Genomic DNA, 57,671 nt, shown 5'->3' with positions numbered 1-57,671 from the left:
CAAAGGCGGTGAAAACGAGGTTGTAATTCGAGAAGCCTTGCAAATTCTGCGTCAGGATGAACAATTAAATCAACTTGAAACAGTTTTGGCTTTTTTTGCTACGTTTGTAATAGAGAGTGCCCCAGTCCAAGAAATCATGAGGTGGGATATGGCTGTGTTGCGTGAGTCGCCTTGGTATCAAGAAATTTTACGTGAAGGAGAAGCACGCGGGGAGGCACGCGGAGAAGCACGTGGGGAAGCACGCGGACGACGAGAGGAATTATATTCAGGTATTGAATTGGCACTGGAGATTAAATTTGGGACTCCTGGCTTAGATTTAATGCCAATCATTTACCAAATCACAGATTTACAGCGATTAAAAGTGATTCAACAGGCTATCAAAACCCTAAATACAGTTGAGGAACTACAGCGACTTTGTGATTGATTTTCTGGTAAAAAAAACTTGTGATTTTCTCACTTATATCATATCCGCCAAATTACCCATAATAAAAGAACCCCACCCCCAACCCCTCCCGAAAAGCGGGGAGGGGAGACAAAGCACAGCTTTGGCGGGGTGGGGTTCTTCGGGTTTAATAAGCAATCAAGCGGACATGATATTACCCATTTATACTACAATACGCTTGGGTTAAGACCAAAAACTAAAACTGGCGTAGCGCGATCACTCTATGAGAAAAAATACTTCCAGTTTTGATGAACCCCCAGAGGAATTTCGTAACTTAGTGACTTAATTTGACAGGTTTTAGTTTAAACGCAAAGGTACGCAAAGTAAAGCGCAGAGGGACGCAGAGTTTTTAATATAATGCAACTTGTATCTTTGTTAAAGGGAGGCAAAGTTATGCTACGGTGTACTTTGTCTTCTGCTTAATTAGGTTTTTGAGAAATCATCTTATAGAGGTTATCAAACTGAGCTACGAGTGCTGGAGGAACAGCCGTAAAATGAATATAAAAGCTTCTTGTGTTTGCTAGTTTTTCTAAGACTTTGGCATAGATATCTTCACTCCCTTGTGTTGAGTTTTGAGATATGAAAAGATTAATTTTAATATTAGTTAACTTATGAGGTATTTCATTAGGGATATCTGCTTGTAATTCGGCTCCTTTTGCTGATAGTTTAATTAAACGTCCTGAAAAAACCGGATTATCCATTTGCTTGTCATGCAAAATAGTGTATAAAAGCGGAATTTCTTGAGGAACAGGGAAAAATATTTCTTCTTCTTTGGGTAAAAAAAGATTGTATCGTCCACGCACGCCATATACTTCGTAAATAGTAATTGGTTGGCTCACACCTTTCGGCTGAACTTGCTTTTCCCCAATAATTTCGACGCTCGATCTAACTTCTTTGAAAGTCTGCTCTGAAATGAGAATTTGACCGCCACTAGTATATGACTCAATTCGATAGGTGAGATTTACTTGACTCCCTACAATTCCATATTTAGTCCGCTTCTCGGAACCAATATTGCCGACTATAACTTCACCTGTGTTAATACCAATTCCCATTTCTAATGGTGGCCAGCCGAGGGTTTCCATCTTTTCATTAACGCTACCCATTGCTAATTGCATGGCACAGGCGCAGGTAACGGCTCTGAGAGCATCATCTTCTTTAGCGATCGGCGCACCAAATAATACCAGAATCCCATCCCCCATAAACTCATCAATAATACCTTGGTAATGATTAATCACATCCGCCATGTATTCTAAATAGAGGTTAAGGATGTGAATTACTTCTTCTGGCGGAAAGCGTTCTGAGAGCGCAGTGAAGCCTCGTAAGTCAGAAGTGAGAATAGTAATTTTGCGTCGTTCACCACCAAGTTTTAATCTTTCAGGGCTTTCTAACAAGTTAGCGACAACCGTATCACTTAAATATCGTCCGAAAACTTGGCGGATTAATTGGTTTCTTTTTTCTAATTCAGTATTGGCTTCTGCTAAATCTGTGGTTCGTTCTCTGATTCGATGTTCTAAATTTCTCCCGTTTTCTCGAAGTTTCCCAACAACAAGTGTCAATCCTGAGAGTCCTAAGACTGACATACCGCCTAACATGGCGAAGGTTCCTTGGAGACTTTGGTTGGTTTTGGTGATTAAATGGACAGAATGCTATCTTCAGCCGCTTGAATGGGAATAATCCCGTACTCAATTTCAGCAATATTGAGCGATTTGAAATTACAGGCACAAAATACGCCGATGTACTGCGTGGTGCTGCTGGCAATGACATCCTCAATGGCGGCGCTGGCAATGACATCCTCAGTGGCGGCGCTGGCAATGACATCCTCAATGGCGGCGCTGGCAATGATATTCTTACTGGTGGTACTGGCAATGATCGGTTTGTCTTCAATTCTAAGGTTGAAGGACTTGACGTTATCAAGGACTTCAGTCGGGTGGAAGGTGACAAGATTCAGATTTCTAAAATTGGATTTGGTGTTACTGACTTGAGTGGTTTCAGCTACAATGACGCAACAAGTTCGTTATTATTCCAAGGAACTCAATTTGCGACTCTTGAGAATAAGCCTGCTAATTTCGCAGTTAGTTTAGACATCCAGCTTATCTAGAATTTTGGAGAAATTAGTCTGACAAGTTCATAATTTGAACAGACAAACTTACACCCGGAAATTATTTTTAACTTCCGGGTGTAAGTTTTTTATTGTCAAGTCATTCATGACTGTATAGTAGGGTAGGCTGCGTAGGCGTAGCCAGCCGTAGGCATCGCTTTAGCATTTAGACAGCAAACTTTCAGTTATCCATTTATACCAGTTCTCTAACCCAGCACCAGTAGTTGCAGAAACCTGAAAAATCTGAATTTTGGGATTTACTTGTCTAGCATAAGCTATGCACTTTTGAACATCAAAATCGACATAAGGCAGTAAATCAATTTTAGTGATAATCATTACATCACTAGCACGGAAGATGTGCGGGTACTTTAGCGGCTTATCTTCTCCCTCCGTGACTGAGAGAATTACGACTTTTGCCTGTTCTCCTAAATCAAATAAGGCTGGACAAACCAAATTTCCGACATTTTCAATCATCACAACTGAGTTTAATGGCGGATTCAGTTGTTGTAAACCCCTGTCTATCATTGATGCATCTAAATGACAGCCTGTTCCGGTGTTTATTTGAATTACTTTAGAACCTGTTTCTTTAATTTTTTTGGCATCGTTAGCAGTTTCTTGGTCGCCTTCAATGACACTAATAGATAATTGATGTTTTAAATCATTGATAGTTCGCGTTAAAAGAGTTGTTTTCCCAGCACCGGGAGAACTCATTAAATTTAAAGCGAGAATATTACGACCTTTAAACCATCCCCGATTTTGGGCAGCTAGCAGGTTATTCTTTGCTAATATATCTTGTTCTAAAGATATTGTTGTGTTGTGTATTTTGGCATGAATTTGAGGTGCTTCTATATGAGTATCATGACTGTGGGAGTGAGTGATGACAGTACCATCTGGTAAAGTGTGAGTATGATTATGTTCCGCTTTATCTGTTTCTAAATTTGTAATTTTTATTTCGCCATCATCAGAACAACCACAAGTTACACACATAATTCCTCTATTTCTATTTCTTTAATTTTAAGTTCTTCGCCAGTAATTAAATTTAATTCCACGCAACCACAGTTACAGATTCCGAACGGTTTATCTAAATTAACTTCTGCACCGCATTGACGACATTTTGCTAAACCGGGAATTTCTAAAATTTCTAATGTCGCCCCTTCTAAAACTGTACCCTGAGTGCAAATATCAAAACAAAATCGGATAGCGTTGGGCATAATGGCTGAAAGTTTGCCAATTTCTAATAAAACTCGCTGCACTTTTGCGCCTTTAGCATTTTCAGTCACAATTGCCACAATATTTTGGGTAATTCCAAATTCGTGCATATTATAAATTTATTAAAGATTAACAAATTCGTGGTAATTGGTCGCCTACTAACATATCAACAATCCTTTCAGCACCAAAAGCTGTTTTTAATAATACGATACCTGGAGGTGAAGTAATAACTTCGCCAATAATACAAGCATCTTTGCCTGCTGGGTGGGATTTCATAGCTGATAAAACATTTTCAGCATTCTTTTTTGGAACCACTACAACTAACTTACCTTCATTAGCTAAATACAATGGGTCTAAACCGAGAATTTCGCAAACTCCGTTAACTTCTTCACGCACTGGAATAGATTCTTCAAAGAGACGAATTCCCACATCGGAACTGAGGGCGAATTCATTTAGTACTGTGGCTAAACCTCCACGTGTAGCATCTCGCATAGCATGAACTTGTGGGCATACATGGAGAATATTTTCTACTAAACTATGCAACGGCTGACAATCACTTTCAATATTAGTATCTAAGGCTAATTCCCCACGGGCAATTAAAATGGCTGTCCCATGATTGCCTATTTCACCATTAATTATTATTGCATCTCCAGGTTTAATATTATGAGCAGAAATGTTAACTATTCGCGGGATGATACCAATACCAGCAGTATTAATAAAGAGTTTATCGGCAGCACCACGATGTACAACTTTTGTGTCACCAGCGACAATTTGAATACTCGCTTTTTCTGCGGCTATTTTCATGCTGGCTGCAACACGCCGCAAGGTTTCTACGGGTAATCCTTCTTCTAAAATTACGCTACAAGTTAAATATAAAGGTTTAGCACCACTAACAGCTAAATCATTAACTGTACCGTTTATAGCTAATTCTCCTATATCACTACCGGGAAAAAATAATGGGTCTATAACGTATGAATCTGTTGTAAATGCGAGTCTATCTCCTTGTTGGAGGAGAGGGGCTAAGTTGAAGCTGGCTTGGTCTTCTAGTTGTGAGAGAATTGGGTTATCAAAATTGCTGATAAAGATATCGTCGATTAAATCACGCATGGCTTTACCACCACTACCATGTGCGAGAGTTATATGAGTGTCTTGCACTTTATGGCGACGGCGGACTTGTTCTATTTTTTGGATTGGGTTTGTGGGGGAAATATTCATATTAAAATTTTTTTAAACGCAAAGGGACGCAAAGGGAAGCGCAGAGGTACGCGGAGTATTTAATCTGAGGAGAAGCCGCAGGCGGGGAGGGGTTCTTGAGTTATTTTTGGTTTTTGGGCGATTGTTTTTTTGGCAATTGTGGAGAGTCGCCCGTATTTGTAATAGGCTGCGCAAGCACCTTCGGAAGATACCATGCAAGTACCGATTGGCGTTTCTGGCGTGCAAGCTGTACCGAATACTTTACACTCCCAAGGTTTTAAGACTCCTTTGAGAATTTCTCCACATTTACAAGCTTTATGGTCGGCTACTTTCAGGTTAGGAATGGTAAATTTAAGTTCGGCATCAAATTGAGCATATTCAGGTTTGATTTGTAATCCTGAATAGGGAATGTCACCTAAGCCGCGCCAATCAAAACTATCTCGCACGGCGAAAACTTTGTTTATGGCTTGTAGTGCTACTGTATTCCCAGTTTTTTCTACAATTCGGTTATATTGGTTTTCGACTTCACAACGATTTTCTACTAGCTGTTGCAATAGCATCCAAATGGATTGGAGAATATCTAAGGGTTCAAATCCTGAGACGACTATCGGCTTATTATATTGTTGGGAAATAAATTCATAAGGGTCAGTGCCAATTACCATGCTGACATGACCAGGCCCAACAAATCCATCTAGTTGCAAGTCGGGATTATCTAATAGTGCTTTGAGGGCGGGAATCACGAGGACGTGATTACTAAACATACTAAAGTTATGAAGTTTTTCGGCTGCTGCTTGCAGAATGGTGAAGGCGGTGCTGGGGGCTGTGGTTTCAAAGCCTAATGCGAAGAAGACTATTTCTTTGTCGGGATTATCTCTGGCAATTTGCAGGCTATCTAGGGGAGAGTACACCATACGGATGTCTGCACCTTGTGCCCTGGCTTGCAGTAAAGTGGTTTTGGAACCGGGAACTCGCATTGCGTCGCCAAAGGTGGCAAAAATGACGTTATGATTTTGGGAGATTGCGATCGCATCATCTAATCTCCCTTTTGGCATCACACATACTGGACAACCAGGGCCATGAATTAGTTCGATGGTTTGGGGTAAAATTTCTTCGATACCGTATTTAAATATGGAATGGGTATGTCCGCCACATACTTCCATAATTTTGATGGGTTTTTCTAGCTGATGGCTTAATTTGGCGATTTCGCGGCGTAAGGCTTCTGCTTTTTCCGGTTCGCGGAATTCGTCAACATATTTCATAAGGATTGGGGAATAGTAAGTTTTATGCCAATACGGTATTTCTTTCTTCTCTCTGTGCCCTCTGCGCCTCTGCGGTTCGTTAAGTACTAATCCGTGCTTGTGCTGCTGCTAATTCTTGGAGGAGTTGTAATGTTTCTGCTGCTTCTTGTTCGTTAATTCGATTCATGGCAAAACCAACATGAACTAGTACCCAATCTCCAATACAAGCTTCGGGAGGATGTTGTTCATCTACGATACAAGCAATATTTACTTCGCGCTTTACACCACCAATGTTAACTAGGGCTAGTTTATGGTTAACGTTGGTAATTTCTATAATTTGTCCGGGGATTCCTAAGCACATTTTTTTATTTGTGAAGATAAACTAACCGCAGAGGCGCGGAGGGCACAGAGAGAATTATTTGTGAGAAAAAGGTTGTAAAATATCAACTCTCATGTATTAATTGTGCGGCTGCAATCACTGCTTGTCCTAAAGATAAGCCGCCGTCGTTAGTTGGAATTAAACTGTGAGTGAGTACTTTTATTCCCAATGTTTGTAATCGTTTGCTAACTTGCTCTAACAATATACAATTTTGAAATACTCCTCCGGTTAAAGCTACCTGATTAATCAGATTTTCTTGACTAAGATGCTGAACCATTTTCACAATGGCGTTAGCTAAACCTTGGTGAAATTTGGCAGCTATAACTGTTTGTGGAATCTGCTGCTGTAAGTCATGGAGTAAGGCTTGCCACATTGGACGCGGGTCTATACAGTAAATACTATCTAAAAAGCTAAAATTAAAAGGGTAGATTAGCGTTTCTTTATCATTATTTAAGCTGCTAACATCTACTATAGCTTCAAGTGCGATCGCAGCTTGTCCTTCATAGCTACATTCATCTCTATAAATACCGATAGCTGCCGCTACTGCATCGAACAATCGCCCCACTGATGAAGCTGGAGGAGAGTTAATCTTCTTATCTATAAGTTGATTTAGTAGTTGGAGTGGCTTGCTTTTCAGAAATTTTACGATTTCTAAGTCAGTATACTTTTGTTCGCAATCATTCCAAAGATTAGCAGCTACTAATTGGGCATAAGTATTACGCCAAGGCTGATAAATAGCTTGTTTGCCACCAATCATTGCTACTGGTTTAAATGTTGCGAGTCGTTTAAAATTTCGGTAATCTGCTAAAAGAAATTCTCCACCCCAGAGTGTACTATCATCGCCGTAACCTAAACCATCTAAAGCAATGCCTAATATTGGAGGCGAATCTAAAGAAATCCTGTTTTCTGCCATACAAGCGGCAATATGAGCGTGATGATGTTGAATGGGATAAATTTTTATTTTATTTGTGTCTGCAAGTTCTTCACCAAATTTGCTTGATAAATATTCAGGATGTTTATCAATGGCAATTACTTCTGGTTGATGCTCAAATAAATTTAAGTATAAATTTAAATTTTCTTGGTAAGCGTTAAAAGTCGCAGCATTTTCTAAATCTCCTAAATGTTGAGAGAGAATTACTTTTCCTTCACGCAATAAGCAAAAGGTATTTTTTAACTCACTACCCATTGCTAAAATTTGCGGTACTTTGTGAAATCCCAGTGGTAAACTAATTGATGCGGGTGCATATCCTCTGGCACGGCGAATTGTTTGAACTTTATCACCAAGAACACGCACAACTGAATCATCTACCCGATTAATAATCTCTCGATTGTGAAAGAGAAAATAATCAGCAATTGTCCCTAATTTTTCTCTTGCTTCTTCATTATCAATACATTGTGGTTCATCAGCAAGATTGCCACTTGTTAAAACAATTGGGCGATTCATCCGCCGCAGAATTAAATGATGCAACGGCGTATAAGGTAGCATGAAACCCAAGGTATTTTGCTTTGATGCTATCGATGGCGCTACTACTTTTTTACCTGTTGCTTGTAATAAAACAATTGGTGCAGCAGAACTTGTTAATAATTCTTTTTCTTTGGCGTTGATACTGCAATATTCTTCAATTACCTCAATATTTCGCGCCATTAAAGCAAAAGGTTTATGATAACGCTTTTTTCGCTGACGCAGTTTTTGTACAACGGTTTCCTGTGTCGCATCGCAAGCTAGATGAATACCACCTAACCCTTTAATTGCCACAATCTCACCTTTTTGCAACAAGGTACAAACAGCATCAACATCATCCAACATCGAAAACATAGAAGCAGTAACCGATTTGCCATCGGCGCGTTCTAACCAAGCTGCGGGGCCGCAAACATGACAAGCTACAGGTTGGGCGTGAAAACGGCGATTTTCGACATCATGATATTCCTTTCCACATTCTGAACACATCGCAAACGCAGACATACTGGTATTGCATCTGTCATAAGGAATGGCACGAATAATACTCAACCGGGGGCCGCAATGAGTACAGTTAGTAAAGGGGTAGCGATAAAAGCGGCTGAAAGGGTCGAATATTTCTTTTTGACACTGGGGACAAGTGGCTGCATCAGGAGTAATTTCTGTTTTAATGGCATTACTGACACTAGTAGAAATCACAAAATTATCAAATTTAAGTTCATCTTCATAAGGAGTTCTAGTTAGTTTGTTAATTTTTGCTAGTGGCGGACATTCTGTTTGCAATCTGGCAACAAATTCTGTTAATGCTTCCTCACTACCAGATACCCGAATTAATACACCTTCACCATCATTACAAACATCTCCACACAAACCGCAAGCTTTAGCCAGACGATATACGGTAGGACGAAAGCCTACTCCCTGAACAGTACCGCTAACTCTAATTTCTTCAGTCGGCATAGTTAAACTGCCACAACAAAATTCGGTTATTTCCAGAATCAGCTATCACTGCTGTATCACCGCAAATTTTTATCCCGTAACACCAATTTAAGCTATCTCGTTTCGGTAGTCCGAAATTACGATTTTCACCTTTACTTTGAAAATTTATTTGTCCTGCTAACCCATCTGCCATTACACCTTGCAGTGATAAAATTGATTCTGGCTTTCTCCATCCTAATAAACGAGAATTAGCAGTATCTGCAAGTACTAACCAATCTCCAGCCACCGCCACACCATAAGGCATACTTAAACTACTAGCGCTAGGATAATAAACTCCTTGATTCATTTCCACAAAATCAAAGCTTTTTTGTCCTAAAACCACTGCACAAGGAGTATTATTTTCTGTAGGTATTCCTTGCCAAATCATTATTCGGTGATTACCTGCATCGCTGACAACCAGATTTTCTCCCCAAAAGGCGATGTCGTGACACCAACGCATACTCGCTGCGGTTGGAGAATCACCGCCGTTTTCATTGCGAGATATCATATCTGGTTGTCCCAAAACTAAATCAGCAGGTTGACCATTTTCTGTTGGTAATTGATGCCAAATTAATAGTCTTCGATTACCAGTGTCAGCAATAAATAACTGTCCTTGATGATAGTAAACACCATAAGGCCAGTGCATTGTACTAGCAGATGCTTGCTGATTTCCTCGATTTGGTTCATTATCAGTAAAATTAACTTGTCCTAATACAAAATCTGCTGGAACATTATTATCTTCTGGTAAGCTTTTCCAAATCAAAACCCGATGATTCCAAGCATCTGCTACAGCTAACCCTTCACCGCAAGCACAAATCCCTGTTGGTACACTTAAAGTTGCCCTTCCCGGTGTACTTTTAGCATTTTGTCCTTCATGATAAAAATCAGGTTGTCCAATTACCCAATCAGCCGGTTGACTATCTCTTGTGGGTAAATTTTGCCATCCTAATAATCGATGATGTCCTGTATCTGATACCCATAAAGGGCCAGTTTCTGATAATAAACAAGCACCACGAGGCCCAAACATATTTGTAGCATTGGGCGCTACTGGTATAACTAATTGTTCTGGTTCAATAATGTTACCTAAAATTACCTCTGCACCTTGAGGTGATAGAGGCAAATATTGAGAAATTCCTGTTGCTTCTAGCGGTAATTGTGATATGGGATTACTTATGATTGGGATATCCATGAACCGCAAATAGACGCTAATAATTATTTAAAAACATTAATGTTGATTAGCGTGTAACAACAGTAACGGTTTTGCATTATGCTTTTTTCAAATTAAGTTAAAACCTTTAATCGACTTCTGTATTAATCAATTTTAAAAAATCTAGTCAAATTTAGTAACTTTTGCTACATAGCGAATCTTTTGCATGAGTGCGCGATGTACTGAAATGAGAAAGCAAACTGGGGTTTGAGAAAGTAAAAGCTGCTTTTGCTTGCAGAAAACACCAAAATGAGTAAGTAAAAGCTCATTTTGCTTGCGGAAAACACCAAAATGAATAAGTAAAAGCTGCTTTTGAGTAAGTAAAAGCTTATTTTGCTTGCGGAAAACACCAAAATGAGTAAGCAAACTGGGGTTTGAATAAGTAAAAGCTGCTTTTTAGTAAGTAATATGCCTTTTTACTTTCTCAAAACACTAAAATCAATATCTGAATTACACAAATGAGAATTAATTTAAAGATATTGAGAAAGCATTCAGGCATTTTGCTTGCACAAAAGACTAAAATCAATGCGCGAACTACTGAAATGAAAAAGCAAAGTAGCTGTGATTGACTAATCGCCAAGTATATTTGCTGAAATGTTACCTTTGCATCATCATTTTTGCAGTTTCACAAAAACCTTATCGCCTTTAATCTTGACTGGATATGACTGAAGCGAAATATCAGGTGCAGTTAAGCATTCACCTGTCTCTAATTTGTATTGGAATCCATGAGCAGGACAGGTAATGATACCATTTTCAACTTTACCCTTTTCTAAGGGAGATCCAAGATGAGCGCAACTATTACGGTAGCATTTTACTGTAGCACCTTGACGATGTAAAATAAGTGAAGTACCAGCAAGTTGTACTGCCACTACACTAAATTCAGGAACTTCATCAAGGGTCGCTACTTTCATCCAAGTACAAGTTATTTTTGCAGAGAATGGACTGATTAAACTAGAATTAGCGTTGTTAATAGTAGAACTGCTATTAACTGCCACTACTTTAGTAATTTCGGGGCAATGGTTTTTGATTGCTTGTTCTACTCCCTGAGATAAAGTTAAAGTAGAAGTCGGACAACTGCTGCAAGTTCCAATTAATCTGACTTCTACTGTATCTGGTGGTTTAATTGCCACTAATTCTACATCACCGTTATGGCTTTTTAAACCTGGGCGAACTTCTTCAAGGGCTGTCTGAATGCGTTGTGAAAGCGGAGGTTTTGGTGGTTTGACTAGTTCGTGATACAGTAGCACTGCATAGACTAATTCATCTGCAACCGCATGACGCAAAGCTGGCATTGATTCTTCTTTCAGGCTTTTAATCAAGCTAGTCAATGCAGCTTTATGCAAAGCTTCAATTGCCCTTTTTAAACCCACCGCTACACACCGTTGGCTTTCATCCCACTCGGATATAATTGCCTCAAAACGATTAATTTCCTGAACTAATTCTTCAAGATTTGTCATTTGTCATTTGTCATTGGGCATTGGTTATTTATCAATGACAATTCACTTCATTTTGAAGTCTTTGAGAAGAAATGGCATAATCATGCCCGTTACTAAGCTAGATAATATTATTGGTAGGTAGAAGGGAATCGGGGCTTGTGCGAGTAATACTAGCAGTAAGAAACCTACAGCAATACCAATAGTAGTTTGCTTGACAAAATACACAGGGTCGCGTAGTAGCTTTCCTTTAAAAAATAACTTGGCTGAAAACCAACCTATCTCTAACATGTTTTCTCCTAATAATTTGTCAAGAAATTTAAGGTAGCAAGCCCTAATAAGATGGCGGGAATTACACCCGCAGGGGCAAATAATGCACCAAGCATCGCTGAAAACTGATAGCCTATATCTTTACCAGCTAAAAGCATTCCACCAATTGCACCGCCAACCATAGACAAGGCTGCTGCTATGATTAACCACACGACTTCTGTTGCTATGTTCAAATCGCCATCTGCTAAACTTGTGAGAAAATTTATCAGATTTTGCGTTGTTAAAATATCTCTCATGCTGTTTTTTTACTCGTTGTTAAAGTGATAAGAGTTAAATCAGATTCATAACTCCTAATCCTTCATTTCTGTTTCTACGTCTTGTAGTGCTTGAACTACGACCTCTGCTTGTGCAATTTGTTGGTGTTCCGTAAATATTTCTAAAGCAGCTTGATAGTAAGTACGCGCCTGTAAAAGATTTTGAGGATTACCAGGTTCTGGTTTTTCTGGGTCGTCTGGTAAGTTGAATAGGGCGTTGGCTTTGTTTGAAATTGTGTTAGCGTACTCTAGAGGTGTATCTTTGGGATTACGCACTTTTAACGCTTCGTCATAAGCTGCGATCGCTCTTAAGTTATTCTCCACAGGATGGGAACTCACTAGATATTGCAAAGCATTACCTAAATTGTTCTGCAACATCGCATATTCTCTAGGATGGTCAATCAAATTAATGTGCTTTAGCGCCACCTCAAATGATTGCACAGCTAACCCTTGACGCAAGTATTCTCGTTCCGATGCTAGGGGCATAGAAAGGTATGCGATCGCAATATTGTTATACAAAATCGCGTATTCTTGAGGATAATCTTCCCAAGTAAAGACCCGCAAAGCCTCATGATAAGCTTGGATGCTGTCAGTTATCCGCGCTAAATTGAACGGCACTAGCGACTGCAACACCAGCCCAAAATTCATCTGCGTCTCTGCCACTTCCTCTGGCGTTGCTAATTGCTGTAAAATTGGCAGTGCTTCTTCATAACCGACTTTCGCTTGCATCAACAGTTGGTAATCAGCATCCGGTATTGCCTGTAATGTCCCTGCCATCCCTACTTGCGCCCTGGCTTTTAATAAGGGATACTCCTCACCACACATTTCATAGGCCCGGTAATATAACCCAACTGCATTTCGCAAGTCTTGGGCAGCTTTGGGCTTTTTTTGAAAACCCTGTGCTATCTCAATCAGCATTTGGATTTTTTCTTCTGCTGATGCTGACTCCGATGCAACAGCTGCTACCGCAGCCTTCACTGCTGAATCTGTAATGCTGGGGGTCATAACTCTGCCGTACTCTAGCCAATTGGGAATTGAATCTGTCAACGCCCACGAATGATTGAGATACGTAAAAGCATCTAATCACGGGCCATACTGATTTACGCAGGCTTCGAGTCCTTTAGGCGGAATTCCCCTTTTTGATTTGAGATTAAGGGTAAGGATTAGGAAAAGATTTGATTCCATGCCCAATGTCCAATGCCCCATGCCCAATCAATTTTTTTACTATAAAACACCCTATTTCTAAAATTCTAGGGGGAAATTGCTAATATTAATGTCAGCTTTAAACACCTAATATTTTTTAAATACTTTTTGTATCATCATCTTATACAATTTCAATATTTTTATTGAATTGTTGACATACATAATATTTATTGTAATCAAAATAGTTACCACGGGTTAGTCGTTGTGTAAAATATGTTCATCAACTGTAAAACAAGCTCCTTTGAAAACAGACAGTATCTTTTATCGGATCTTTCAGAGTATCCCCAGTACTTTTTTTGAACTGATTAACCAACCACCCCAACTAGCTAGTGCTTACCAATTTTCTTCAGTAGAAGTTAAACAACTGGCGTTTAGAATCGATGGTGTCTTTCTTCCCAATACGCCAGACTTACCGATTTATTTTGCCGAAGTGCAATTTCAGCCAGATAAAAAATTCTACTCACGTTTATTTACCGAAATCTTTAACTATCTCGACAAAACCGAATTAACTAACAATTGGCGTGGTGTTGTCATCTTCCCCAACCGCAGCGTTGATACTGGAGATACCGAAAGATATACAGAATTACTCAACTCCCAACGAGTAACTCGCGTCTATCTCGACGAATTAAGCTCCATTGAGGCATCATCAATTGGTATAGAGACAGTTAAACTTATCATCGAACCCGAATCAACTGCGACAATAAAAGCAGTAGAGATAGTCAACAGTGCCCGACAGCAAATTCTAGATGTCACTACTATTAGGGAAATTATACAATTGATAGAGACAATATTAATCTACAAGTTACCGCGATTGAGCCAGGAGGAGATAGGAAAAATGTTTGGATCAAATGAGTTAAAGCAAACTAGATTTTACCAAGATGTTTTTGCAGAAGGTAGACAAGAAGGGAAACAAGAAGGTATACAAGAAGGTAAGTTAGAAACGATACCCCAGTTATTAGGGTTTGGTTTAAGTATTGAGCAGATAGCTCAAGCGTTAGGTTTGGACGAACAAGTTGTTAGGCAAGCTGCACAACCAAAATCCTAAAACAACTGATATATAGTTGACGGGGCGCAAAGTTTAGCGCCCCTATTTTTGGCTCATTTATTACATAAAAATCTGATGACTTAAAATACTCATCACCTAATGCAGATTAACAGTTGACAGATATTATTAATAATTACAGAGTTGTGACTGCGATAAATTAAGCAGATTGAGTTGGTTTAACGTCAAGAATTAAAAATAAGATGCAGTGTTTATTTGTAGTAGTTTGCATTTATAAAATGTGTTACATAGATAACAGACATAGCTATTAAAAATAATCTTGAGAGTATTTAATATATTGTTAATGATTAATTCTTTTTTAATGAAAGTAAATTAGATAAAAAATATCTTACTATTAAAAAATAAATATTGATAAACAGGTGAGACTTTGCAAGCAATATCACCTACATCATGCATGGGAAACAATACAAAAATACCTAGCCGATGACTAACGTACTATGGCTACAAGGTGGTGCTTGTTCAGGCAACACCATGTCATTTCTCAACGCTGAAGAACCGACAGTCTGCGATTTAATTGCCGACTTTGGTATCAATATACTTTGGCATCCTTCCTTGGGGCTGGAACTAGGCAATGATTTGCAAACACTACTACGGGATTGTATTTCTGGCAAAATTCCTTTAGATATCTTGGTATTTGAAGGCAGTGTTGTTAACGCCCCCAACGGCACTGGCGAATGGAATCGGTTTGCCGATCGCGCCATGAAAGATTGGTTATTAGACCTCGCTAAAGTTGCTCAATTTATTGTCGCTGTGGGAGACTGTGCAACCTGGGGAGGAATTCCTGCTATGTCACCCAACCCCAGCGAATCGGAAGGTTTGCAATTTCTCAAACGTCAAGAAGGTGGCTTTTTAGGGAAAGATTTCGTATCACAAGCAGGATTACCTGTAATTAATATACCTGGATGTCCCGCCCATCCCGACTGGATTACGCAGATATTAGTTGCGATCGCTACTGGACGCATAGCAGACATTGCTTTCGATGAACTAAATCGTCCCCAAACCTTCTTCAACACCTATACCCAAACAGGTTGTACCCGCAACGTCCACTTTGCCTACAAAGCATCAACCGCCGAATTTGGTCAACGTAAAGGATGCCTATTTTATGACTTGGGTTGTCGCGGCCCCATGACTCATTCTTCCTGTAACCGCATCCTATGGAACCGCGTTTCATCCAAAACCCGCGCTGGAATGCCTTGTTTAGGTTGCACCGAACCAGAATTTCCCTTCTTTGACCTGAAACCAGGAACCGTATTTAAAACCCAAACAGTAATGGGAGTTCCCAAAGAATTACCGCCAGGGGTGAACAAAAAAGAATACGCCTTACTGACAATGGTCGCCAAAGATGCAGCACCACCTTGGGCAGAAGAAGACTTTTTTACAGTTTAGTCATTAGTCATTTGTCATTAGTCCTTTGTCATTAGTCATTAGTCCTTTGTGATTTGACTAATGGCTATAACCTTTCACACTTCTCTATACCTCTCAACGAGAAATCAAGGGTTTCGACTATTTTGCAGTGAGGCGAGTGAATAATTACCAATCACAAATAACAAAGGACAAAGGACAAATGACAAATGACAAATGACAAATGACAAATAACAAATGACAAAGGACAAATGACAAATGACAATTCAATCATTAGACATTTCGCCCGTCGGTAGAGTTGAAGGCGATTTAGATGTCCGAGTTGATATTGAACATGGACGGGTAGTCAACGCCTGGACACACGCCGAACTTTTCCGAGGATTTGAAGTTATCCTTCGCGGTAAAGATCCCCAAGCCGGATTAATTGTTACACCTCGCATTTGCGGAATTTGCGGCGGTTCTCACCTGACTAGTGCATCTTGGGCATTAGATACAGCTTGGGAAACAGAAGTTCCCCGCAATGCAATTTTGGCGAGAAATCTCGGTCAAATTGTCGAGACTATTCAAAGCATTCCCCGCTATTTTTATGGTTTGTTTGCCATTGATTTAACCAATAAAAAATACCGCCATAGTCGCTTTTATGAGGAAGCTGTTAAACGTTTTGCCGCTTTCACAGGCAAATCTTACGAACTAGGTATAACAATTTCCGCTAAACCTGTAGAAATTTATGCACTGTTGGGCGGACAATGGCCCCATTCCAGCTACATGGTTCCCGGTGGCGTGATGTGCGCCCCCACTTTAACAGATATTACCCGCGCTTGGGCGCTTCTCGAATATTTCCGCACCAATTGGTTAGAACCAGTTTGGTTGGGTTGTTCTTTAGAACGCTACGAACAAATCCAAAGTTATGATGATTTTAGAGATTGGTTAGATGAAAACCGCAATCATCGAGATTCCGACTTAGGTTTTTATTGGCGCATGGGTTTAGACATTGGTTTAGATAGATATGGCGCTGGTGTTGGTAAATATGTCACTTGGGGATATTTAGCCCATGAAGATAAATACCAAAAGCCGACTATCGAGGGACGAAACGCGGCAACGATCATGAAAAGTGGAGTGTACGACAGCTTCACACACACTCACACCTTAATGGATCAGTCATTCACCCGCGAGAATACAACTCACTCTTGGTACGATGAAGGGACAGAGGATATTCACCCTAGCGATCGCAACACTAAACCCACTGCAATCAATACAAAAGACTTCGATAACGCCTACTCTTGGTCGAGTGCAGTTCTTCACAAAGACTTCGGACGCTTGGAAACTGGCCCCTTAGCGCGTCAATTAGTAGCTGGTGGTAAACATGGCGAATCTTGGCAACACTACGACGGCTTTATCCTTGATGTCTTCAAACGGATGGGTGGTGCTAGTATTCATGTGCGTCAGCTAGCACGAGTTCATGAACTTGTCAAGTTATATCGTCAAGCCGAACACTGTTTGCGCGAATTCAAATTAAACGACCCTTGGTATATTAAACCCAAAGAAAAAGATGGACGCGGTTGGGGTGCAACGGAAGCAGCGCGAGGTTCCTTATCTCACTGGGTAGAAATAGAGGGCGGTAAAATTAAGAATTACCAAGTTATTGCTCCAGGTACTTGGAATATCGGCCCTCGTGACGGTGATGGAATCCGCGGCCCGATTGAAGAAGCGTTAATTGGCACACCCATTTACGATTCTAGCGATCCGGTGGAAGTTGGTCATGTGGCGCGATCGTTTGATTCATGTTTGGTGTGTACAGTCCACGCCCATGATGCTAAGACTGGTGAAGAGTTAGCGCGGTTTCGCACTGCTTAATTTAGTTGTCAGGTGCGTTAGTCGTAGGGTAACGCACCAAAATTTCTGTAGTTAGCCTGGTTTAGAAAGTTCAGACTCATACTGCTCTATCACTCCCAATAGTTTTCCCAGTCATTTTGGAAGGCTTGCTGTAGCTTTTTCATATAGGCGTTAGTTTTGATTTTTATCATCCACAAATCAGCAGAATTGCTACCACCTTTGCAGACTACACCCTCGGCTAGGCCATACTTCCCAGCGCGGACATCTTCTACAAATTGTCCGGTGAGTTTGCCACGATAGACAACGCGGGCGATCGCTAAATTACTAAAATCTTGTACAAACTGTTCGGGGGGAATCATCCCGCGATTAGTTTCTACATCAAAGAGAATCAGTTGTTTCGATTCTTCGGGTTTGTGCATCCCCGCGAAGGAATTCGCCCCAAAAAATTCAGTGAAGACGGTGATTTCTGGGCTATTGTAAGCGGGGTTTTCTCGAAACAGTTTGTCTAGGGGGGTGGCGAAAAGCTTTTGAAACAGGTTAGAAGCCTCTTCTAGCCCTGGATGGGCGGCGTTGAACTCAGCAATACCCCTCTCATCCAAATCAAAGCGATCGCGCCGAGTCCCAAACCCATACCACCCTAGTTCGACTTCCCAAACCCAATGCAGATTCGTACCGTCGTATTTATCAAAAGCAATACAGCAACTGGAGGGGTAGTTTTTGCTACCGAGAATTTTAGGATATGCTAGCTGAATGCGAGGCATGATGTTAAAAATAAAAAACTATTTTCCCAGCCTAGCTTGGGCTAAACGCTAACTGTCTCTTCCCGTTGCGTAATTATAGGCAATGGCTGATAAACGCGCAAACATGGCTCAGATTCAGGATTAATCATTTACACAATCAGCTGATTCAACAGTCGTAGCGTAACATACTAAAACTTCCATAAACAGTGAGTTAGGCTTGCATTAATGCATTTGCATAAAACAGCAATTTACACGGTAAGCTTGTGTCTGATTTAGCGCTACATAATTATCTTCCTCGCGTTCCCGATGCAGCATTGCAAGAATACATAGAATGGTGTGTTTTAGAGCAAGCTCAAGCCGCAGAATATAACTTTACTCCTGATAGAAGTAAGTTAGATAATTTGCCACCAGAAGACTACGTTCCTAAACTTGTCGAGCAGTTCATGAAAGTTAAACCAGACCCAATTAAAGCTGGTTTGGTAGCAGCGATCGCTGGTAAGGAAGCTGACAAACACGCTTTATCTGGTTTAGCGATCGCTGCTGATTTTGTATCTCTTTACGTCAAGTATTTAATTCCTAAAGAGGGAAGTACTAAAGAACAGGCTGAAGAGATATTAACTCAAGCATCACAACATCAGTATGAGAAACTGACTGAAGTTGCGAAGAAACATGGTGTAGAGTTATAGTTGACTGCTGATAAATTCTTTTTCAGAGGCTTTGTCTGTCCCATCAGTCAAAGCCTCTGTTTTAGTCACTAATGATTGGCTGTATTACAAACTTCAATTACTGTTAACTGTTAAATTGCGATCGCTCCATAGACAAATTTACAGTTACATACCACGCAAAGTAATGCCAGTTAAGTTGTGGAAACAAAACACTAGAAAAGTCAAAAGTATACTTGATAGAAACATTACAATTGATTCGTTTAAAGCTTTTTCAACCCACTCAGGTTACTTTTAAGACAGATATTGACATGAAAACAATAAGATTGGAATGAATGAAAAGCTTATCCAGCCAGCTAAACCACCAATTAGAGTAGTCAGAAGAGAAGTTAAAATGCTTATAATACTTCCTCCCAGGAAGACACATACCCAGTTAAAAATTTTAGGGTGCCTATTGCACTTAAAATACTTAGAGCGAGGATTCCGCCTAGAATAATACCTCCAAATCCGAAAAAAATCACACAGATAACTACTGTAGATATTGAATCTGCAACTCCAGCATAATTTAAGAATACAAAAAATAAACCTGCTAGAATGCCCAAACCAATACCTAGAGACCAGACCCCCAAATTACTCCCTTTTTCAGTGCATCCCAAAAATCCATAATTTTAAGTTATTGAAATTAGTAAAAGTCAGTAAGCTGACTAGATTATTCCCAAATCCAGCATAGATATAACAAGCTAACTAGCTGTCTTAACTACGATCACTTCACCAGCAATCTCACAACTACATACCTACTGTGGTATTGCTAGAATATACTTACTATAATTTTGTGACTCTATGCCCGCTAGGGATTTCTACCATAATGCTGTAAAAGCAGCTGTCATCAAAGACGGTTGGATAATTACAGATGACCCTTACATCATCAAGTATGAAAATACTAAGCTATTTGCTGACCTAGCGGCTGAGAGAACACTTGCAGCTGAACGCAACGGAACTAAAATTATTGTTGAAATTAAAAGCTTCCTGGGAAAATCGCCAATAAATGACTTTGAAAATGCTTTAGGTCAATATATTTTTTATCGTAATCTGATTAAAGTTACAGAACCTCAATATCAACTTTATTTAGCAATCAAGCAAAGCACTTATGAAAATTTTTTCCAGCTAAAAGCAATTACGTTAGTAGTTCAGCAGAATCAAGTCTTATTAATGGTTGTAGATGTCGAAAGTGAGGTTATAGTTCAATGGATAAACTAAGTCACTACAGATATATTATTAAAAATATTCTCATAGAATATGACCGCATCTGCAATAGCTCGTCTGATGACGACTTAGAGAGCCTTTTAGCACTCGATGATGAACGCGATCAATATCTATGGTTTCAGATTGGCTGGCAAAAAAATCGCAGAATTAAAGGTATTACTGTACATATTCGGATTAAAAATAACAAAATTTGGATCGAAGAAGATTGGACTGAAGAAGGTATTGCCACGGAATTATTAAACGCAGGGGTTCCCCAAAGTGATATTGTGTTAGCTTTTCATCCTCCAAGCGATCGCGCTTTGACTGAATTTGCAACTGCTTAAACAATTAAATCTCATCCCATGCTCACTATTATCGGTTGCGGCAATCTCAATCGCAGTGATGACGCAGTAGGCGTAATCATTGCCCAACGCTTACAAAAATATCTAGCTGAAAACCCTCATCCTCATGTGCGAGTATATGACTGTGGCACCGCAGGGATGGAAGTAATGTTTCAAGCTAGAGGTAGTAAACAATTAGTAATTATTGATGCAAGTTCAACTGGTTCTGAACCCGGTGCTGTGTTTAAAGTTCCAGGAAAAGAACTGGAAGCAATGCCCGAACCTAATTATAACTTGCACGATTTTCGTTGGGATAATGCTTTAGCCGCCGGACGGAAAATATTTCAAAATGACTTTCCTGAAGATGTCACAGTTTATTTAATTGAAGCGGCAAATCTTGGTTTGGGACTAGAGTTAAGTCCTGTTGTCAAAGATTCTGCTGATTTAGTTTTTGAAGAGGTAGCTGCACTTATCAGCCAGAATATTAACTAATCCAAAATCCAAAATCTAAAATCCAAAATCGAATCACGCCCAATCCCGATAAACAGAAAGTTCATCTACCCTCATTTCAAAAGGTACGCCTTGACTCTCTGGCGGACAAACACGGATTTTAGCACTGTTAACAATTCCGTAGAGTAATGTCCCCATTGGCACAATTTTTTGTAAAACACGCCAATTAATAACTTGATCGGGACATTCAATTACCAATGTCAGAGCATTGGCGTGGGTTGTGACATACCACCGACAATCAGACAGCAGATTTTGAATGGTGCGATCGCAAGCGTCATAAAAGTATCTGCTAATAGAATACTCTAGTTGCTGCCGCAGTATAATATCTGCCGATGTCGGTTGTATCGGATGTGAGTCATCACCATTAAAGTAATACATCTTTCTAGGCATCTCTCTTTAGCTTCCTGCTTATATTCCAATCACCATTCCATAAAGTACATCTTCATTTGTTTCTAATAATTCTTTGGTTTCCTCATCATAATAAGCACCAATCCCACTACATTGAATTCCCAAATAATTACTAGTTAAATAAAGTCTCTGTCCCAGAAAACCAGCTATTTGCATAGCAGTTTGATAATTTAAATAATCTGACACAAAAAATAAAGTTACAGCGCCATCTCTAGCAATAGCTTGATTAATACATAAGTAACCTGTCTTTTCACTAAAGTTACCCGCTTTAATCAAACACGTACCTTTATATAACCCAGGTGTCATTCTCTCTACTCGATGCACCACTGAGTAAATTTCTATCTCCTCATAGTTTTCTGTCGGTATTGACTGCTGAAGTTGTTGCACTACATATAAATAATCTTCTTGAGAAATAGCCTCTTTCCGGAAACGTCTAATAGAACGTCTATTCCAAACAGTTTGAGAAAATTTATCCTTATCAAAGTTAAATTGAGGATACTCTAATTTCTGCTGGCGACTCTTTTGTAGAGTAGTTGCTTGATAGGCATCTTCAATAAATTGATTAGGTTCAAAATAATCAGTACCAGAGACAAAAGGAACTTTCAGCCTTAAGCTTCTGATTTTCTTGTCTTGTACTTCTCCTGACACCGCACAAGCAGTGATAAACTCTTTATTCTCAAATCCTAAATCTGAATTGAGGGCAAGTTTATCAAAGTCAAAAACTAGTTGTATATCTCGGTTGTGGAGAAAAGCTGAAGCGGCAACTGCACCTAAATGGTGTCCGCTATCTAAGAAGCAATATCTTATGCTCCTGTTTTGATATTTCCAGCTAGACCTATAATAAACACAACTAATTAAAAAGATGAATCCGTTGATACATTTACCCGGTATAATATAATTTTCTAACCCATCATCAATTAATTCATAGATGAGAGTTAGACAATTATTCTCAACTTCTAGATGGTATATACCATTTACTATTCCCTCAATGCCGCGAACCTGTACGTAAACTTCCGTAGGATACAGAGCGCCTGCTGATGGATTCACTCGCAGTTTTAATGGGCCATCTTTATATACTTTTTCTAGTGTTATTGCACTGGTTAGCGAGATAAAAGAGTGAACAGGATTATTGAGATTTAATTTCACTCTCCGATAAAACTTGGGATAAACTTTAAATGAAGATGGCTGTGTTGAAGCATCTACATAATTTGGATCGAGTTGTACCGATAAGTAAGAATGCTTGGTAGCGTCATGATAAGCTTTGCCCAATATCTGACTTGATGGCATTTTTAATTATCCTTAAGACTTCTACGTTGCTAGCAAAATCTATTGCTTTATAATCATCTAAGTTTTTTAAATATAAATTAGGATGATGTTGTAAAAGTAACTTTACAACTTCTGTCTTTCCGGCTGATGCCGCATACATTAAAACAGTTGCACCGTTATCATTTTGGTTGTTAATGTCAATGTTATGAGCCAACAGTAAATTAATTAAATCGTAGTAATTACCAAAACAAGCAAACCACAAAGCATTGTTGCGATCGCTATTTTGAGCATTGATATCTGCACCAGCATCAATTAGTTCTTTGACGACTGTATAAACTCCTTCTCTTGTCGCTTTCATCAAAGCTGTATCGCCATTTTCACCCGGCTGATTTAAATCATTAAGATTGTAGCCTTTTGCTATTAACCATTGAGTTGTTACTTCACTCAAACTTTGACTGTTGGTTCGATTCATAATTACTCCTAATTTAACTTTTTTACTAATATAAATTTGCTTCACAAATAGAATGGTGAGCATTGCTCACCATTTTTGCCAAAATGCTATTTAAATCCTTTTAACTTACATATATGCTATCAATTTTATAAGTTTAAATTATGAATCATTTCTAAAGAACAGCGAACATTCTTCTTAAAAAAGCTTGAAAAATAATGGAAAAGCAGTAATTTTTACAGTTTTCTTTTATAAAATAGATTAATAGCAGATATAAGTGGATTTAGATCCCCGACTTCTTCAATAAGTCGGGGATCTGCACTTGAATAGTAAGTGCGTATATTTTTAAATTTACTGGCAATGATAAGAATATAAAATATTGTCTACATCTTCGATGGTAAGATTTTGTTTGTCAGCTAAAGTTTTTAACATATTGGTAATATCTTTAAGCTGGGATAAATTAAAAGAAAGTCCTAATTCATTCGCTCGGTAATTAACCGCCTGTTTTCCAGCCAATTTATGATTAATTAAGATTGAGCGCGTTACACCAAAACTCCTGGGATTAATAGCTTCATAAGTCTCAGAGTTATTAAGCATAGCTTTAGTATGAATGCCAGCTTTATGACTAAAAGCACTCTCACCAAAAACACAATGGTTAAAAGGAATAGAAATTCCAACTTTTCTCGCAACTAATTCATGCAAGTAACCAAGTCGATCTAAGCGATATTTCGATTTAATCTGTTCTGGATTTGTGGCATATAACCTAGCGATGAATCCAGCTAGTGAGGTAATACCATTGCGTTCACCAATACCCAGAACACAAGTGTCAATATGAGTTGCTCCTGCTTCCAATGCTGTATAACTGTTAGCATTTGCACATTCTGTATCATTATGACCATGAAACTCAATATCTAAATTAGTGAACTGGCGCAAAGTCTTCACTAATTCAAATACTTGCATTGGCGTAATAATTCCTACTGTATCGGCAATTCCTATGCGTTTGACAACTCCTAATTTTTCAATCTCCGAGTAAATTGTGATTAAATCTTCTATGGAAGTGCGTGACGAATCCTCAGCTGAAAACCGTAACTCAACATCGGGAGATTGTTGATGGATAAAAGTTAAAACTTCAGATGCTAAATCAATAATTTGATTAATATTTTTACCATGACTGAACTGACGCATCAAAGAAGAACTACCAATAGTTAAATTAATCCCGGCTACGCCTGTTGCTAAAGCAACTTTAGCATCTTCTAAGTGACAGCGAATGTGAGTTAATATTTTGGATGGCAAGCCTAACTGAGCCAATCGTTCACAGTCTCGTCTAGACTGAGGTGAAGCAATTGGTGACGTTAACTCTATATATTCCACTCCAAACTCAGCAAGGGCTTCAGCAATCTCGACTTTATCATCTGAAGAAAAATTGGCTTTGACAAATTGTTCGCCTTCACGGAGAGTACTTTCTACAATTGCAAATTCAGATAGCGACATTGAGCAATCCCTATACTAATTCTGACTAAGGATATTCACTTATTAGTTTTTATATTAGCAGATTTGTATAATTGAGAAATAATTGCTTTGGCTGATTCTTGAGGACTGACTATAGTATCAATTATAAGAGAGCGATCGCTCGTATCCATCGCCTCTAAAATCTGTTTCGTCAAAACCGAATCATAGTTCTGACTTTCTTCGACAAATATTTTTAGTTTTTCCCGCAATTCTAGACTTGTGATAACTTGTTTACTGATAAGTTCTAAGATTTGTTGTTCTTCTTTAGGAGTAAAATAAGCAGAAGCTTCTGGTACGCCCAAACTAGCAAAATTACTCAAGACTTCTGGAATAATTTGCATCCGCTCGTCTAACTCTTGATTAGCAATTCGATCGAAAGAATCATGACGTTTTATAAGCCTTTCTAAACGTACAGTATTTGGTGCAGTCAACATTACAAATTTAGCATTTTTTAAAGCTTTAGCTGCATAGCGAATCTCATTTTCACCACGTAAACTATCGAAAACTAACATAGAGTTGACTTGTTGTGGATTAATATGTAGCGAAGCTAAGATGTGACCCATTCCACCAGGAAAGTATTCTCTATAAAGACGAGTATAAGTTAGGCGTTTAATCCGGCAATGGGGTTGTATGAGTTTCTCTTGCATTTTTAACATTGGCGCAATTATTACGCGTTCGGTTAAAACACGACGATTAGGTAAAAGTGTAAAATCCAAGCCTTCTTTAGCCAAAGCTTTTGCAATCGTGCTTTTTCCTACGCCAGTCATACCTACTATGATTAGTAAAGGAAAACTCGTTATTGGCAACCAGTCTTTAGGAACAGGAAATCCTACACCTACACCTAGACTTAAGTGTTCAAAAAATAGATTTTGCCTTGTTGTATTAACTCGATCCTGCACAATATGAACCTCTTTTTAGCTTAGTTATTATAAAGATACAGTTATCATATAACCTCAGTACTTATACATAAAATTAGCTGTTTTAAATTTGATGTATATTATCATTAATAATTACTTTTTTTAAATTTTTTATCTTACTTTTTGGAGCAAATGACCGCCCCACCTATTCGTGTAATGCTCGTCAAGCAGAGATACTACCGTTAAGTAAATGAGGTGATTTCAAAATTATTAAGATATTTTAAAAAAATCTATTTTTAAAATAAAAACTTGCTAACTTACTAAAGTATAAATAGTCAAAATTAGTGAATTAAAAACATGGAAATTAGCGCTCGTAATTCTCTGAAGGGTACTGTCAAAAAAGTTGTACATGGTTCAGTTAATACTGAGATAACTTTAGAACTAGCGCCAGGAGTAGAGCTAGTATCAATCATCACAAAATCATCAGCGGAAAAGCTATCACTTGCAGAAGGTAAGCAAGCCTATGCTGTGATTAAATCATCAGATGTGATCGTTGCTGTTGATTAAAAAATAGAGTTGGCTTCCTTTGTGAGCCACTCTATATTTTCATATAAAATTGCATTTATTTATACAATTAGAGTGCAATAACGTATTCAAGCGTAATTGCAGCAATCATATTAGATTTTTCAAATTGAAAATCACAGATACTCAACTTATTTAAAAAGCCAGGTGTTTGATGTTTCAGAAATGATTAAATAAGACTATACATAAAGGTTAATTAATGGAATTATCAATAATGCGAACATAAATCGCTCGGACACTTTCTAAATCTAGGACAAAATCTATGTTATCAATATTGAGAATAAATTTTTTTTTGTCATAAACTGATATAAATTCCTATTACTATTCCTATTAATACAAGTTTTTTCAAGATTATTCTATTTTGATTTTTATAAAAAGTTACGATTTCTAGCTCTTGCATTATAAATAATTCTAATAAATAGCCAATAACACTAAAGCGGGTAGATATTTAATTATAAATTAGGAATTTTGAAAGGAGGAAGGAAGTATATTTTCATCCTTCATCCTTCATTTGTTATTTGGTTGCAAAAGGCAGCAACCAAAGTAATAATTTAGACCAGATATGCTTCTTGATGTGTTTTAATTGTGCAATTAGAACGAGGATAAGTTACACAAAGTAGAGCGTATCCTTTAGAAACCTGATCGTCATCTAAAAAGTTTTGATCGTCTTGATTAACTTCACCTTCGACAACTTTACCAACACAGCTAGAGCAAGAGCCGGCATGACATGAAAAGGGCAACTCAATACCATTTTCTTCTGCTGCTTCTAAGATGGTAGTTTCTTCGTCAACTTCAATTGTGGTGTCGATGTCTTCTTTTTTGTTGATTAATCTAACTTGGTAGGAAGCCATTTTCAGATTCTCCTCAAACGTTATACAGTTGGTCTAATTTCCGAATTTTTTGAGCAACCTATCCTACTTTTTGCTTCCCTTCTTCTGACAGAGATGCTAAGTTTAGTTAGCTTTTTTATAGAGATAAGGGATGCAATGCGAACTAGAAGCTATCTCAAGGGCATTGAAACTCTGCGGAGTGCGTTTATGGGAAATCTCTACAATTGACTTAGCACTAACGAAATGATCTTAGCTGCAAGGTACACCAGTAGGCGTACAGTCGCCTGTTTTAAAAGACTTTCCACAACCGCAGGTATCAGTTGCATTAGGGTTGATGAATTTAAAACCGCTTTCCATCACTCCCTCAACGAAGTCAACAATAACTCCGTCTAATAACGGCGCACTTTTGGCATCAACGTAAACCAGCACTTTGCCTTGCTGACTTACCAAATCATCTGGTTGGGGCTTGCTGGTGATATCGATCGCATATTCGTAGCCACTGCAACCACCATCTTTTACAGAGATGCGGACACCTTTCGTTGCGCCATCAGCATCGGGTGCGGAACCTTTAAGGAATGCCCGCAGATGAAATTCTGCTTTTTCTGATAAAATAACGGCCATCAGTTCTCCTGATTTGTAGCGATTAGTTGTTCTGATTTCAGGTGGGGTTGTCATTTGTTAGTTGTCCTTTGTCATTTGTCAGTTGTCCTTTGTTATTCACCAATGACTAATGACCAATGACTAATGACCAATGACCAATGACTAATGACTAATGACTATTGACTGTGGGTTCCATCGAATTGGATTGCGCGTGTCTCCAAGGCGCACTATTGCCGCATACTGGACAAGAGCGATCGCGGTGAGAACGGCGTTTAGCAAATTCCATCCGATTTAAGTCGATTGTCAGTAATTGCGACAATAGAGGCTGACTAAACCCGGTGATCAGCTTGATAGCTTCCAACGCCGTTAAACAAGCTAGGGTTCCAGAAACAGCACCTAGAACTGAAAAGCCCCGCTGATCCCAATCAGGCTTTTCTGGAAACAGACAAGATAAACAAGGAGTCACACCAGGAATAATCGTCGTCAGGTAAGCCTCCATCCCATTCATTGCGGCTTCCACCATTGGTTTACGCGATCGCACGCAGGCTTCATTTAACAAATTGCGCTCTGTAAAGTTGTGGGCGCAATCAAGAGCCATATCAGCAGATTGCACTAACGAATCTACATTTTCCGGGGTGATGTAATCATGAACAGCTTCCACTTGGACATCAGGATTGATCGCATCCAGAGTTTCTTTAGCTTTGAATACCCTTGGCTTACCTACCCAATCATCAGTCATAAGAACCTGACGATTCATATCATCTTGCCGCAAGTCACCACCCCGGACTAGGATTAGCCGCCCAACGCCCGCTACTGCTAAGTAAAGCGCCGCCGTACCGCCTAATCCCCCCACACCTGTAACCAAAACCGTCGCTGACTTCAGGCGCTTCTGTGCTGTTTCGCCAAAATTCGGAAGCATCATTTGGCGACGATAGCGTTCTAATTCGGTAGGCGTTAGGTTAACCAATTTATACCTCCTAATCAGAAGTGATTTCTGTCAGTGTGACTACATTTTTCGGCTTGTCGTTAAACACTTTGAACAGCTTTTGTTCGTGAGGTGTTGATTCGACAAATACCTGATAAGCCTTTTGCAAAGCCAAAGAATATTGATTTAGTCTCTCTTCTTGATTCAAGTCAGGAGAATTATCATCAATTTCCTGTATATATTGAGAAAACTTTTTCAGAATATGTAAACGATTTACATTCACAACTTCTAAATCGTAGGACATATTAAAGAATTGAAAAAATTCTTCTGCATCTACGAGTTTCTTGAATTCATCAATAGTTCCAGTCATTTCGCATTCTCCAATTGTTTCAGATGTTGCTTAAGTTCATCTAACTGACGATAGATTTCATAAGTTGCGGCGGCAACATCCATAAGTTGGTTGTAATCTGTTGGCAGACCTTCAGCTAAATCATGCAGATCCATTTTCATTTGACCTGCTTTACTGTTGAGCCGTCTGATTTGTCCTTGTAGTTCCTCAATTGTCATTTGTCCTTCGTCCTTTGTCCTTTGTCATTAGTCAGTTGTCCTTTGTAGTTTGTCAGTAGTTATTTACCAATGACTAATGACTAATGACCAATGACTAATTAAATTTTGCCAACTTCAGGAAAACGTTTCGCCAAATCAAGACCTTTTTTGACGTAGTTTTCTCCCTCTTCTGCTAATTTCTCTACTGAGTCAAAGCCAAAGCGATGAGCATCTCGCAAGGTTTTCACAGCTAACAAGAGACGACCAGAAAAAACTAGCGCCCAGCCAAATCCTTCATGGCTCAAATCAACTACAACCTGAGATATCAAACCTGTTTCTTGTTCAATTCCAGCCGCTACAGCCCGAAAAAATGCCATAATTCGTGCTTGCGTGATCGGATCGACTTCGCCCTCAACGGAGATTTCCCGTTTCTTTTGTTTGGTAACAATAAAGGGTTTGAGAATCAACTCATCCGACCAAGTACGATAAACTCCATAACTGTCTTGACCACGGATTTGTTTAATTAATACCTTCAGGAAAGGTGAGTTCAAGACTTCTGTTGTAGCAGTTCCGTTAACACTATTATTTGTGGTCATACTGTTGCTTCGTCTTCAATTTCATCAGCAAAGTTTGTGGTTTTTGGCTGTAAAGCTTTACGCAACCAAGGTGGAGGATTACCTTTGAGGGTTTTCACTAGCTTATTTAGCACTTCGCTAATTTCTTCTTCTTCCGATCGCGCCTTCACTGGGGTGACACCTTTCTTGATTAACCGAGCGGCGGCGCTACCACCAATTGCTGTTACGTAAATAATCGTACAGTCGCCTATTGACTCAAGTTTTGGGGTGATTTTATCTTCATTCCCATCTTCTTTGAGTTCGCCTTCAAAGGTGAGGGTTTCTACGAAGTGATATCCCTCATCGGTAATTTCGTAAACATCAATCATTTTTGCCCATCCGAAGTGAGCATTAATATGAACTCGGTCACTCGTCGTGAAGGCTATTTTCATTGTAATTCTCCTCTCTAAAGTTTTGAATTTTGAAGCAATACGGTTCAGTTAGTAATATTTAGTCTTGGAAGATCCCCCTTAAAAAGCCACGATACACAAGTCTTAAATAGCTGATTAACTAAGGTTTTACCCCACCCTAACCCTCCCCTTATAAAGGGGAGGGAACTAGATTTGATTTATTGTTTCCCCCTTATAAAGGGAGGGAACTAGATTTGATTTATTGTTTCCCCCCTTTATAAGGGGGGATTAAGGGGGGTAATTCGACTTGTGTATACACGCCTTAACGAGGGTTAGGGAGGATCAACTCTTAACTGAACTGTTTTGAATTTCAAGTGTGAATTCAAAACTCTGCGCTCACAGTTCCGAACTCTTGGAACTGTTTAACTCTCGCTTCTTCTGCCTCTAAAAACAGGTTGCCGATGCCAAATAAAAGCTCCATCGTGCCTCGATAGCCAACTTTGGTAAATTGACCATTACCTAAGCGGTCATAAATGGGCAATCCTAAACGATAAAGAGGAATCGAAAGGCGTTTTGCGATCGCACCCACATTCGAGTTACCAATTAGCAAATCAGAACCACCCGCTAAACTCTCAAAGTCTTCTAAGTCGCCAATGGTGATGCTTTTAACCGGGAGTTTTTCTAAGAGAGGCGATCGCGTGGTTGTCACCACTGCATGAATTTGCGCTCCCATCGATTGCAGGAAATGCACTGTTGACCACAACAAATCTGGTTCCAGTGCTAAGGAAACTCGTTTTGCACCGAAGTAAAAGTGGGTATCCAGCATCGCATCTTGCAACTGACGACGTTGGCGGCGGTATTTTTCGGGTACGCTGTTACCGCTCAGAATCGCCAATGCTTGGATAAATTCATCTACTGGTTCTAATCCTGTCAGTTCGCCAAACACCTCATAAGGTGTGCCAAAGCGTTCTTCGAGAATCTTGGCAGCCCCCCGCATACTTTCACCTAATGCCAGGGTAAAGGCAGAACTACCTACTTCTCGTAGCTGTTTTAAGGTAGTGCCACTGACTGTAACCGCACTATAATTATCCTCTAAATGACCATCTAGAGAAGCGCCAAGGTCAGGTACAAAAATCGGCACTAGTCCAAAGGACGTGATTATCTCTTTGATTTCCTGTACATCCCCAGGTGTGAAGGCAGAACCCGCCAAAACTGTGACTTGTTCAGTTCTGAGTCCACCTGTGCGGGGAATTTCCTTAACTATGCTTTCGACAGCAACAGCAAAGCCATCTTGCAACGCACCTTTAAAATCTGGGGTAGGTGCAAAAACGATCGCTAAATCATTCAATTCTGGATGGCGATCGCGGATTTCCTTCAGAAACCCTTCAATGTCATCGCCTCTAGTTTCCGTTAACCCAGTACTACATAAACCAATAATTTCTGGATTAGCCTTTTCCACCAGAGTCAGAATTGCTTGCTCTACATTCTCTTCACCACCCAAGATTGTAGTGACTTCCGTCATCGCTGTGGTAGCTAGGGGAATCGCTTCCCGGAAATGCCGCACGAGGACAACTTTGGCGAAAGCAGTACAACCTTGAGAACCGTGGAATAAGGGCATTGTCCCTTTCAATCCCAAAAAGGCTAAGGTTGCGCCCAAAGCTTGACTCTGCTTGAGGGGATTAACTGTCAGTGCTTTGTTAGAAGCGGTAACGATCGCCATTAAACTTCCTCCTCCAAGGCGGACTTTCTCGTTCCCTGGCTCCGCCGGGGAATGCTGACAGTGAGGCTCTGCCTCATCTGCTCTAAAATGAAGGGCAGCAGCCCTTCAGGAATGCGTTCCCAGCCTGAGTCTGGGAACGAGGATACAGCCGCCATTAAACTTCCTCCTCTTCTTCCCAAGGAGCGGGTTTGCGTATTTGTTCCCAAATCGGGCTATACAGAGCTTCGTACAGTTCCCGCGCCATCTCAATCATTCCCACATAACCTGCATAAGGATGGTGGCGTTCTTGGTTGATATCAAGGAAAGGAATTCGAGCTTTCAAAGCTGTGTATTGGTTACGTCCACCAGCAATCAGCATATCTGCTTTGGTGTCTTTAACCAGTTGTAGCAATTCTTGAGCGTTGCCTTTCTCCAGCATGATGCCATCGTTGCCAATCAACTTCTTGATTTTGGCTTTATCTTCTTCAGTACTTTTTCGAGTACTGGTAGCAACAACTTCAATGCCTAAGTCTCTAGCAGCCGAGATAATCGACCAACTCTTGACACCACCTGTATATAAAACAACCCGCTTACCTTTGAGTCGAGCGCGATAGGGAGCTAGTGCCAAATCTAAAGCAGCCGTTTCTTCTGCAATTAGCTTTTCTGTCCGCTCTTGCAAATCAGCGTCGCCTAATTTAGCGGCGATATTTCGCAGACAGCGATTCATATCATCGATGCCGTAGAAAGACTCTTCAATGTAGGGGATGTTGTAACGCTCCTCCATCTTTCTCGCCATATTGAGCAGCGCTCGCGAGCAGATCATGACGTTGAGCTTGGCGCGGTGGGCGTAGCGAATTTCATTGTAGCGAGCATCGCCCGTAATTTTAGACAAAATACGGATGCCTAATTTTTCTAACAGTGGTGTTACTCCCCACATTTCCCCGGCGATGTTGTATTCACCGATTAAGTTAATATCATAGGGCGTTGTATGTTCCGGTTCTGCTGTGCCGACAACATATTCTAATAAAGATTCACCGCCAAAACGGTTGCCGAGATTTTTACTGCCAATAAATCCTGGAGCAATGACTGGAACAACAGGAATACCAATTTTCTCAGCCGCCGCTTTGCAGACAGCATCCATATCATCGCCAATTAAGGCTGTAACGCAAGTGGCATAGACAAATACTGCTGCTGGTTGGTAGCGCTCGTGAAGTTCCAGAATCGCTTTGTAGAGCTTCTTTTCGCCACCGAAGATGACATCATTTTCACCCAAGTCAGTGGTAAAGCCCATTTTGTAGAGTTGCGGGCCAGACGATAGACTACCACGACTGCCCCAGGAATTACCAGCACAGGCGATCGGCCCGTGGACTAAATGAGCAGCATCTGCGATCGGCACTAGAGCAATCATTGCACCATCAAAGGCACAGCCCCCTTGAGCCGCGCCAGGTTGTGCCTGTTGAGCGCATGACTTGTTTTTCTTTTCTGCTTGTTTGTGCTGATTATGTTCGCATCCTGTCTCAGTCAGCAGCTCGTTGATTTTGCCTTGGGTGCTTTTCATCTCTCTTCTCTTAATTGTTAATTGTCCTTTGTCATTTGTCATTTGAATTGACTATTGTACAGACGCGATTAATCGCGTCTCTAGCAATGACTAATGATCAATGACCAATGACTAACAAATGTATCTTGTGACATCCTCTCCACAGACATCGGTCAGGTAAGATAGAGCGCGGAAACGCAATCCTACAAATTCGTCATATAAAGGATTGAGTTTACATAGTGGTGGAATATCAATACACTTCCCAAATAATTTAATTTGTCGCTCAAAGGGACAACAACAAGGAATTGTTTGGCAAATTAGATGAGCGATGCGATTATTTTTAACCTGAATTCCATCCACTACACCACGCAACGGATTAAGAAGATTATGGAACCATCCTGGTTTTTTCTGGTTAGGTGGATGGTAATTAGGATGAGGATGAGTGTGAGTATGTTCGTGAGTGTGATTGATGGTTTCCATCTATAAATTCCTTGGGTAAATGCTATCAAGAAAAAGGGAAGTTGGGGATTGGGGATTGGTGATTGGGGATTGGGTATTGGGCATTGGGCGTTTTCCCAGTCCCCAGTCCCCAGTCCCTAGTCCCTAGTCCCTAATCCCCTTCTTCACCCTTTAATTAACACGTTGTGTTTCTACGCAATTTCTAACGAATCAAGTCGTAGGAAATATCTGTCTTAGAAGGAATGTTGGTGTTGCGATCGATTTCTTCAAACAGGGTGTTTACAGTCCAGTTGAGGAGGTTGATCACACCTTGATAACCAATGGTGGCGTAGCGGTGTAAGTGGTGGCGATCCATGATGGGGTAGCCGATTCTCACGAGGGGAATCTTGGTGTCGCGCCACAGGTACTTACCGTAGGTGTTACCAACCAAAAAGTCTACTGGTTCGGTGAACAACAATGAACGCATGTGCCACAAGTCCTTACCAGGCCAAACAGTTGCATGTTGACCGAAGGGGCTAGAAGCAAGCAATTCTTTGATTTCTGCTTCAAATACTTCGTTGCTGTTGTGAACCAAGATATGCACAGGTTCAGCACCCATTTCTAGCATAAAGCCAACTACGCTGTATACTAAATCTGGTTCGCCGTAGATAGCGAAGCGCTTGCCGTGAATCCATGAGTGGGAGTCAGTCATGGCATCAACTGCCTGACCGCGTTCAATTTCCAATTGTTCGGGAATAGGGATACCACTCAATTCGCTGAGTTTCATCAAGAACTCATCAGTACCCTTAATGCCCCAAGGACGGGAAACTGAAGTTGGTTGCTTCCATTCTTTCTCGATGTACTCGCGGGTTTTGGGTGTAGAGTGTGCTTGCAGAGCGATCGTAGCTTTCGCATTGATTGAATCTGCTGCATCTTCTAACTTTGTACCACCTGGGTACATATCGAATTCACCTGTGTTTGGTGAATCCAGGTAGTCGCTGTTGTCGGCTAGAATTGTGTAGTCAAAGCCGAACAGCGAAGCAATCCGCTTGATTTCGCGGTTGTTACCTACGTAGGTGTCAAAACCTGGGATGAAGTTGATTTTACCATTGCTGGTTTCTTTCTTATGACCTGCGGTCAGGTTAGAAAGAATTCCCTTCATCATGTTGTCGTAACCAGTGATGTGGGAACCGACAAAGCTAGGAGTATGAGCGTAAGGTACTGGGAAATCTTGAGGAACTGAACCTGCACTCTTAGCGTTGTTGATGAAGGCTTGTAAGTCATCACCAATTACTTCTGCCATACAGGTGGTGCAGACAGCGATCATCTTGGGCTTGTACAGTTGGTAAGAGTTCGCCAAACCGTCAATCATGTTTTGCAGACCACCAAACACGGCTGCATCTTCAGTCATTGAAGAAGATACACCAGAGAATGGTTCTTTGTAGTGACGGGTTAAGTGGGTGCGGAAGTAAGCAACGCAACCTTGAGAACCTTGAACGAAAGGTAGAGTACCTTCAAAACCAACAGCAGCAAAGATTGCTCCTAGTGGTTGGCAACCTTTAGCAGGGTTAACGGTTAAAGCTTCACGAGCGAAGTTCTTTTCACGATAATCCCAACCCTTCGTCCACTCTGCAACCCGTGTTACTTCTTCGGGTTCGTGACCGTTTTCAAACTGCTTTTTGTTTTCAAATAGCTGTTGGTACTCAGGTTGGTGGAATAACTCGACGTGATCTTGAATTTTTTCTGGATTCTGAGGCATTTCTGGATCTCCAAGGTTACTGAATTCTTTACTGATCGAGGAATGAGGATTTGAGGCGGGAGTGGGAATATGATTCAAAATTCAAAATGCAAAAATCAAAACGAATTTTTAATCTTTCAATTTTGAATTTTGGATTCCCAACTCCCCCCTGGGGTTTTAGCCCCAGGTTCTCCTTACTTATCTCACTCTCCCATTTCCCTAAACGGCAGCCTTAGCCTTAGCTTCAGCCTTCTTCGCCTGAGCTTTTTCATTCCAAGGAGCGCCAATTAATGACCAGGTTGGGCTGTTGAGTGCCAAGTCCATATCACGAGCGAAGATGGCAAAGCCGTCATAACCGTGATAAGGGCCGGAGTAATCCTTTTTTTGGTTTAATTTTTTTCAACTGTCTAATGTTTGCAATAAACAGTGTCTGTTCTAAACATTGTTCGTTGATAACACATTTATTTTTAGGCTAAATATAGGCTAAAAACACAGCATAATTCGGTTCAGGACTCACGCATCATCTAAATGTTGTCCTGAACCAAGGTGATTAAAAAATTGCCGTTTTTTTGCTCATCTTTGCAAGCACAGCAGCAAAAAGAACATATGAGAACGAAAGTACTACTAGAATTAGAGAAAGTTAATCTGCGTTTGAAGTCTGCAAAGGCAAAGGTGACAATTAGAGAATCGAATGGAAGTCTGCAATTACGGGCGACGTTACCAATTAAGCCGGGAGATAAAGATAGCAATGGTACTGGGAGAAAACAATACAATATCAGTTTGAATATTCCCTCTAACTTGGATGGACTCAAGACGGCTGAGGAAGAAGCTTATGAGTTAGGGAAGTTAATCGCTCGTAAAACTTTTGAGTGGAATGATAAATATTTAGGTAATGAGGCAGTTAAGAAAGGATTTAAGACTATAGGAGAATTACTTGAGCAATTTGAAGAAGAGTATTTTAAGACTCATAAACGAACTACCAAAAGTGAGCATACTTTTTTTTATTACTTTTCCCGAACTAAACGATTTACTAATCCTAAAGATTTAGCGATCGCAGAAAATTTGATAAGTTCAATTGAGCAAATCGATAAAGAATGGGCTAAATATAATGCAGCCAGAGCTATATCGGCATTTTGCATAACATTTAAAATCGAAATCGATTTATCTAAATATTCCAAAATGCCTGAAAATAGTTCCCGCACTATCCCTACAGATGCGGAAATAGCTGATGGAATTATCAAGTTTGAAGATTATTTGTATAACAGAGGTAATCAAGTAAATCAAAATGTTCAAGATAGCTGGCAACTTTGGCGCTGGACGTATGGAATGTTAGCAGTTTTTGGTTTACGTCCACGGGAACTTTTTATTAATCCCGATATTGATTGGTGGTTGAGTCAAGAAAATACAGATTTGACATGGAAAGTTCATAAGGATTCTAAGACTGGGGAAAGAGAAGCATTACCTTTACATAGACGATGGATTGAGGAATTTGATTTAAGAAATCCGAAATATTTAGAGATGTTGAGGAGTGCGATCGCAAAAAAAGATAACACTAATCATGCGGAGATAACGGCGTTAACACAACGAGTTAGTTGGTGGTTTCGCAAGATAGGATTGGATTTTAAACCTTATGATTTACGTCACGCTTGGGCAATCCGGGCGCATATTTTGGGGATACCAATTAAAGCTGCGGCGGATAATTTGGGACATAGTGTGCAAGTTCATACTCAAACTTATCAGCGTTGGTTTTCGCTAGATATGCGAAAGTTGGCAATTAATCAGGCGTTGAGTAAGAGGAATGAAGTTGAGTTGATTAGGGAGGAGAATGCTAAGTTAAGGATGGAGAATGACAAGTTGAGATTAGAGATTGATAAGTTGAAAATGGAAATGGTTTATAAACAAAATTAAATTTACTGATAAATCATACCACTTTTAGATAATTTGCTATGATTTATAGGTGAAAAATCATCAATAATAGAAATACACATTACAAAAGTATGGCAATAGAAATTTTGAACCAAATACTTAAGCAGCTTGAGACACTTGAAATAAAAGAGCTTCAGCAGCTTAATCAGACAATTCAAAAGTATCTTGCTGATAATGAAGAAACTATTAAGCAAGCAGCATTTCATCAAGCCCTGATCGATTCTGGTTTAGTGAAACAGATCAAGCATCCTACTTATGAGCCAATAACTGAGCGACGACTAATTCATGCTGAGGGAAAGCCTGTTTCTGAAAGTATCATTGAGGAACGCCGTTAGATGGCAGTTTATTTTCTAGACAGTAGCGCATTAGTTAAGCGTTATATTAGCGAAACTGGATCAGTTTGGGTTTTAGGGCTATTTGATCCGGCTCTCAACAATGAGGTATTTATTGCTGCAATAACTGCTGTAGAAATTATAGCGGCAATTACCAGGCGATCGCGCAGTGGAAGTATTAGCATTATAGATGCGACAACAACACGCAATCAGTTCAAAATTGATTTACAGAAAGACTATCAAATTGTTGAAATCACAGAAAATATTATTAATTCTGGAATGGTATTATCTGAAACTTATGGGTTAAGAGGTTATGATGCTATCCAACTAGCAGTAGGTCGTGTAGTCAACACCATTTCCATTGCTAATGGATTATCTCCTATTACCTTTGTGTCCGCAGATAATGAGTTGAATGCAGCAGTTGTAAGTGAGGGATTAATGATTGAAAACCCTAATAGTCACCCATAATGCAGCCTCACTTATGATATTTACTACTTCGGACAGGGGCTGTGTGTATTAGCACCTAAACTTTTGCCAACAGAAGGAAAACAGCTATGGACAAGTATGTTGAAGACTATGGCTATTTCAAAAGACGCATTGCTTTCTTTTGGAGTATCTTATCCAAGCGTTGCCAGCTTGCTTGGAGCACCAAGACCTTTTCATAGAACTAGGGTTAAAGGGTTTGAGGTCGTAACTGTAAATGAGTATACAAATAACAGCTAACAAGCAATTGCGATCGCACCTCTCCCAAATCATATATTGTCCCAAAGCACAACGCATTCAACTCAGGCTCATTTACTCAAAAACAACGCCGCGATAAATTTCTGCCATCGATAATGCGATCGCAACTGAATTTAAAAAAATATATATCTCTAAGCTGCTAAATCACTGGATAGTTCGGTATTATAAAAGTATTGGGTTCTGGTTTTATCCATGTCTGCAAGAGACATTTTTCACGAAGCCGTCAAACGAGGACTTGAAAAAGAAGGGTGGGTTATCACGCACGATCCGCTAGTTGTTAAGTTTGCCAAAGATAAAATGTCAGTCGATTTAGGTGCAGAAAAAATATTAGTAGCCGAGCGAGGAACTGAAAAAATTGCTGTTGAGATTAAAAGTTTTTTGGGGGATTCAGAACTGTTTGAGTACCATGCAGCTTTGGGGCAATTTCTCAATTATCGATTGGCTTTGCGAATTAGGGAGCCTGAACGAGTTTTGTTTTTAGCAGTTCCAGTCTCAACCTATCGCTCATTGTTTAGTCGGGACTTTGCCCAAACTTCAGTACAAGAATATCAAGTTAAGTTAATAGTTTACGATCCAAAAGTTGAGGTGATTGTACAATGGCAAAGCTAGACCAATATCGTGAATATATTCAGAAGTTACTAACGAAGTATGGCAATTACAAATCTTCAGAGGAAGATGTTGAAATTCAACTGATATTCGATACTGCACGAGATCATTATCAGATTTTAGAGATTGGTTGGGATGGATATGACCGAATTTATAATTGTGTGATACATCTTGATATCAAAGATGAAAAGATATGGATTCAACGTAATATGACGGATATCCAAATTGCTGAAGAATTGACTGAGATGGGAATACCTAAAGAGGATATCGTTTTGGGACTACAGCCATTTTACCAGCGTCAATATACGCAATATGGCATAGCGTGAATTTTTATAATAAGTGATGATAGCAGAACCTCTATTTAGTATCACTCCTCTCAAAGCATACATAGTCACAAAGCTAATTTACTCAAAAACAACGCCGCGATAAATTTCTGCCATCGATAATGCGATCGCAACTGAATCTAAAGAAATAGATCCCTCTAAGCTGCTAAAATCACTGAGCAACCAACCTTCAGCTTGTTTACTGTAGCGTTCCACAAAAGGTTCATCTTGCTCGACTAATAAATATTCGCTAAAACTCGGAATTGATCGATACATCCGAAATTTACTGAGTCGGTCGCAATCTGCGGTGGAAGGAGATAGAACTTCAACAATCAGCGTGGGATTTAAGACTTCATCTAAGCGATCGCCATTTAGTTGCGGTTCGCCGTCAAAAACCATTACATCTGGATATACTCCGCGTCGATGTTCGGGAATCCACAGCCGTAAATCGCTGTTAATTGGCTCGAATTGAGTATCGCGCATCATAGAAGTAAGATAGGTCAAGATGTTCCGACCGATGCGGCCGTGTTTGAGCGTTCCTCCAGGCATGGGTACAATTTCTCCATCTCGATATTCGCTGCGTCCTTCGGCTTTTTCTTCGATTGCACGATATTCATCCAAGCTGTAGCGGCGCGAGATGGTAGAAATCATAGGTCGTGAGCGATCGCATTAGCTATAAAACAACAATATTATTTTGTCACAGATTTACTAGTGAGGTGATATAGTCTTGCGGTCTATATATTCTTTTTTCTACAAAAGACTGTGCGATATCTTTCGGGTTATGCAAAGCCGAATGTATCTAGACCTGGTGCTGCTTTAGTGGGATGCACGATAGAATTTAGGCAAAAGACTTTATCTTTTCAATTTGTGACCGAGGGAGTGCCTAAGCAAGATATAGTGATAGCATACCATGCACCTCATGTAAGGCAGTATACAGAGTTGGCTGTAGGCTAAACCTATTGAAAAAGCCTGTTTGCGATTGCTACTCACAAACAGACTTTACTTTTTTTATACTTCTAATTAAGCCTGTTCCCAAAGCTGACGTACATAATCAGGTAGCCAGCTAGCAATTTCCTGAATTCGTTCTTCGGAAAGTTCGTCTTTAGTAGCAGAAAATACTGCTTTAACCGCTTCCTCTCGGTCTACTGTTCCCGGTTTTCCACCTTCGTTAGCAACTCGGAACAGGAAGCGATCGGAATCGATCTTAAAGATACCAGGGCCTTGCCAAGGTGGACGAACCCGGCTCAAAAATCTCACAAGTGGATTGCTGTCTCTCCAGAGATCGGATACTTCAAACTGGAGTGCTTTTTCATCTGTAGGTACAGCCTCTGTATGCAGTTCTGCTTCGACGCGATCGCTAGCTTCTGTGGTCATTAAGTCGCGCATCACGCGAAACACAATTTCGGTAAAGTCTCTGGCATCATAGGGGTCTGCAAACCCGGCTCTGACCTGCACTTTTTCCAGGAACGAACGATGTTCGTCGGCGATCGCAGTTCGATTATCTTCAATCTCCGTTGGGTCAACTTCTGGAATATCTGTTCTAAAACTTTGATCTGGCATTGTTTTTTCTTGTGGTTATTAATTTTGAGTCTTTATGCTTACTTTATGTAAGGTCGCACAAATCAAAAACCCTTGGAATCTTCCCGAAGTTTGAGATGCCATTTATTCAAAAGTTAGAAATTCATCTGATTTGCATGGATACAGGTAGCAGGACTACGCCCCTACAAAGGTTTTGGATCGCACATACATATTTAATTTCTGAAAATATCATATCTATTAGATATCTTGCAAAAGTAACTTTTGCCTTGACGTTGGGGTGCATGTGAAAGGTTACTGGGTTTGGGAAAATTTCATCCTTTCCCCTTTACCCCACAAATGCCAAGAAGTCTATTGAGTAGAGCAATACTCTTAGTGTTTTTGCTCGTTGTAGACATCACTCATTGGTATCAAAAAATAGTCAAAATAGATGAGTTAGTATAAAAGCAGCCCAAACAAAGATGCTAGAAACAAAAAACATCGAAATTCACACTTCCTATGTCAAAGTACCCAACGATGACTTAGAAATTGATGCTTACTTAGCTCAACCAGCACAAAACGGAACCTTTGGCGCAGTTATAGTTTTTCCAGAAATTTTTGGAATCAATAGTAATATTAGGGATATTACGGAATTAATCGCTAAACAAGGTTATGTAGCGATCGCCCCGGCGATGTATCAACGTATTGCTCCCGGTTTTGAAGCTGATTTTAGCGCTGAAGATGTTGGGTTCAGTCCAGAAAGCTATAGGCTGGGGTTGGAATATTATCAACAAGTAAAATATCAAGAGATATTGAGCGATATTCAAGCTACCATTACTTATCTCAAAACTTTACCCAATGTCAAAGATGATGCAATCGGTGTGATTGGTTTTTGTTTTGGTGGTCATGTTGCTTATATGGCTGCAACTTTCCCTGATATCAAAGCAACAGCTTTGTTTTACGGTGGTGGAATTACCACTTCTAGTTATGGCGAAGAGACTCCAACTATTAATCGCACCTCGGAAATCAAAGGTACTATTTATGCATTTTATGGTACAAGAGATACATTAGTTTCACAGGAGGAAACCGAGCAAATTGAGGCAGAATTAAAGAAACATCAAATCAATCATCGTGTATTTCGATACGATGCAGGACATGGATTCTTTGCCGGATTTTTCAAAGACAAGTACCCATTTATGGAACAACACCCAAGTTATAATCCTGAAGCTGCTCCTGATGCTTGGCAACATGTTTTAGAACTGTTTCAAAATCACTTGTGATTCGACTTGTCGTAAATATCGCACTCATTGAACAAGAGTGCGATCCTGTTGCCTTTAAGCTTTGGAATTTTTCAGCAGGAATTGACAACCACATAAAAACGGGTTTGGATTTTCTATGCGATCGTCTGCAAGCACTTCAATGGGGAGCTTGCTGTTGTAAATCAATTTGTCATAATCCATCAATGCATCCCACTTGATCTTGTCAGTCGGAAAGCCTAGCTGTGAAGCTGCATCAGATATTAATTCTTGCCATTTCTGAATCTCTGGATCTTGCGATTTGCAGTAATCGAGAATGGCAATCAAGCCACCAGGCTTAGTAACTCGCAGGATTTCTGCAAGGGCGCGGACTGGATCGCTAACGACACAGAAGGTAAATCCCGATGCTGCTGCATCAAAAGTATTATCAGGAAAATCAAGATTGCAGAGATCCGATACTTTGAAGGTGATGTCTGCGGATACGTGTTTTTTACGTGCTTCATCCATCATCTTCTCAGAGAGATCGACACCGACCACACGTACACCTTCAGGATAGGCTGGAAGATTAAGACCAGTTCCTACCGCAGCATCTAGGGCAGTTTGTCCTGGTTTGAGCTGCAAGGAAGCAATTAAGGGTTCGCGCTCGATGTGCCAGTAACGCTTCATAATTGCGTCATAATCTACCGATCCCCGATCGTAGGTTTCAATCACCTGATGTATTGGCATAGATTTTTTAACAAACAGAACTACTGACTTTAACTATCTGTTCAACTGTATAATCTGTTTGCGCCCAAAACTTGTATATTCTCTAACCAACAAAAAAACTTCATTGTATATTCTCTGACCAACAAAATAACTTTATAATTGTCTTTTTACCGAACAATATCTATAGCAACAAAGTGACAAGAGCAGTTGGTGTATTATCAAAAATCGCGAACGATCGCCATAAACACCAAATCATTGTTCAAGCTTCGGAAATTAGCAAAGGTATTGTTACTAACAGCACTTTGCAAGTCAATGAAGTACACTCTTCCCCAACTTGCAATCTGCTGTATAATTCAAAACTCTCTACATCTTCCTGTTCCCCTATCACAGCCTCAACCATTCCTTAACCGCAGAGGAATCTGAATGATAAACTCGGTTCCTTTTTCAGGAGTTGAGAAACACTCTAGTTTACCGCCATGTTTTTCTGTGATGATTTGGTAGCTGATGGACATACCCATTCCGGTTCCTTTGCCAACGGGTTTAGTGGTGAAAAAGGGATCGAATATTCGTTGCAGAAATTCTTGAGAAATACCAACTCCGTTATCAGCGATCGCCACTTCTAACCACGTTGAATTAACTACCGATGTACGAATCTTAATTTGACTGGGATTTTCCTTAATTTCCTGATATGTAAGCTTAGTATTATTTTCTTCTAACGCATCAATCGCATTTACTAAAATATTCATAAATACCTGATTGAGTTGTCCGGCATAGCATTCTACTAAGGGTACAGTGCCGTAGTCTTTAATCACCTCAATTTCAGGTTGTTCTGGTTTACCTTTGAGGCGATGCTGCAAAATCATCAAGGTGCTGTCGATGCCTTCATGAACATTGACCCGTTTGAATTCCGCTTCATCAATGCGAGAGAAATTTCGCAACGACAGTACAATTTGGCGAATGCGGTCGGTGCCTACTCTCATCGAAGACAACATTTTTGGCAAGTCTTCCTGCAAAAACTCTAAATCGATGTCTTCAGAAACGGTTTGAATTTCAGCAGCAGGATAGGGATTATATTGCTGATACAACTGCATTAGTGCTAATAAATCCTGAGTATATTCCTGCACATGGGCGAGGTTGCCATGAATAAAGTTAACTGGATTATTAATTTCGTGTGCGACTCCAGCCACTAGTTGTCCCAAACTAGACATTTTTTCACTTTGAATAACTTGAGATTGAGTGCGCTGCAATTCTTTTAATGCATTTTTAAGTTCAGTAGTGCGTTCTTCTACCCGTTCTTCTAGTTCTTCTTTGCTTTTCTCTAAAGCACTAAAGGATTCGTGTAATTGCCCTGCCATCTGGTTGAAAGAGTTAGATAGGCTATTAAGTTCTTGAATGGGGCTAGTTTCTAATGTCTGATTGAAATTACCAGATGCCATTGCCTCACTTGCCCAATTCAAGCGCAAAATCGGGCGGACAATCCAATAAGAGGTAAACACGCCCATCACAGAAGCAATGACTAATGCGCCAAAACAAAGAGCGATCGTGATGCGCGTGTTGGCGTTAATTTGGGTCATGAATGTGTTTTCTGGCACACTCACCACCATCAGCCAATTCAAACCATATTTTTCACGCCAAGGTAAAACATGGAAAAAATGCCGTTTTCCTTTCACCTCAAGTTGAAAATCTGTGTCTTGGGTGATAGACCCAAACCCAGAGGTTTGGAAGTGTCTGCCAACATTCTGAATGATTGGATCGGAACTATCGATCGAGTGCAATCGCCGGATCTTTTGATTGACCACGACAAAAGGCTTCTCTGTACCGGAACTAGCAATTAATGTACCATCCCGCTCCAAAAGAAATACTCGCCCAGACTGACTAATATTCAAACTGCGTAAAAAATTGCTGAGTTTTAGTAGGTGAATGTCTGTTGCAATCATTCCTAGTAAGCGATTTTGCGAATCATAAATCGGACGACTAGCAGAGGCGCTGATGTAAGGCCCCGTTGGCAAATTTGCAGTCACAATCTTTGCCCAAATAGGTTTACCAGCAGCGATGGGCTGGGTATACCAAGATTCAGTAAAATTGTTCCAAGTCCATCGAGTATTTATTTGAGTTCGATTACCTCGATCGTCTGTGGCATAAGTGGAAGTATTATTGGAAAGCTTGGCAGTCCAATCATCAATGGTAATAGTTTTGCCATCATAACGAGCGACTCCCAGCCCCTCACCCGTTGTTAGTCCAATACCAATATAAGTTAGGTCATAAGCCTGCATCTGATCCCAGAAATACTTGCCAAGGGTTTGGCGATCGCCCACATTCAATAATCCCCTGTGAATAGCATCTGCGTTGATCTGATTAAGGGTTTGTGGAATGGAAAGATAAGACTTTAGGTGTTCATCCACGACATCGCTAGTACGATCTATCACCTGTTCGGCTAAATGGTTAACTGCTCTTTGTCCATTTTTAAAAGACAAATAACCTACTAAGCTGACTGCTGCAAAAATTTGGATCAGGAAGGGAACAATAAGAACAATCTGTAATGGGAACGCCTTAGCTTTGCTGAGATAGGGAGTCTTCATTGCTGGAAGCTGAAAGTTGTGCTGATTTGATTTGCTTCTATAGTTCCCAAGATGTTCGCATACTCACATTTGTTGAAATTTTTTTATCAAGTCAAAGGCGGCTTGAGGGTGGAATGGTACTTTCTTAGGCAAAAATTGCTGCCCAGATCCCCAACTTCTACCCTCTGGGTGTCTGGAAGCAGTCGGGGATCTAAATCCAGCGATTTAGTAAGTGACATTTAGATTTAGGGAGCGTTGCGGGGGTTCTTTCTCGTGTATTTGCCTTGCTTCAAAGCAGGAAAATCAGGTATTGCCCCCCAGCTGGCGCGACACAAAAAATCAGAGTTTAAGATGTTCTAGATATTAGCGATCGCATCAGCACAAAATTTGGTTTTTTCAATGTATTTTGATGAGTTTAACTTTTAAATTTGGAGTAGTTTATGCAGCAATTTCAAGTAATCTCAGATAGTTTGAATATACGTTCAGCACCGATTGTTGATGAAGCTAATCAATTAGCATCTCTTCCCAAAGGATATATTGTATCTAAAATTCAAAATTCGGATAATGAAAAGTGGTGGAAAGTTGCAACTATTATTGAAGGAAAAACTTTAGAAGGTTTTGTCGCTCAAAAATTCCTGAGTCCAGTCACAAAATTTTCGCTCAAGACTGTGATTAAAATTGGTGAAATTCCCATTCTTCAGGCAAATGGAGAATCTGCATTTTTCTATGAAGCAGGGATGAGCATTAATGCTGATGGTGCGCCTAATGCTTATCACCCCGCAGATAAAGGGATTGATTTTTTGGCAAATGCTGGGTATTCAGATAACTGGTGGGCACTAGCTGTAGATAAAAACGGCAATCCATTTATTCAAAGCAGTACCGATCCATATCCTGGATACTATATTTCTACAACTGCATTATGCGACTCTGGATTTGCTAAACAAGATCCACGCCGCTATGTTGATTCAACAAAGATTCCGTATATTGTTCTTCCGGGAAATGATGGTTTTAGAAAAGCTACAGGCGTTAAATTAGGAGATTTTGCAGTTGTTTATAACACTAGCAATGAAAAACTCGCTTTTGCAATTTATGCTGATGTTGGCCCTAAAAACCAGATTGGAGAGGGTTCAATCGCTTTGTCTCAGGCTGTTGGAAACGATCCAATAGTACAATCAAGAGTCAAGCGAGGAATTCCCAAGGATATCGTTTATATTGTTTTTCCGGGTTCTGGAAATGGACAGCCAAGAACAATTTCAGAAATAGAAGCTGAAACTCAACGGTTTTTTGAAATATGGGGTGGCGTAGAACGGATCAAGTCTCTATAATCCACATTCTGCATTTCAATCAGTAGTATAATTACACAACATTTAGGGTGAGATATGAATATATACTCATCCTCCCAATTTCCAGTACAACCAGTCCCCATTACCCCTTATCCCCAGAGAACGCCACCTGTTCGCCAGTCTCCAGTTGAATATAAATGTTTTAGTTAACTGCTAAGTCTTTTATTCGCTAACTTAAATTTTATTTTATTTTACCTTTAATTAAAGTCTGCTTAAACTCACAATTTTAAAATAGGGCGACTTCAATTATTTGAAGACTAGTTTCTTTTTCTCAAAAAGGGAAAAAGCATTGATTTTCATCACTGTTCTACTCAGTGATGAATACCCATTTGGGAAATCAGCAAGTTGTAAACAAACTGCTTTTATACCTTGCAGTGTGTATTGCTTACAGAAGTTTATGGTGAGGAAAACTGAAATGAAATTTGTTCCACAATTAGTGCTTGCTGCTACTTCGATTTTAGGTTTTGCTACTGTAGATGCCAAATCTGTATCTGCTGCAATTATTAATTACGCTTTCACAGTTGATAGTCCCGTAACTAAGGGAAATGGCTTTTTTAGCTTTGATGACTCAACTTTTAGTAATGAAGAGAATCCCGTAGCCGCCATTAAGTCACTTTCTTTCCAATTTGACGGTGACTCTACCGTTTACACTGAAAAAGATGATACCAAATATCCAGAATTTCCCTTAGTATTTCCAACTACGTTTTCAACTGGACAAACATCTTTAGCATTAGACTATCTGTTCAACGATAAATCTAATCCTTCCAGTTCTATAAGTTATGAAATCATTGGTGAAGATTTGACAATTTTCTCTAGAACTTCTCCAGATGCTAAACCCATATTAGGTAGAGTTTCGTATACACAAGTACCTGAACCTACACCTTTAGTTGGCGCTCTTTTTGCTTGTAGTATTGGCTGGATAATGAAGAAAAAAGTAGCATCAATGAAAAAGATTAAAATCTAATCTTGGTTAAGTTGATATTAACGCTTTCTTTGCCAAGGATTAATCTCTTAGTAATATGCTTTTATCTGGCAAAACAACATCTAATACATTGATGCCAGAAAAATTAGGAATTAAAACCTGATTTTGGTAAGGGAGTTAGTTACGAAGTTTGCCTAAGACCACCCTGCCTTCTTCGTGTTAGCTGTTGCTGCGTTTTAACTTACCTGTTAGTCAGGAGTAGAAAATGGTAGATTACCGGAATTTTGAGCAGTTCCTACACAGTCGAATCAAACGACGCAACTTAATTATCGGAGCAGGAGCATTGTCTGGTTTGGCGATCGCTAACCAATTTTCCGATCGACGAGCGATCGCTAGAAGCAGATTTTCTAATTATCCTTTCACTTTGGGTATAGCGTCAGGCGATCCCTATCCTACCAGCGTAGTGATTTGGACTCGTCTAGCTCCCGAACCCTTAAATGGAGGTGGAATGCCACCTACTAATGTGCCAATTCGCTGGGAAATGGCTACCGATCCCGATATGAAGCGTATTGTCTCCAGAGGTACGGTACTTGCAACTCCACAACTAGCTCACTCAGTTCGAGTTGTGGTAGAGGGACTGCAACCTGATAGTTGGTACTGGTATCGGTTTATTGTCGGTCAAGATGCTAGCCCCATTGGCCGCACTCGTACAGCTCCTCTAGCAGGTGGCTACTTAAATAAATTAAACTTTGCCCTTGTCTCTTGTCAGAACTATGAGCAGGGCTACTATACTGCTTACAAATATCTTGCCCAGGACGACCTCAGCTTGGTAGTGCATGTTGGCGACTATATCTATGAAGGAGGAATTTCAAAGAATCGCCCCAGACAGCATAACAGTGCAGAAATTGTGACTTTGGAAGATTACCGCAACCGTCACGCCCTCTATAAAACTGATTCCAATCTGCAAGCAGCTCATGCAGCGTTTCCCTGGATTGTTACCTGGGATGACCACGAAGTGGAAAACAACTATGCCAACGACATCTCGGAAGTTGATACTGAACCAGACCAGAATCGGGCAATCTTCCTTCAACGACGGGCTGCTGCCTATCAGGCTTACTACGAACATATGCCACTGCGCCCCTTCTCGCGTCCTGTTGGCGCCGATATGCAACTTTTCCGTCGGCTTTCCTTTGGTAACTTAGCCACCTTCCATGTCTTAGATACCCGCCAATATCGCACCGATCAGCCATGTGGTGATGGTACTAAAGAACGTTGCCCAGAAAATTTAGATCCGAATGCAACGATTACTGGCAAGCGTCAGGAAAATTGGCTATATGATGGTTTGGCTCGCTCACAGGCTAAGTGGAACGTTTTAGCCCAGCAAGTTGTAGTTGCTCAGATAGACACAAAACCAGGGAAAGGCGGAACTTATAGCATGGATAAGTGGGATGGTTATGTGGCTTCCCGCGATCGCCTCATGCGTTTTTTAGAACAGCGCAAACCATCTAATCCAATCGTCTTATCAGGCGATATTCATTCCAACTGGGCAATGAATTTAAAGGCTGACTTTAATAATCCAGAATCTGCTACAGTCGGGAGTGAATTCGTCTGTACTTCAATAACCTCTGGTGGAGATGGGGCAGATACCACCCCAAATGTTGAAGCTTACTTACCCGATAACCCACACATTAAGTTCTTCAACGGTCAACGGGGGTATGTTCGCTGTGCGCTGACTGCTACAACCTGCAAAACAGACTATCTAGTTTTATCAAACGTCACAACTCCATTTGGCACGATTAGTAAGCGGGCTTCATTTGTGGTTGAAGATGGTCGTCCAGAAATACAACAAGTCTAATCGTTTAATTCCCAGGTATCACAAGCAGACAATCACAGATGGATATAAATAAATCATCAGTGTTTATCTATATCCACCTCTGGTTTCATTTTCAGAAAATTGACTTTTGCAAGTCGATAGAGACGTAGCACTGCTACGTCTCTTTCTTACGGAGAGCGATATCTACCAGACGCTTTGCGAATGCGTTTATGCAATTATTTTTGCTTGAAAAAATTTTGTGTAGAATAGCATATATTAAGTTGTCGCTACTGGTTTGTTTCCATTTTTGCTCTCCATACTGGCAACAATTGAGGGTTGCTCATCATTGATTGGCGACTTTTCTCGCTGTCCCTTACGACGCTGATTTTTAGGAACTCCTCCCGCCATACCGTACTCTATACTGCTTTTGCCATATCGAGTTCCAACTGCCATTAGCATTTGTTCTGTCATATCTCCCAACTCGCTTTCTGTTTCTAGCATTTCCCGATACAACTTATCCAAGCTGGAAAGGGCGCTATTGTAAGCATTTTCTTTAGATCGCATCGTCTCGATCAGAGTTGAGAAAGCAGGTAAGGTAAGTCCATTGCCTAAATCTAACCTGGGATCAATTGAGTTTATGCTAGCCGCACGGCGCACTGCTTTTTCTAATACTACAGAAGTTCTTTTTCTCCGAGCCATGATCTATACCTTGTAATCTAATACGGTTAATATTATTTACCTTAAAAAATTTACGTATAGATCGGCTTGGGAAAATTTCGGCAAATCTGCAATAGTTTTTGCTACATAGCGATCGCTATCATGAATGCGCTAACTACTGAAATGAGAAAGCAAACTGGGGTTTGAGAAAGTCAAAGCTGATTTTACTTGCGGAAAACACCAAAATGAATAAGTCATAAGGCATTTTGAGAAAGTCAAAGCTGATTTTACTTGCGGAAAACACCAAAATGAATAAGTCATAAGGCATTTTGAGTAAGTCAAAATTGATTTTACTTGCGGAAAACACCAAAATGAATAAGTCATAAGGCATTTTGAGTAAGTCAAAGCTCATTTTGTTAACTAAATTCGACTTTATGCATATTTTTGTACTGCAATAGCTAGCTTTGATGGTTGTGATGGTAGTGCGATCGCTTAGTCTTTTGAGCAGACTGGCGAAAACTTATAGGTCACAACAGGTAAAGGCGTTTACTTTTTCAGCAAAAAGAGTACCATCATGAGTGTAGAAGTATCTAATTTTATCTGTGTCAGCAAAGGACGTTTTTCACGAAGCAGTTAAGCAAGCTCTACAAAAAGAGCAATGGATAATTACAGACGATCCACTCAAATTTAAATTTGGTAACGTCAACTTTCAGATTGATTTGGGTGCAGAAAGACTGGTTGCAGCCGAGAGAGCAGGTGAGAAAATAGCAGTCGAGATTAAAAGCTTTCTGAATCCTTCTGCAATTACAGATTTCTACGGGGCTTTAGGTCAATTCCTCAGTTATCGCTTGGCACTGAAAGCGACTGAGCCTGAGCGAGTATTATATTTGGCAGTTCCAGTAGATGCCTATCGAACTTTCTTTCAACTTGAGTTCACGCAAACAGCAGTACAAATATATCAAGTTTTGTTAGTTGTCTACGATCCAGTGAATGAGGTGATTGTGCAATGGATAAAATAGCTAAGTATCGAGAGTATATTCAGACTTTGCTTACTCGTTATGCCAGTGACGATGTTTCAGATGATGAGGTCGAGGCTCAACTCATCTTCGATACAGAGCGAGATCATTATCAGTGGATGAATGTGGGTTGGCAAGAATTCGATCGCATTTATCGATGTATCATCCATTTTGACATTAAAAATGGAAAAATATGGCTTCAGCAGAACTTAACAGATCAGAATCCTGCTGAGGAGTTAGTCAAGATGGGTGTTCTCAAAGATGACATTGTTTTGGGATTGCAGCCTCCCTATAAAAGGCAGTACACAGATTACGGCATTGCTTAAGAGTTAGCCATATATGCAGTGGTGCATTGCGCGATCGCTGATAATAATCTGGGCGATGTCAACAACAGGCTACGCCCACGTACTCTTGGGCAGAGAAAGCAAAAACACTATAGCAAAGTCTAAAAAAACAATCTAGCAAAATTATTGTCTGCCTCACTGCCAGCCCTTATTGATTTTAAAGGATTGGATACCAGCTTTCTTATGCGATCGCTGTTTAGTTATATCATGTCCGGTTAATTAGTTATAATTCCCGTAATCTATGCAGAAACCAGAAAACCCTCTTTCCCTCTGCCCCCTGCCCCTCGGTCACTGAGCGTAGCCGTTGGCGCAGCCTCTCGTAGAGAAGTGCTGCTCCCCTGCGGTCTTAATGATAAGTCTTTAATTGGACACGATATTAGAGGATTACTTTGCCTCAATCCGTGAAGCCAATTGTATTAAGGTTATCTGTAGAGCAATACAGATAGTTAATCCTATCTAGACTGGATTAAATAATTGATTATACCTAAAATAATTAAATGAGTTGGGTAAAACACATAAAACCATCTAGCTCGTGAACCTTGTTTTCCATTGAATTGAAAAACAATGAATCCTGCAATAATTGCCCAATATTGCACTATATCACTTATAAATAGAGTTACTAAAATAAAGTGAAAGAAGCACCAGTAGAGCAACCATACATTAGGCTTTAGTTTGTCTATTAGGGACATCAATAAAATTACTGCAATCCCATATACTCTATATTCAACGCCCAAGCCCTCAGCAACTACCGCACACAAGCCGATAATTATTAATTGCTGCCATAATTGCGAATAACGCTTTATTAAGCGCAACATCACAAGTCCAAGAAAAAGCGTAAACAGAATATTAAGTGCTAAACTCTGGAAAACAATACTATAAATAGGCTGAGATATTATTGCTGTAATTAATAGTCTCCTCCCATAGCGGTATATATTTTGGGTGTGTTTTTCGCCTTCAGCCAAAAGCCATGCAAACAGGGGAAAACTGAATCGCCCAACTAAGTGCAAGATTCTTAACTCTGGGATTAGCAAATAGCACACATGATCCATAACCATGAACACTGCGGCTAAGATTTTAATGTTAAAAGCTGAAACTTTAATCACAACGTTACAGTTACCTTGGATTCTTTGATATAGAATCCTAAAAATTTTATTTAATTTTATTTATTTAATATAAGAGTTATTCAAAATACTAGCAATTTGATAACATTAACAAAAAGGGCAATGTCTACAATGGGCTGTTACCCTCCTGTGTCGCTCTAAGCATTAGCGTAGCGTCTCGTAGAGAAGCTATGCCAAACGGCTTTACGCTACGCTATCGGTGACACCCTCTTCAGCAGAAAATGCAGAAACACTATGGCAAAGCGTAAAAAAAGCAATCTCCAGTGGATAAAAGAAACGCTTGAACTCAAACCCGATCATCGTTGGGAATCTCCATCAGGTTACAAAATTTTTGTAGCAGATCGAGGCGCTGTTCGTTTCAATGTTCCCCAAAATTGGGTTTTTGAGCCACAAGAGAAATCCTTCAAGTTCATGGATAAAAAACCGCCCAACGATGATTGCTGTCTAGAAGTATCTTTTAATCGCCTCCCACCCAATGACTGGAGCCAGTTTCCGCTAAAATCTACCTTGAAGAAAGTCCTGGAAGACGACAGCCGCAACATCATTGAGAGGGGAGAAATTATTACCGTCAAGCGTCAAACTGCTAGAATTGTCTGGACAGAGATGAAGTTCATTGACACTCAAGAAGAACCACGGGAAGCTTTTTCGCGGACTTGCATTGGTTTGGGGTCGAATGTTCAATGCTTGATTACATTCGATTATTGGGCAGATCAAGCAGAGCAACTAATACCCGTTTGGGATGAAGCAATGCGTAGTCTCACGCTAGGATTGTATATTCGCGATCCCATGACTGGTCTAGCTTTCCCAGACTGAAGCCCAAGAATAATTGCTCAAATGAATGGACAAAATGTGGTTTGCACGGCAAATCAAGTCAATGGGTGCTGTAAAAGGTTGATATTGACCCTCAAACCCAATGAAGATGGTGTGCAAGCGCTAAATAATCTCCTGGCTTGGCGGGGCAACTTTTAAGTATAAATTAATAGAATACTTTACGTTGATTTGAGAGAACATCTAGGAATTCCTAAAGAATAAATTACAGCGTTTTTCCTGTGCTAGATTTGAACCGGGATAGTAATAAAGTTACAAAGCTATAGTTTAGGTTCTATACGCCTAACTGGTGCGCCAAGCTTTTGCATAAGCGTATACCGCCGAGTACTTTAAACTATATTGCTTGATTAGCTCAGTTGGCAGAGCGATCGACTCATAATCGATGCGTCACAGGTTCGACTCCTGTATCAAACCCCAGGAAGTTAGCTCACTGGTAGAGCAATCGACTCATAATCGATGTGTTGTAGGTTCGATTCCTATACTTTCACCCAGAACCCTGTCCGGGTTAAAAGACAATACCCTTCCAAGGTAGCCAATATGGTACGGATCTTAACAGATTCGAGACCCCTCATTTTCTCAACTCTGCGGTGCAAGTGTTCTGCTGTCGGTCATTACTCATAAGGGTAATGTTCGGTAGCCACAGTCAAGGAGTAAGCGCAACTGCGTTTTTCCCTAACTTGAGTATGTCCCTTCGTTTTCTACATCTAGTTTTCCTTCGGGGATTCTAGATTGGTAAATTGAACGGTATATTTGAGCGCGGTTCTTTTTCTAGATTGTCATTGAGCAGTTTGGGAAAAGTAACAGCAATCTTAATCCAGCTTTGGAGAAGCTTTTGCCCACACCTAAACTGTAAACACTTGTACTTGCAGAGTAAAAAAATCTTTTGTATTATGTACAGCAAAAATCTAAGCACTACCCCATTAGGGGCTGAAAATAATCTAGAAAAGTTGCAAACTGCTAATTTAGCACTTTTGCGATCGCTACGCCCGCCGCAGGCATCGCATGGTTTAGCTAAATATAATACTGCCGAAGAAATAGCCTTTGCAATGGGAATCAGCCTGGAAAAACTGCGCTTTTTAACAACTAGTACATCTATAACTAGACATTACCTCCCTTTCAAAATTTCCAAAAAGACAGGTGGGGAAAGAATTATTTCTGCACCAAAGCCCGAACTTAAAGCTGCTCAAAGGTGGATTCTAGAGAATATTTTAGAGAAATTAGAAGTTCATAATGCAGCGCACGGTTTTTGTAAAAATCGTTCGATAGTCACCAATGCTAAACCCCATGTTGGTGCAAATGTAATAGTCAATCTTGATTTACAGAATTTTTTTCAGTCAATTTCTTACAAACGTGTCAAAGAATTATTTTGCGAGTTTGGTTATTCAGAATCTACGGCGACAATTTTCAGTTTGATTTGTACGACTGCTGAAATAGCAATAAATGGACAAATTAACAATACAGCTTTAGAAAACCGCCATTTACCTCAAGGTTCGCCTGCAAGCCCTGCTATTTCTAATCTAGTTTGCCGTAATCTCGATAGTCGTCTTGCTACAATCTCTGAAAATCTTGGGTTTTGCTATACGCGATACGCTGACGATTTAACATTTTCTGCTTCTAGGAATGCATCGCCCAAAACATCTGATTTGATTAAAAATATTAGATATATTATTTCTAGTGGAAATTTTACTGTTAATGATAATAAAACCAAGATTTCCGGTAAATCAGTGCAGCAAGAAGTAACAGGTCTAATTGTAAATACGCAATTAAATATATCTAAAAAGACATTAAAAGCCTTTCGCGCAACTCTATATCAAATAGAACAAGAAGGTTTATCAGGAAAAACTTGGGGAAAATCAACTAATTTAATTGCCGCAATTACCGGGTTTGCAAATTATGTAGCAATGATTAACCCGACCAAAGGCGCAGAATTTAAATCAAGTGTAGAACGCATCAAGCAGAAATATGGTGACTCTCAAACTGATGAAGTACGTTTTTAAAGCTGCTTATTTTGCTAGAAAAGGTTTATTTAGGTGTACCTGAGCAAAGAAAAGCCAGAGCGGATATAATTCGCCTTTTTACTTTTTTCCTGTGCTAAATTTGAACCGGGATAGTAACAAAGTCACAAAGCTGTAGTTTGGGTTCTGTATACCCGACTGGTACGCTAACCTCTGGTAATAGCGTATACCGCCCAGTACTTTCAACTATTTCACCATGAAAGTTAGCTCATTTGGTAGAGCGATCGGTGTATCGCCGATTATTTGTAGGTTCGATTCCTATACTTTCGGGCAAAAACCCTCGCCCTGGGTACGGGCACCTTGTTAGGGACAAGGCCGCAGAATTATTGGGTATTGAAAAAGACCCAATCAAAAAAACTTTTTGTTTTTTCTACTCTGTCATGCAGGTATTTATAACAGTCAAGGAGCTAGCGCAACTGTATCTCTCCCTAACTTGAGTATGTTCCTTCCTTTTCCTACATTTGGTTTCCTTTAGGATTCTGGATTGGCAAAGCGAACGGCATATTTGAGCGCGGTTCTCTTTTTTTAGATTGCCATTGAGCAATTTGGGAAAAGTAACAGCAATCTTAATCCAGCTTTGGAGAAGCTTTTGCCCGCACCGGAACTGTAAAAACCTGCACTGGCAGAGTAAACAAATTTTTTGTAGTATAGAGTAGTACAAAATGCTAAAACTAATTTTTTAGCCTTTGTTTAAAGGGTTGTAAAGCCTAAATAACCTCCTGATAAATTCTGTATACTCCAGTAGTTAAGCCGTGAGACATCGGTGGTATTTGAGTTCAAGCAAGGTTATAAATGTGTTGTTCTAATCTTCTTAGCTAGTTGCGATGGCTACGCCCGCCGCAGGCATCGTCTAGTTTACTTCAGCTATCACACAAATTATTTATGCAAATCACTATGTGGGAAACGTTTTATATTAAACCTAACGAAATCGGCATCTTATATCACCGCAGTGACTTTAAGAAAATTTTGCAACCCGGTACACATACATATTTTGGTCGGCATTGGCAAGTAAAAATTTATGACCTCAATCAGCCACTAGCTGAAATTGAAAACCTAGAACTGTTGTTGCGAAATCACGAAGCCGAACTACAAGAACACTTATTGATTATCAGAACCGCATTCAATCAAGTTGCATTAGTCCGCTACGGTCAGAATTGGGTAAGCGTTGCACCAAATAAATTGATTGCTTTTTGGCGTGGTTTTATTGAAGTAGAGTCTCATATATTCAACTTGGAAGAAAGCTTAGAATTACCTAGTTCTTTTGTGCAGCAATTGCGCTCAGTTACCTTGAATGGAGTGAAGAAGTTCCAAATCTCAGAGTCGGAGATTGGTCTACTATATCTGCAAAATAATTTTGTGCGACCTCTAGAACCAGGAGAGTATGCTTTTTGGTCGGTAGATAGAGATGTTACCGTCAGGACTCTCAGCCGAATTATCCCTAACCCAGACTTTCCCCTCGAAGATGTACTCATTGAAAAACATCCCGACTTTATAACTGCTTACTGTGAAGTCGTGCAATTACAGACTTCGCAAGTTGCAATTGTGCGATATAGAGGGAAAGTGATTTCTATTTTGCCACCCACCAGCCGCAAGCTATTTTGGCAGGGTGTTACAGTGGAAATTATCGATATTAGCGTTGATGCTCAGTTACAGCCTAACTTAGTGGCTGAGTTGGTTGAGGGTTCAACAGAAGTGAAATTGCTCAGTCGTAACTGTTTGCATATTTGCCAAGTTCCCGCGCAGCACGTTGGATTAGTATACATTAATCAAGAGTTTCAAGGACTGCGATCGCCAGGAGTACACGCTTGGTGGTTATTTGGCCGCTCTTTTCAAACCGAAACGATTGACTTGCGACTCCAAAATATGGAAGTATCCGGTCAAGACATCCTCTCTAAAGATAAAGTACCTCTGCGGTTGAATTTGACAGCTGGCTTCCGCATACTCGACCCATTGAGAGCAAAAAACGGATTGTCAGATATTTCTGGTTATTTGTACAAAGAATTACAGTTTGCTTTGCGTGGTGCAGTCGGCGAACGCAACTTAGATGCTTTATTAGAGGATAAAGGTGCAATAGATAGAACTGGAGTTTAGACTAAATATGTCAAATCCCAAGAAAAAATAGGAGGTCTGAT

The 57,671-nt window shown here is 40.0% G+C and carries 60 protein-coding genes, 3 tRNA genes and 2 pseudogenes (1 of these 65 running past the window's edge); 29 read left to right on the top strand and 36 right to left on the bottom strand.

Annotation, left to right across the window (positions count from 1 at the left end; translation table 11 throughout):
* Positions 1-424, top strand: partial view of an Rpn family recombination-promoting nuclease/putative transposase gene (locus RM049_RS24215; protein WP_322705978.1) — the 3' portion only. The gene continues 461 nt to the left of window position 1, outside the view; only the last 424 of its 885 coding nucleotides appear in the window; its start codon lies off the left edge, out of view; the stop codon is at positions 422-424.
* A 437-nt stretch (positions 425-861) separates the two neighbouring features.
* On the opposite strand, the gene RM049_RS24210 is transcribed toward RM049_RS24215, so the two are convergent.
* Entirely contained in the window at positions 862-2,034 is a 1,173-nt protein-coding gene (locus tag RM049_RS24210) for an adenylate/guanylate cyclase domain-containing protein (protein ID WP_322705977.1), read from the bottom strand.
* 68 nt (positions 2,035-2,102) lie between these two features.
* On the opposite strand from RM049_RS24210, the gene RM049_RS24205 reads away from it, so the two are divergent.
* Positions 2,103-2,540, top strand: a complete 438-nt coding sequence (locus tag RM049_RS24205; RefSeq protein WP_322705976.1) for a hypothetical protein — start codon at positions 2,103-2,105, stop codon at positions 2,538-2,540.
* A gap of 159 nt (positions 2,541-2,699) precedes the next feature.
* Here RM049_RS24205 and hypB read toward each other — a convergent pair whose 3' ends face one another.
* The 11 genes from hypB to RM049_RS24150 form a co-directional block, all read right to left on the bottom strand.
* Positions 2,700-3,527: a hydrogenase nickel incorporation protein HypB gene (hypB, locus tag RM049_RS24200; RefSeq protein WP_322705975.1), complete on the bottom strand. Its 828-nt coding sequence runs from the start codon at positions 3,525-3,527 to the stop codon at positions 2,700-2,702.
* Complete coding sequence (locus tag RM049_RS24195) at positions 3,518-3,859, bottom strand: hydrogenase maturation nickel metallochaperone HypA (RefSeq protein WP_322705974.1); 342 nt, start codon at positions 3,857-3,859, stop codon at positions 3,518-3,520. The genes hypB and RM049_RS24195 overlap by 10 nt, the downstream gene beginning before the upstream one ends.
* A 19-nt stretch (positions 3,860-3,878) precedes the next feature.
* Positions 3,879-4,964 (bottom strand): hydrogenase expression/formation protein HypE, encoded by a 1,086-nt coding sequence (gene hypE / locus RM049_RS24190; protein ID WP_322705973.1) that lies wholly within the window; start codon positions 4,962-4,964, stop codon positions 3,879-3,881.
* A gap of 59 nt (positions 4,965-5,023) precedes the next feature.
* Positions 5,024-6,202, bottom strand: coding sequence for a hydrogenase formation protein HypD (gene hypD, locus RM049_RS24185; protein ID WP_322705972.1), 1,179 nt, complete (start codon positions 6,200-6,202; stop codon positions 5,024-5,026).
* 79 nt (positions 6,203-6,281) lie between these two features.
* A complete protein-coding gene (locus RM049_RS24180) occupies positions 6,282-6,542 on the bottom strand; it encodes a HypC/HybG/HupF family hydrogenase formation chaperone (protein ID WP_322674498.1) in 261 nt (86 codons plus the stop codon).
* A gap of 82 nt (positions 6,543-6,624) precedes the next feature.
* A complete protein-coding gene (gene hypF / locus RM049_RS24175; protein WP_322705971.1) occupies positions 6,625-8,973 on the bottom strand; it encodes a carbamoyltransferase HypF in 2,349 nt (782 codons plus the stop codon).
* Positions 8,963-10,180 carry a hypothetical protein gene (locus RM049_RS24170; protein ID WP_322705970.1) on the bottom strand — a complete coding sequence of 406 codons (1,218 nt, stop codon included), beginning with the start codon at positions 10,178-10,180 and terminating at the stop codon, positions 8,963-8,965. The genes hypF and RM049_RS24170 overlap by 11 nt, the downstream gene beginning before the upstream one ends.
* A 629-nt stretch (positions 10,181-10,809) precedes the next feature.
* On the bottom strand, positions 10,810-11,655 hold the full coding sequence (locus RM049_RS24165; protein ID WP_322701689.1) for a NifU family protein: 846 nt from the start codon (positions 11,653-11,655) through the stop codon (positions 10,810-10,812).
* A 42-nt stretch (positions 11,656-11,697) separates the two neighbouring features.
* A complete protein-coding gene (locus RM049_RS24160; protein ID WP_100900555.1) occupies positions 11,698-11,922 on the bottom strand; it encodes a hypothetical protein in 225 nt (74 codons plus the stop codon).
* A gap of 8 nt (positions 11,923-11,930) precedes the next feature.
* Complete coding sequence (locus RM049_RS24155) at positions 11,931-12,197, bottom strand: hypothetical protein (RefSeq protein ID WP_322705969.1); 267 nt, start codon at positions 12,195-12,197, stop codon at positions 11,931-11,933.
* A gap of 54 nt (positions 12,198-12,251) precedes the next feature.
* The gene (locus tag RM049_RS24150; protein WP_322705986.1) at positions 12,252-13,220 is read right to left on the bottom strand and encodes a hypothetical protein; all 969 of its coding nucleotides are present in this window, start codon (positions 13,218-13,220) and stop codon (positions 12,252-12,254) included.
* A gap of 439 nt (positions 13,221-13,659) precedes the next feature.
* Here RM049_RS24150 and RM049_RS24145 point away from each other — a divergent pair, with 439 nt between their 5' ends.
* The 3 genes from RM049_RS24145 to RM049_RS24135 all read left to right on the top strand — a co-directional run bounded on the left by RM049_RS24145 (position 13,660) and on the right by RM049_RS24135 (position 17,697).
* A complete protein-coding gene (locus RM049_RS24145) occupies positions 13,660-14,463 on the top strand; it encodes an Rpn family recombination-promoting nuclease/putative transposase (RefSeq protein WP_322705968.1) in 804 nt (267 codons plus the stop codon).
* Positions 14,464-14,904: 441 nt separating this feature from the next.
* Complete coding sequence (locus tag RM049_RS24140; protein WP_322674491.1) at positions 14,905-15,867, top strand: hydrogenase small subunit; 963 nt, start codon at positions 14,905-14,907, stop codon at positions 15,865-15,867.
* Positions 15,868-16,101: 234 nt separating this feature from the next.
* Entirely contained in the window at positions 16,102-17,697 is a 1,596-nt protein-coding gene (locus RM049_RS24135) for a nickel-dependent hydrogenase large subunit (RefSeq protein ID WP_322701686.1), read from the top strand.
* An 89-nt stretch (positions 17,698-17,786) separates the two neighbouring features.
* Here RM049_RS24135 and RM049_RS24130 read toward each other — a convergent pair whose 3' ends face one another.
* Entirely contained in the window at positions 17,787-18,437 is a 651-nt protein-coding gene (locus RM049_RS24130; RefSeq protein WP_322705967.1) for an RNA ligase family protein, read from the bottom strand.
* A 242-nt stretch (positions 18,438-18,679) separates the two neighbouring features.
* On the opposite strand from RM049_RS24130, the gene RM049_RS24125 reads away from it, so the two are divergent.
* The 4 genes from RM049_RS24125 (at position 18,680) to RM049_RS24110 (ending at position 21,153) form a co-directional block, all read left to right on the top strand.
* Positions 18,680-19,102 carry a hypothetical protein gene (locus tag RM049_RS24125; RefSeq protein WP_322705966.1) on the top strand — a complete coding sequence of 141 codons (423 nt, stop codon included), beginning with the start codon at positions 18,680-18,682 and terminating at the stop codon, positions 19,100-19,102.
* Positions 19,103-19,918: 816 nt separating this feature from the next.
* On the top strand, positions 19,919-20,335 hold the full coding sequence (locus tag RM049_RS24120) for a XisH family protein (protein WP_322705965.1): 417 nt from the start codon (positions 19,919-19,921) through the stop codon (positions 20,333-20,335).
* Positions 20,323-20,664, top strand: coding sequence for a XisI protein (locus RM049_RS24115; protein ID WP_322705964.1), 342 nt, complete (start codon positions 20,323-20,325; stop codon positions 20,662-20,664). The genes RM049_RS24120 and RM049_RS24115 overlap by 13 nt, the downstream gene beginning before the upstream one ends.
* 18 nt (positions 20,665-20,682) lie before the next feature.
* The gene (locus tag RM049_RS24110; protein WP_322705963.1) at positions 20,683-21,153 is read left to right on the top strand and encodes a hydrogenase maturation protease; all 471 of its coding nucleotides are present in this window, start codon (positions 20,683-20,685) and stop codon (positions 21,151-21,153) included.
* Between the two features lie 33 nt (positions 21,154-21,186).
* On the opposite strand, the gene RM049_RS24105 is transcribed toward RM049_RS24110, so the two are convergent.
* From RM049_RS24105 to RM049_RS24085, 5 genes are all read right to left on the bottom strand, one after another.
* On the bottom strand, positions 21,187-21,561 hold the full coding sequence (locus tag RM049_RS24105; protein ID WP_322705962.1) for a hypothetical protein: 375 nt from the start codon (positions 21,559-21,561) through the stop codon (positions 21,187-21,189).
* An 18-nt stretch (positions 21,562-21,579) separates the two neighbouring features.
* Positions 21,580-22,866: a SagB/ThcOx family dehydrogenase gene (locus RM049_RS24100; protein WP_322705961.1), complete on the bottom strand. Its 1,287-nt coding sequence runs from the start codon at positions 22,864-22,866 to the stop codon at positions 21,580-21,582.
* The gene (locus RM049_RS24095) at positions 22,829-23,317 is read right to left on the bottom strand and encodes an ankyrin repeat domain-containing protein (RefSeq protein WP_322705960.1); all 489 of its coding nucleotides are present in this window, start codon (positions 23,315-23,317) and stop codon (positions 22,829-22,831) included. Before RM049_RS24095 ends, RM049_RS24100 begins: the two co-directional genes overlap by 38 nt.
* Before the next feature lie 327 nt (positions 23,318-23,644).
* Positions 23,645-24,784: a homocitrate synthase gene (gene lysS, locus RM049_RS24090; RefSeq protein WP_322674582.1), complete on the bottom strand. Its 1,140-nt coding sequence runs from the start codon at positions 24,782-24,784 to the stop codon at positions 23,645-23,647.
* 35 nt (positions 24,785-24,819) lie between these two features.
* Positions 24,820-25,701 (bottom strand): AAA family ATPase, encoded by an 882-nt coding sequence (locus tag RM049_RS24085; RefSeq protein ID WP_322674581.1) that lies wholly within the window; start codon positions 25,699-25,701, stop codon positions 24,820-24,822.
* A 315-nt stretch (positions 25,702-26,016) separates the two neighbouring features.
* On the opposite strand from RM049_RS24085, the gene RM049_RS24080 reads away from it, so the two are divergent.
* On the top strand, positions 26,017-26,226 hold the full coding sequence (locus tag RM049_RS24080; RefSeq protein WP_322667910.1) for a molybdopterin-binding protein: 210 nt from the start codon (positions 26,017-26,019) through the stop codon (positions 26,224-26,226).
* 566 nt (positions 26,227-26,792) lie between these two features.
* Here RM049_RS24080 and RM049_RS24075 read toward each other — a convergent pair.
* The 11 genes from RM049_RS24075 to nifK form a co-directional block, all read right to left on the bottom strand.
* Positions 26,793-27,092, bottom strand: a complete 300-nt coding sequence (locus tag RM049_RS24075) for a 2Fe-2S iron-sulfur cluster-binding protein (RefSeq protein WP_069069799.1) — start codon at positions 27,090-27,092, stop codon at positions 26,793-26,795.
* 228 nt (positions 27,093-27,320) lie between these two features.
* Positions 27,321-27,692: a HesB/IscA family protein gene (locus RM049_RS24070; RefSeq protein ID WP_229455309.1), complete on the bottom strand. Its 372-nt coding sequence runs from the start codon at positions 27,690-27,692 to the stop codon at positions 27,321-27,323.
* Between the two features lie 148 nt (positions 27,693-27,840).
* Entirely contained in the window at positions 27,841-28,638 is a 798-nt protein-coding gene (locus RM049_RS24065) for a HesA/MoeB/ThiF family protein (protein ID WP_322683920.1), read from the bottom strand.
* A gap of 10 nt (positions 28,639-28,648) precedes the next feature.
* Positions 28,649-28,966, bottom strand: coding sequence for a nitrogenase-stabilizing/protective protein NifW (gene nifW / locus RM049_RS24060; protein ID WP_322674579.1), 318 nt, complete (start codon positions 28,964-28,966; stop codon positions 28,649-28,651).
* Positions 28,963-29,163 carry a CCE_0567 family metalloprotein gene (locus RM049_RS24055; protein WP_100900533.1) on the bottom strand — a complete coding sequence of 67 codons (201 nt, stop codon included), beginning with the start codon at positions 29,161-29,163 and terminating at the stop codon, positions 28,963-28,965. The genes nifW and RM049_RS24055 overlap by 4 nt, the downstream gene beginning before the upstream one ends.
* A gap of 98 nt (positions 29,164-29,261) precedes the next feature.
* Complete coding sequence (locus RM049_RS24050; RefSeq protein WP_322674578.1) at positions 29,262-29,738, bottom strand: NifX-associated nitrogen fixation protein; 477 nt, start codon at positions 29,736-29,738, stop codon at positions 29,262-29,264.
* A complete protein-coding gene (gene nifX / locus RM049_RS24045; RefSeq protein ID WP_069069804.1) occupies positions 29,735-30,148 on the bottom strand; it encodes a nitrogen fixation protein NifX in 414 nt (137 codons plus the stop codon). The genes RM049_RS24050 and nifX overlap by 4 nt, the downstream gene beginning before the upstream one ends.
* Positions 30,149-30,488: 340 nt before the next feature.
* Positions 30,489-31,826, bottom strand: coding sequence for a nitrogenase iron-molybdenum cofactor biosynthesis protein NifN (gene nifN / locus RM049_RS24040; protein WP_322705959.1), 1,338 nt, complete (start codon positions 31,824-31,826; stop codon positions 30,489-30,491).
* Between the two features lie 154 nt (positions 31,827-31,980).
* On the bottom strand, positions 31,981-33,363 hold the full coding sequence (gene nifE / locus RM049_RS24035; RefSeq protein ID WP_322705958.1) for a nitrogenase iron-molybdenum cofactor biosynthesis protein NifE: 1,383 nt from the start codon (positions 33,361-33,363) through the stop codon (positions 31,981-31,983).
* Positions 33,364-33,474: 111 nt separating this feature from the next.
* Positions 33,475-33,822 carry a Mo-dependent nitrogenase C-terminal domain-containing protein gene (locus tag RM049_RS24030; protein ID WP_322674576.1) on the bottom strand — a complete coding sequence of 116 codons (348 nt, stop codon included), beginning with the start codon at positions 33,820-33,822 and terminating at the stop codon, positions 33,475-33,477.
* 181 nt (positions 33,823-34,003) lie between these two features.
* A complete protein-coding gene (gene nifK, locus RM049_RS24025; RefSeq protein ID WP_322705957.1) occupies positions 34,004-35,539 on the bottom strand; it encodes a nitrogenase molybdenum-iron protein subunit beta in 1,536 nt (511 codons plus the stop codon).
* A 543-nt stretch (positions 35,540-36,082) separates the two neighbouring features.
* On the opposite strand from nifK, the pseudogene RM049_RS24020 reads away from it, so the two are divergent.
* From RM049_RS24020 to RM049_RS24000, 5 genes and pseudogenes are all read left to right on the top strand, one after another.
* A pseudogene (locus tag RM049_RS24020) lies at positions 36,083-37,426 on the top strand (site-specific integrase); the annotation flags it as partial.
* An 89-nt stretch (positions 37,427-37,515) separates the two neighbouring features.
* Positions 37,516-37,779, top strand: coding sequence for a hypothetical protein (locus RM049_RS24015; RefSeq protein WP_322705956.1), 264 nt, complete (start codon positions 37,516-37,518; stop codon positions 37,777-37,779).
* Positions 37,780-38,244 (top strand): type II toxin-antitoxin system VapC family toxin, encoded by a 465-nt coding sequence (locus RM049_RS24010; protein ID WP_322705955.1) that lies wholly within the window; start codon positions 37,780-37,782, stop codon positions 38,242-38,244.
* A 465-nt stretch (positions 38,245-38,709) separates the two neighbouring features.
* A complete protein-coding gene (locus RM049_RS24005; protein ID WP_322705954.1) occupies positions 38,710-39,126 on the top strand; it encodes a XisH family protein in 417 nt (138 codons plus the stop codon).
* Complete coding sequence (locus tag RM049_RS24000; protein WP_322705953.1) at positions 39,114-39,449, top strand: XisI protein; 336 nt, start codon at positions 39,114-39,116, stop codon at positions 39,447-39,449. The genes RM049_RS24005 and RM049_RS24000 overlap by 13 nt, the downstream gene beginning before the upstream one ends.
* Positions 39,450-39,527: 78 nt before the next feature.
* Here the strand turns inward: RM049_RS24000 and RM049_RS23995 are convergent, their stop codons facing one another.
* The gene (locus RM049_RS23995) at positions 39,528-40,097 is read right to left on the bottom strand and encodes a Uma2 family endonuclease (protein ID WP_322705952.1); all 570 of its coding nucleotides are present in this window, start codon (positions 40,095-40,097) and stop codon (positions 39,528-39,530) included.
* Between the two features lie 111 nt (positions 40,098-40,208).
* Here RM049_RS23995 and RM049_RS23990 point away from each other — a divergent pair, with 111 nt between their 5' ends.
* Positions 40,209-40,400 carry an element excision factor XisI family protein gene (locus RM049_RS23990; RefSeq protein ID WP_322705951.1) on the top strand — a complete coding sequence of 64 codons (192 nt, stop codon included), beginning with the start codon at positions 40,209-40,211 and terminating at the stop codon, positions 40,398-40,400.
* Between the two features lie 66 nt (positions 40,401-40,466).
* On the opposite strand, the gene RM049_RS23985 is transcribed toward RM049_RS23990, so the two are convergent.
* Positions 40,467-41,006, bottom strand: a complete 540-nt coding sequence (locus RM049_RS23985) for a DUF2267 domain-containing protein (protein ID WP_322674569.1) — start codon at positions 41,004-41,006, stop codon at positions 40,467-40,469.
* 437 nt (positions 41,007-41,443) lie between these two features.
* Between RM049_RS23985 and RM049_RS23980 the strand changes: the two genes are divergently transcribed.
* Entirely contained in the window at positions 41,444-42,241 is a 798-nt protein-coding gene (locus tag RM049_RS23980; protein ID WP_322674568.1) for a dienelactone hydrolase family protein, read from the top strand.
* Positions 42,242-42,295: 54 nt separating this feature from the next.
* Here the strand turns inward: RM049_RS23980 and RM049_RS23975 are convergent, their stop codons facing one another.
* Together RM049_RS23975 and RM049_RS23970 are read right to left on the bottom strand one after the other, a co-directional pair.
* On the bottom strand, positions 42,296-42,943 hold the full coding sequence (locus RM049_RS23975; RefSeq protein ID WP_322705950.1) for a class I SAM-dependent methyltransferase: 648 nt from the start codon (positions 42,941-42,943) through the stop codon (positions 42,296-42,298).
* A 371-nt stretch (positions 42,944-43,314) separates the two neighbouring features.
* Positions 43,315-45,501 carry an ATP-binding protein gene (locus RM049_RS23970; protein WP_322705949.1) on the bottom strand — a complete coding sequence of 729 codons (2,187 nt, stop codon included), beginning with the start codon at positions 45,499-45,501 and terminating at the stop codon, positions 43,315-43,317.
* A 419-nt stretch (positions 45,502-45,920) separates the two neighbouring features.
* Here RM049_RS23970 and RM049_RS23965 point away from each other — a divergent pair, with 419 nt between their 5' ends.
* From RM049_RS23965 to RM049_RS23955, 3 genes are all read left to right on the top strand, one after another.
* Entirely contained in the window at positions 45,921-46,805 is an 885-nt protein-coding gene (locus tag RM049_RS23965) for a glycoside hydrolase family 75 protein (protein ID WP_322705948.1), read from the top strand.
* Between the two features lie 433 nt (positions 46,806-47,238).
* On the top strand, positions 47,239-47,787 hold the full coding sequence (locus RM049_RS23960) for a PEP-CTERM sorting domain-containing protein (RefSeq protein ID WP_322705947.1): 549 nt from the start codon (positions 47,239-47,241) through the stop codon (positions 47,785-47,787).
* Between the two features lie 223 nt (positions 47,788-48,010).
* Positions 48,011-49,600 carry an alkaline phosphatase gene (locus RM049_RS23955; protein ID WP_322705946.1) on the top strand — a complete coding sequence of 530 codons (1,590 nt, stop codon included), beginning with the start codon at positions 48,011-48,013 and terminating at the stop codon, positions 49,598-49,600.
* A gap of 234 nt (positions 49,601-49,834) precedes the next feature.
* Here the strand turns inward: RM049_RS23955 and RM049_RS23950 are convergent, their stop codons facing one another.
* The gene (locus RM049_RS23950; protein WP_322705945.1) at positions 49,835-50,257 is read right to left on the bottom strand and encodes a hypothetical protein; all 423 of its coding nucleotides are present in this window, start codon (positions 50,255-50,257) and stop codon (positions 49,835-49,837) included.
* A gap of 133 nt (positions 50,258-50,390) precedes the next feature.
* Positions 50,391-50,627 (bottom strand): hypothetical protein, encoded by a 237-nt coding sequence (locus RM049_RS23945; RefSeq protein ID WP_322705944.1) that lies wholly within the window; start codon positions 50,625-50,627, stop codon positions 50,391-50,393.
* Between the two features lie 190 nt (positions 50,628-50,817).
* Between RM049_RS23945 and RM049_RS23940 the strand changes: the two genes are divergently transcribed.
* Entirely contained in the window at positions 50,818-51,234 is a 417-nt protein-coding gene (locus tag RM049_RS23940; RefSeq protein WP_322683249.1) for a XisH family protein, read from the top strand.
* Positions 51,222-51,557, top strand: a complete 336-nt coding sequence (locus RM049_RS23935) for a XisI protein (protein ID WP_322674556.1) — start codon at positions 51,222-51,224, stop codon at positions 51,555-51,557. Before RM049_RS23940 ends, RM049_RS23935 begins: the two co-directional genes overlap by 13 nt.
* 470 nt (positions 51,558-52,027) lie before the next feature.
* Here RM049_RS23935 and RM049_RS23930 read toward each other — a convergent pair whose 3' ends face one another.
* Entirely contained in the window at positions 52,028-52,678 is a 651-nt protein-coding gene (locus RM049_RS23930) for a TraX family protein (protein WP_322705943.1), read from the bottom strand.
* A 252-nt stretch (positions 52,679-52,930) separates the two neighbouring features.
* On the opposite strand from RM049_RS23930, the gene RM049_RS23925 reads away from it, so the two are divergent.
* The 7 genes and pseudogenes from RM049_RS23925 to RM049_RS23900 form a co-directional block, all read left to right on the top strand.
* Positions 52,931-53,509, top strand: a complete 579-nt coding sequence (locus RM049_RS23925) for a hypothetical protein (protein WP_322674554.1) — start codon at positions 52,931-52,933, stop codon at positions 53,507-53,509.
* A gap of 21 nt (positions 53,510-53,530) precedes the next feature.
* Positions 53,531-53,665 carry a COP23 domain-containing protein gene (locus tag RM049_RS39380; protein WP_322674553.1) on the top strand — a complete coding sequence of 45 codons (135 nt, stop codon included), beginning with the start codon at positions 53,531-53,533 and terminating at the stop codon, positions 53,663-53,665.
* Between the two features lie 200 nt (positions 53,666-53,865).
* Positions 53,866-53,941, top strand: a tRNA-Met gene (locus RM049_RS23920).
* Positions 53,941-54,015: transfer RNA gene (locus tag RM049_RS23915), tRNA-Met, on the top strand. Before RM049_RS23920 ends, RM049_RS23915 begins: the two co-directional genes overlap by 1 nt.
* Before the next feature lie 399 nt (positions 54,016-54,414).
* The gene (locus RM049_RS23910) at positions 54,415-55,521 is read left to right on the top strand and encodes a reverse transcriptase family protein (protein ID WP_322705942.1); all 1,107 of its coding nucleotides are present in this window, start codon (positions 54,415-54,417) and stop codon (positions 55,519-55,521) included.
* Between the two features lie 215 nt (positions 55,522-55,736).
* Positions 55,737-55,809 (top strand) — tRNA-Ile (locus tag RM049_RS23905).
* 624 nt (positions 55,810-56,433) lie between these two features.
* Positions 56,434-57,621 (top strand): annotated as a pseudogene (locus RM049_RS23900) (SPFH domain-containing protein); the annotation flags it as partial.
* Positions 57,622-57,671 lie beyond the last annotated feature (50 nt).

The organism is Nostoc sp. DedQUE04 (genome assembly GCF_034530995.1).
Taxonomy (GTDB): Bacteria; Cyanobacteriota; Cyanobacteriia; order Cyanobacteriales; family Nostocaceae; genus Nostoc.
The sequence above is the reverse complement of the archived record's forward strand: the minus strand, read 5'-3'. Positions and strand labels throughout refer to the sequence as shown.

Coding starts and splice junctions, on each gene's coding strand:
- RM049_RS24210 (WP_322705977.1), bottom strand. CDS start 2,034: ATGTTAGGCGGTATGTCAGTCTTAGGACTCTCAGGATTGACACTTGTT.
- hypB (WP_322705975.1), bottom strand. CDS start 3,527: ATGTGTGTAACTTGTGGTTGTTCTGATGATGGCGAAATAAAAATTACA.
- RM049_RS24195 (WP_322705974.1), bottom strand. CDS start 3,859: ATGCACGAATTTGGAATTACCCAAAATATTGTGGCAATTGTGACTGAA.
- hypE (WP_322705973.1), bottom strand. CDS start 4,964: ATGAATATTTCCCCCACAAACCCAATCCAAAAAATAGAACAAGTCCGC.
- hypD (WP_322705972.1), bottom strand. CDS start 6,202: ATGAAATATGTTGACGAATTCCGCGAACCGGAAAAAGCAGAAGCCTTA.
- RM049_RS24180 (WP_322674498.1), bottom strand. CDS start 6,542: ATGTGCTTAGGAATCCCCGGACAAATTATAGAAATTACCAACGTTAAC.
- hypF (WP_322705971.1), bottom strand. CDS start 8,973: ATGCCGACTGAAGAAATTAGAGTTAGCGGTACTGTTCAGGGAGTAGGC.
- RM049_RS24170 (WP_322705970.1), bottom strand. CDS start 10,180: ATGGATATCCCAATCATAAGTAATCCCATATCACAATTACCGCTAGAA.
- RM049_RS24165 (WP_322701689.1), bottom strand. CDS start 11,655: ATGACAAATCTTGAAGAATTAGTTCAGGAAATTAATCGTTTTGAGGCA.
- RM049_RS24160 (WP_100900555.1), bottom strand. CDS start 11,922: ATGTTAGAGATAGGTTGGTTTTCAGCCAAGTTATTTTTTAAAGGAAAG.
- RM049_RS24155 (WP_322705969.1), bottom strand. CDS start 12,197: ATGAGAGATATTTTAACAACGCAAAATCTGATAAATTTTCTCACAAGT.
- RM049_RS24150 (WP_322705986.1), bottom strand. CDS start 13,220: ATGACCCCCAGCATTACAGATTCAGCAGTGAAGGCTGCGGTAGCAGCT.
- RM049_RS24140 (WP_322674491.1), top strand. CDS start 14,905: ATGACTAACGTACTATGGCTACAAGGTGGTGCTTGTTCAGGCAACACC.
- RM049_RS24135 (WP_322701686.1), top strand. CDS start 16,102: ATGACAATTCAATCATTAGACATTTCGCCCGTCGGTAGAGTTGAAGGC.
- RM049_RS24130 (WP_322705967.1), bottom strand. CDS start 18,437: ATGCCTCGCATTCAGCTAGCATATCCTAAAATTCTCGGTAGCAAAAAC.
- RM049_RS24120 (WP_322705965.1), top strand. CDS start 19,919: ATGCCCGCTAGGGATTTCTACCATAATGCTGTAAAAGCAGCTGTCATC.
- RM049_RS24115 (WP_322705964.1), top strand. CDS start 20,323: ATGGATAAACTAAGTCACTACAGATATATTATTAAAAATATTCTCATA.
- RM049_RS24110 (WP_322705963.1), top strand. CDS start 20,683: ATGCTCACTATTATCGGTTGCGGCAATCTCAATCGCAGTGATGACGCA.
- RM049_RS24105 (WP_322705962.1), bottom strand. CDS start 21,561: ATGCCTAGAAAGATGTATTACTTTAATGGTGATGACTCACATCCGATA.
- RM049_RS24100 (WP_322705961.1), bottom strand. CDS start 22,866: ATGCCATCAAGTCAGATATTGGGCAAAGCTTATCATGACGCTACCAAG.
- RM049_RS24095 (WP_322705960.1), bottom strand. CDS start 23,317: ATGAATCGAACCAACAGTCAAAGTTTGAGTGAAGTAACAACTCAATGG.
- lysS (WP_322674582.1), bottom strand. CDS start 24,784: ATGTCGCTATCTGAATTTGCAATTGTAGAAAGTACTCTCCGTGAAGGC.
- RM049_RS24080 (WP_322667910.1), top strand. CDS start 26,017: ATGGAAATTAGCGCTCGTAATTCTCTGAAGGGTACTGTCAAAAAAGTT.
- RM049_RS24075 (WP_069069799.1), bottom strand. CDS start 27,092: ATGGCTTCCTACCAAGTTAGATTAATCAACAAAAAAGAAGACATCGAC.
- RM049_RS24070 (WP_229455309.1), bottom strand. CDS start 27,692: ATGGCCGTTATTTTATCAGAAAAAGCAGAATTTCATCTGCGGGCATTC.
- nifW (WP_322674579.1), bottom strand. CDS start 28,966: ATGACTGGAACTATTGATGAATTCAAGAAACTCGTAGATGCAGAAGAA.
- RM049_RS24055 (WP_100900533.1), bottom strand. CDS start 29,163: ATGACAATTGAGGAACTACAAGGACAAATCAGACGGCTCAACAGTAAA.
- RM049_RS24050 (WP_322674578.1), bottom strand. CDS start 29,738: ATGACCACAAATAATAGTGTTAACGGAACTGCTACAACAGAAGTCTTG.
- nifX (WP_069069804.1), bottom strand. CDS start 30,148: ATGAAAATAGCCTTCACGACGAGTGACCGAGTTCATATTAATGCTCAC.
- nifN (WP_322705959.1), bottom strand. CDS start 31,826: ATGGCGATCGTTACCGCTTCTAACAAAGCACTGACAGTTAATCCCCTC.
- nifE (WP_322705958.1), bottom strand. CDS start 33,363: ATGAAAAGCACCCAAGGCAAAATCAACGAGCTGCTGACTGAGACAGGA.
- RM049_RS24030 (WP_322674576.1), bottom strand. CDS start 33,822: ATGGAAACCATCAATCACACTCACGAACATACTCACACTCATCCTCAT.
- nifK (WP_322705957.1), bottom strand. CDS start 35,539: ATGCCTCAGAATCCAGAAAAAATTCAAGATCACGTCGAGTTATTCCAC.
- RM049_RS24015 (WP_322705956.1), top strand. CDS start 37,516: ATGGCAATAGAAATTTTGAACCAAATACTTAAGCAGCTTGAGACACTT.
- RM049_RS24010 (WP_322705955.1), top strand. CDS start 37,780: ATGGCAGTTTATTTTCTAGACAGTAGCGCATTAGTTAAGCGTTATATT.
- RM049_RS24005 (WP_322705954.1), top strand. CDS start 38,710: ATGTCTGCAAGAGACATTTTTCACGAAGCCGTCAAACGAGGACTTGAA.
- RM049_RS24000 (WP_322705953.1), top strand. CDS start 39,114: ATGGCAAAGCTAGACCAATATCGTGAATATATTCAGAAGTTACTAACG.
- RM049_RS23995 (WP_322705952.1), bottom strand. CDS start 40,097: ATGATTTCTACCATCTCGCGCCGCTACAGCTTGGATGAATATCGTGCA.
- RM049_RS23985 (WP_322674569.1), bottom strand. CDS start 41,006: ATGCCAGATCAAAGTTTTAGAACAGATATTCCAGAAGTTGACCCAACG.
- RM049_RS23980 (WP_322674568.1), top strand. CDS start 41,444: ATGCTAGAAACAAAAAACATCGAAATTCACACTTCCTATGTCAAAGTA.
- RM049_RS23975 (WP_322705950.1), bottom strand. CDS start 42,943: ATGCCAATACATCAGGTGATTGAAACCTACGATCGGGGATCGGTAGAT.
- RM049_RS23970 (WP_322705949.1), bottom strand. CDS start 45,501: ATGAAGACTCCCTATCTCAGCAAAGCTAAGGCGTTCCCATTACAGATT.
- RM049_RS23965 (WP_322705948.1), top strand. CDS start 45,921: ATGCAGCAATTTCAAGTAATCTCAGATAGTTTGAATATACGTTCAGCA.
- RM049_RS23960 (WP_322705947.1), top strand. CDS start 47,239: ATGAAATTTGTTCCACAATTAGTGCTTGCTGCTACTTCGATTTTAGGT.
- RM049_RS23955 (WP_322705946.1), top strand. CDS start 48,011: ATGGTAGATTACCGGAATTTTGAGCAGTTCCTACACAGTCGAATCAAA.
- RM049_RS23950 (WP_322705945.1), bottom strand. CDS start 50,257: ATGGCTCGGAGAAAAAGAACTTCTGTAGTATTAGAAAAAGCAGTGCGC.
- RM049_RS23945 (WP_322705944.1), bottom strand. CDS start 50,627: ATGAGCTTTGACTTACTCAAAATGCCTTATGACTTATTCATTTTGGTG.
- RM049_RS23935 (WP_322674556.1), top strand. CDS start 51,222: ATGGATAAAATAGCTAAGTATCGAGAGTATATTCAGACTTTGCTTACT.
- RM049_RS23925 (WP_322674554.1), top strand. CDS start 52,931: ATGGCAAAGCGTAAAAAAAGCAATCTCCAGTGGATAAAAGAAACGCTT.
- RM049_RS39380 (WP_322674553.1), top strand. CDS start 53,531: ATGAATGGACAAAATGTGGTTTGCACGGCAAATCAAGTCAATGGGTGC.
- RM049_RS23910 (WP_322705942.1), top strand. CDS start 54,415: ATGTACAGCAAAAATCTAAGCACTACCCCATTAGGGGCTGAAAATAAT.